The following is a 49,177-nucleotide window of genomic DNA, read 5'->3' as shown; positions in this document are numbered from 1 at the left end:
CTGAACGGGTTCAACTTCAACCAGTCCGTGCTTGACTCACAGGGTCGTGTGATTGCCACCTGGGCTGACGTGATCAACCGGGCCAACCTGGGTATGGAAGTGATGCACGAGCGTAATGCTCACAACTTCCCCCTTGACCTGGCTGCTGGCGATGCTGCTCCTGTAGCGCTCACCGCTCCTGCCATCAACGGCTAAATCTAAAACTGTAGAGATGTGAGTAGTTGCATCTCTACGGCGAAATCAAAAGCGCCCTCATAAGAGGGCGCTTTTTTGTTGGGTTTGAGAGTGCTTAGAGGGTTAAGAGCGACGGTACTCAGCCGCTCCCAAAGGTAGGAATTAATCAGGTGATGGGCTGGTTTTCAGACGGTAGCCTCAGGTACCAAAGCCAAGTTGTTAGAATCTTTAAGTGATGAATCGGCACTAGAGGAAACTCCCGTGGAAGTTAATTGCGCTGTAGACTGCGTCAACGGCTGTGTACTGGGCGATAGATGTCCTAACCTCAAATACACCGAAGAAGCAGCCAAATTTATCGACGATACTCCGTTAGACAAAATGCTGGAAATGGCTGATGATGCCGTCCGCAAAAGAATCATGGCTCGCGCTTCGCAGCCACCTAAGTGGGTGCTGCCGGAAGAGTAAGGGGAAAGTGGAGAGGCGCGGAGAATTTTAGCAGTGATGACTTGCTAGACTTCTCCATCTCTTTACCCTCTCTATCTTCTTCCTGAGTCTTATGGCATTAGTAGAGTCTTTTTTAGCCCCAGCAGCAGCTGATCCAGGTGCGATCGCATATGACTTGCCATCAGCGTAATTCTGAGGCGACTGGTGGGGCTGGTGGGAGGACGGACTGGGGAAACGAATAGGCCTAGCTGCCGCAGCTGTTGACCTACGCGTATAACGGCTGCAGCGTCTTGAACTTCTATGCAGAAAATAGGTGAGTCTGAAGGGAGCCGCTTCGTATGATGAGCGGGTAACCCGGTTTCCCACAGCTGATCTAGCTGGTGCTTCAGGTAGTGAACGTGGTTCCAGAGCTGCGATCGCATTTCCGGCTCGCTCTGGATAATCTCAATCGCCTTTAAAGCTGCTGCAGTGTCTGCTGGCGTTAGCCCAGTCGTGTAAATCCAGCTAGGGGCACGATTACGTAAAAAATCGATCAGGCTGGCTGTGCCTGCAACGTAGCCGCCTAAGCTGCCCAGAGCCTTGCTGAGGGTGCCTACCTGCACTAGAGGTCGCCCCCTACAGCCAAAATGCTCTACGCATCCTGCTCCTCCACTGCCTAATACGCCGGTAGCATGGGCTTCGTCTACCAGCACCATACTGTCAAACTGCTCTGCCAAATTCAAAATTTCGGGTAAGGGGCACAGATCTCCATCCATACTAAAAACGCTGTCGGTGAGGATCAGGCAGCGGCGATAGCGATGGCGCTGTTCCTGAAGCTGCTGCCTTAGGTCGCTCAAGGAGCAGTGCGCGTAGTCTACCAGAGCAGCACCGCTCATTCGGGCACCGTTTTTCAGGCTGGAGTGGTTGTATTGGTCAGACAACACCAAATCGCGCGGGCCGACTAGTGCGCTGATTGCACCGATGTTAGCCAGGTAGCCAGAGCTAAAAACGAGGGCGTCTTCAGTTTGCTTGAGGGTTGCGATCGCACTCTCCAACTTTTCGTGCAGAGGCCGATGACCACTCAACAGCCGGGAACCTGTGCTGCCCGTGCCATAGGTCTGAATAGCCTCAATCGCCGCTGCTGCTAGCCGGGGATCGCCCGCCAGCCCTAAGTAATCGTTGCTAGCAAAGTTAATTACTTCTTGGCCATCAAACGTGACTACTGGCCCTGCCATCCCTTCTATGGACTTGACCGAGCGGTACCAGTCAGCCCGATGCAGCGTGTCTAAAGACTTGTCTATCCAGGCATAAGGATCTAGAGGCATAGCCGACTCAGGCACAGTGCTGCCCTAGCTTACCGAATTTGGTCCCCGTCTATGGCCCCTCCGGAATCCAGGCGTAGGGGCTACCCGAAACGCTGACGCCCCCATTTTTTGAGAAGGTAACAACCAAAATATTGGAATCGTCTCGCCCTACGTCTAGATATCCCCTAGCCCACACCTCGAATTGATCCACTCCGGTAATCGTTAGCCGGTAAGCGCCTTCGTCTATCCAGAAGCCCTGGCGTCGATTGAAATTCCCGGGCCGATAGAGCAGGCGATTGTCGAGATAAACTGCTCCCCAGTCACTGCCCTGGGCCACAAACTCAACCCGGACTCGCTGCCGAGGAGCAGTTGGGTAGCGGTGAGGATAGGGCACAATCACTGGCGCATTGATAATGATTTGCCGCTTGGCTTGGTCCATAAAAGGAACCAGGGAAGGTGGCGGGGCAGCATTGGCAGAGAGGGTCATTGCTGCAGCTAGGGTGGGTGCAATGGCTGAACCCTTTAGGGCTACCCCTACTAAGAACCTGCAGGTGAAGCGGCTCCAAAACCGACTCGAATTGCCGATAGAATAATCAGTCTCCGACTTCGGCATACCGACCCCTCCAGAGATAGCGCTATAAATATCTAGTCGTATTCCCAATACAGCTAGTTTCCCTGATCTAGCCTGTGACGTTGTCCATCAGAAGCAATCGGTCACAAAAGAGGCGTCCTCCAGGACGCCTCTTTTGTTTAATCACAGGTTTTGCTGTTTAATCACAGGTTTTGCCAAACCAGTTTTACCGAGTTGCGGCCCTTAGCGCTGGGCAGGTCCCATGCCTACGGTGCCTGCGTAAATAGCCTGATCACCCAGCTCATCTTCAATTCGCAGCAGGCGGTTGTATTTAGCCAGGCGCTCACTGCGCGAAAGAGACCCTGTTTTGATCTGTCCAGCCCGAGTCGCGACTGCCAGATCCGCAATTGTGGTATCTTCGGTTTCTCCAGAGCGGTGGCTGATGATCGAGGTATAGCTCCTACGCGTAGCCAGATCAACTGTTGCCAGCGTTTCTGTGAGAGAACCAATCTGGTTCAGCTTGATCAAAATCGAATTGCCAATTCCCTGCTCAATGCCCTTTTGCAGCCGGGTAGGGTTGGTCACAAACAGGTCATCGCCTACCAGCTGCACCTGAGCACCCAGCCTTTCGGTCAGAGATTTCCAACTGGTCCAGTCATCTTCATGCAGGCCATCTTCGATGGAAAGAATTGGATACTGGCTCACCAAACTTGCTAGATAGTCAATGAGCTCTGCGGGAGAATGGGCTGTACCGTCATAGGTATACTGCCCGTCTTTATAGAATTCACTGGCCGCGACATCTAATGCCAGAGCTACCTGCTCACCAGGCTGGTAGCCCGCCTTTTCAATAGCCGCAATCAAAATGTCCAGAGCCTCCTGGTTCGACCCTAGGTTGGGCGCATAGCCACCCTCATCCCCCACACCTGTCAGCTGGCCCTTCTCTTTCAAGATTTTGCTGAGGCTGGCAAATACCTCAGCGCCCCAGCGCAGCGCTTCCCGGAACGTAGGAGCCCCGATCGGCACAATCATAAATTCCTGGATATCCACGTTGTTGTCGGCATGGGCACCGCCGTTGATCACGTTCATTAGCGGTACCGGCAACACATTCGATAGGGGACCGCCCAGATACCGATATAGCGGCAGCCCAAGAGATTGAGCGGCAGCTTTAGCATTAGCCAGAGATATCGCTAAAATCGCGTTGGCCCCTAGCTTGGACTTGTTAGGCGTGCCGTCGGTTTCGATCATGACCTGATCGATTAGGCTCTGTTCCAGCGCGTTGAGACCAATCAGCTCTGGAGCCAGAATTTGCTCTATATTCTCAACCGCTTTTAGCACCCCGTTACCACCGTAACGATTCGGGTCATCATCCCGCAGCTCATGGGCTTCAAAGCTTCCGGTAGAAGCACCGCTGGGCACCTGAGCAACGCCAACACCTCCGCCCGAGAGATACACCTCGGCTTCAACCGTGGGCCGTCCCCGCGAGTCCAAGATCTCGCGTGCCTGTATGTCCTCGATAGACGTGTCCAGAATGTCAATCATGACTGTTTGTTTCCTTCATTCCGATAGTAAGGATACGTCCATTGGGGACAGCCGCAGCAGCTTGTCGAGTTTTCTTTGGCAGTGTCAGGAAACGCTGAACTCTTTAGAAATGCGGAAATACAGGGATTTTGGCTAGAATCTAAGTAGCGTATCAGCATCTAGGCTGTCACGATTACGGAGAATTTAGCGATGAGCAATACCAGTAACTTTCGAGAAGCCATTCGCAAAGCCCAGGGACAGGCACTAATTGGCCCTAACGTCATCAAAAACGCCCTGCCGTACGTCGGTGGCGGGCTGGTTCTGACGGCAGCCGGAGCTTTTGGCGGCCTCAACGTTCTGGCAAACAACCCCAACATCTTCATGCCCACCTTCTGGGTAGCCCTGATTGCCGAGTTGGCGCTGTTCTTTGTCGCCCAGCGCGTAGCAGCCCAGGAAAACAATGGCACAGCCCTACCGCTGCTGGCTACCTATAGTCTACTAAGTGGCTACACCCTCAGCGGTCTGCTCTATGTTGCCCTAGGCACTGCCGGCGTAGGCATCAATGGGATTGGAGCAGCAGCGCTGGCCTGCGGCATTACCTTTGTTGCAGCTCGACAGATCGGCTCCAACCTGTCTGAAGAAGATGGGTTTGCTCTGACTAAAACAATCGGGATTGGCGTTTTTGCCATCGTGATTGCGATTGTTGGTCAATTTATCTTTAGCCTGTTTGGCGGCCCCATCCCTCAGTTCCTCGACATTGCCATTTCTGGCTTTGGCGTGCTGATCTTTATGGGCGCAGCCGTGGTGGACTTCTTCATCCTGCCCCGCACCTATAAGGACGAGCAGTACCTCTCAGCAGCGCTGTCGATGTACCTGACCTACATCAACCTATTCATCTTTATCCTGCGGTTGCTCATCGCCATCAACCGCGATTAGACACACGAGAGGAAAGCGTGAAAGCGCTTAGGAGCAGTTGATGTTGCCTCCTGGAGGCGATTAAACTGGGGCTAAAGCATTTCTGCTGTAGAGACGTCCTCTGGGGCGTCTCTCAGTGTTTGAGGCGCTCATACAAAATTTACAACCTGGTCATCCTATGCTCGATTCTGTCGAAATCAAGCGAGAGCTTGAAAGCCTATCTGACCGCCTGGGTAAAACCCAGGACTATCTTTGACATTCCTGCCCTAGAAGCCAAAATTCAGGATCTGGAACAGGTTGCAGCCCAGCCTGACTTTTGGGACAACCAGACTCAAGCTCAAGAGGCCCTACAAGAACTCAGTGACTACAAATCTCATCTGGCTCAGCTAGAGGGGTGGAGGTCTAGCCTAGAAGACACCAAGGCTATTCTGGAGCTGCTGGAGCTGGAATCAGACGAGTCTTTGCTACAAGAAGCTCAAGACAATGTCAGCCGGCTGGGCCAAGAGCTAGAGCAGTGGGAGCTACAGCAGCTGCTCTCAGGCCCCTACGATAAGAAAGGGGCCGTTCTCACTATTAACGCCGGAGCTGGGGGCACTGATGCCCAAGACTGGGCCGAAATGCTGCTGCGGATGTACACCCGGTGGGCCGAGAGTCAGGGCTACAAGGCGCATCTGGTAGAAGTTTCTGAGGGAGAAGAGGCAGGCATTAAGTCGGCCACATTGGAAATCGAGGGCCGCTACGCCTTTGGCTACCTCCGCTCGGAAAAAGGTACCCACCGACTGGTGCGCATTTCACCTTTCAACGCCAACGATAAGCGGCAGACGAGCTTTGCTGGCGTGGAGATCATGCCGATTTTAGATCAGTCAATTGATCTGGAGATTCCCGAGAAAGACCTGGAGGTCAAGACCTCTCGATCTGGCGGAGCAGGCGGCCAAAACGTGAACAAGGTAGAGACCGCTGTGCGGATTACTCACCTACCTACCGGAATTTCGGTGCGCTGTACTCAGGAGCGATCGCAACTCCAGAACAAAGAGAAAGCCATGGTCATCCTCAAGGCCAAGCTGCTAATCATTGCTCAGGAACAGCAGGCCAAAGCGATCGCAGAAATCCGAGGCGACATGGTCGAAGCCGCCTGGGGCAACCAGATTCGCAACTACGTGTTTCATCCCTATCAGATGGTCAAAGATCTGCGAACTGGAGTAGAGACCACGGCCATTGAAGACATTATGGCCGGAGATCTCGATGCCTTCATTCAGGCATACCTGCGGCAGGAGAACCAGGTGGTGCAGACACAGTCAGTCTAATCAGAACCGACTCGCCCTCGACTGCTGGGAACACCTTGTAAAGTGGAAAGAGAACCCGTTGGATTTGGCTATGAGCGACCCTATTCTCGAACCCCCCACCGCTGACGTAGAACTCCCCGCTGCCCAGCCTGCCGAGCCCCCTCCTAGCTACGTCAAGCTGGCTATGCGGAACATGGTGCGCAAGGGCAGTAAGTCTCTGGCTCACTTTGCCCTAACCGCCGTGGGCCTAATGGGTCTGATGGTCGGGCTGGCTTACCTGACCCGCTAAATATAATCTATGCTTTCTCAGCCCTTACAGACCCCTACTCAACGGCAAATTGAGGTGCTGGTTGCCGTGAACCACCCGCTGGTGGCAATGGCCCCAGAGGGGCCGTTTTTGACTACTGCACCTGAAGATCCGTTTTTAGCCCTCGCCACCGATGCAGAGTGGCAGCACTGGTTTGGGGTCTGGATAGAGGCGCTGCGGGTCAACCTCTCGCCCATTGGCCTTTACGAGGTAGGCCTGCAGTTCACAGACGATGCCGGTATACAGCAGCTCAATGCAGCCTACCGACAACAAGACAAACCCACCGATGTCCTCGCCTTTGCCGCCCTAGAAGATACCTTGCCCCAGGTGCAGGATTTGCTACAGACAGAACCGCTGTATCTAGGAGACATTATTATCTCCCTAGATACAGCTCAGCGGCAGGCTGCCGAACAAGGTCATCCCTTACGGCAGGAAGCGATCTGGCTCAGCGCCCATGGCTTTCTTCATCTGCTAGGGTGGGATCATCCAGACGATGAAAGTTTAGTGAAGATGCTGGAAAAGCAGGCCGATCTCTTAGCCCAAATTGGGTTGATAGATAAAAAATCGAGTTAGATTGGGCACTGGCAGCCTCGGCCCTCCTGCCAAGTTTAAAGCCAGGCTAAAAAGGGTAGATTGCGCTCCTCTATATCTGTTTTGTCATTACAGCAAAAGTAATACCCCCATCCATTGGGATTGCTCCCAAACTTCTTCACACTGGCGGTTTAACCGTCTGCTTCCTCCCAGGTGTTCTCCTATGTCAACATCCCGCGAAGATATTCAGCCTATCTCCCAGACTCAGCTCCAGGACTTGACGGCTCGCGTGGATCGAACGCTCTCCCTACAGGTTGCCAGCAACCTATTTGTCAGCTTCAAATATGCCTGGCAAGGCATCAGCTATGCCTTCCGCACCCAGCGCAACTTTCGGGTTCACGTCTCTATCGGCACTCTAGCTATCTCCCTGGCTATCTGGCTGCATCTGGGCGCTATAGAAATCTCAGTTATTAGCCTGACCTGTGGCGCAGTGTTGACCATGGAGCTGATCAACACTGCCTTAGAATCGGTTGTAGACCTGACAGTGCAGCAGACCTACCACGAACTCGCTAAAATCGCTAAAGACTGTGCCGCCGCCGCCGTGCTGATCTCAGCCCTGATTGCGCTTTTGATCGCGACCTGTCTTCTATTCCCGCCCCTGTGGGCCGCTTTACAGGCTTAAACTCTCCAACACCCCATGATCATTGTCATCGACAACTACGATAGCTTCACCTACAACCTGGTGCAGTACCTAGGCGAGCTCGGTCAGCAGCTACCGGTTGCCAAAGATATTCAGGTCTTTCGCAATGATCAAATTACAGTTCAGCAGGTAGCTGACCTCAAGCCCGACGGTATCGTGATCTCTCCTGGTCCTGGTCGCCCTGAAGACGCCGGTATTTCCTTAGAAGTGATTCGAGAACTGGGACCGACTACCCCCATTCTGGGAGTTTGCCTAGGCCACCAGAGCATGGGGCAGGTTTTCGGCGGCACTGTCACCTCAGCTACAGAGCTAATGCACGGCAAAACCTCCCTGATTCACCACACGGGCGCGGGGATCTTTGCCGGTTTAGAAAATCCTTTCCAGGCGACTCGTTACCACAGCCTAGTGATCGATCGGGCCAGCTGCCCGGAGGTTCTAGAAATTACGGCCTGGGTTGAGGATGGCACTATTATGGGCGTGCGCCACCGCCAGTACCCCCACATTCAGGGCGTTCAGTTTCACCCTGAGAGCGTGCTCACAGTAGCGGGCAAACAGCTTCTGCAAAACTTTTTGGTGCCGCTGCCGCAGCCTGTCCCAGCCAGTGTGCGCTAAAGTTTCCGGCACTCAGTCTGCGCCAAAGGGTCAAATCGGGCGCTAGAGTAAAGGATGCAATGAGGGGCCGCTGGGCAGAAGATCTGTCCCGGTCACAGGTGTGGTTGCATTAAAGGCAAGGAGACAGGTGGGTATGAAGCGCCGACAGCTATTGCAATACGCAGGAACAGGACTTTTCACAACGCTGGGCCTAGGAGCCCTCTCAGCCTGGCAGGGAGCTCAGGCTCAAACAACCGGTGTAACGGTGCGGTGGCTGGGGCACACTTGCTTCTTGTTTACTGGGGATGGACGCAAGATTTTGGTCAATCCTTTTCGCCGGATTGGCTGTACTGCCGGGTATCGTCCGCCCAACGTGCAGGCTGACCTGGTAATGATCAGCAGCCGCCTGTTTGATGAGGGCTACCTGCAGGATGTGCCTGGAGATCCTCGGGTATTGGCTGAGCCAGGCACCTACGGCTTCACCAACATGCAGGTGCAGGGCATTCCCGTGTCTCACGACCGGCAAGGGGGTCGGCGATTTGGCACCAACATCATCTGGAAGTGGAATCAGGGCGGCCTCAACCTGGTACATATGGGGGGTGCTGCCGCGCCAATAGATGTCGAAGAGCAGATTTTGCTGGGGCGACCTGACGTGCTGATGGTCCCGGTGGGCGGTGGCCCTAAGGCTTACAGTGCCGAAGAAGCCGTGCGGGCCGTTCAAACGCTCAGACCTAAGATGGTTATTCCCACGCAGTACCGAACCCAGGCAGCCGATGCCGAGAGCTGCGACATCACTGCCCTAGATGACTTTTTGCAGCTGATGCAGGGAACACCGATTGCTCGTGCCAATGGCGATACGGTAGCTCTACAGCCTGCCAGTTTGCCGACTGAAGGCATGAGGATTCAGGTGATGAATTATTCCTTTGGTTAACGCATTTAGTTGACACGTTTGGTGAGATGGTCCTATGTCTAGCCCCTACCAACAGCGCCGCGAGCAGTTAATGGCCCAAATCGGCAGCGCCACTGCCGTTTTTGCCAGCGCTCCCTTGGCGGTCATGCACAACGATGTGGAGCATCCCTTCCGCCAGGACAGCGATTTCTACTACCTCACTGGCTTTAATGAGCCTCAGGCCGTGGCCGTTTTAGCGCCTCACCATGAGGAGCACCGCTTTGTGCTGTTTGTGCGGCCCAAGGACAAGGAGAAGGAAATCTGGTCAGGCTACCGGGTCGGGGTAGATGAAGCCAAGGATCGCTATGGGGCCGACCAAGTCTATCCGATCGCGGAACTAGACGAGCACCTGCCCAAATACCTGGAAAAAGCTGATCAGCTCTACTACCACTTTGGCCACGATGAGGAGCTGAACCATCGCATTCTCAGGTATTGGCAGCGGCTACTGGTAACCTACACTAAGCGGGGTACTGGGCCGGTGGCTATTGCCGACTCTCACCTACTGCTGCAGCAAATGCGGCGGGTGAAGACGGCAGATGAACTGGAGCTGATGCGACATGCGATCGCAATTTCCGCTAAAGCCCACAACCATGCCCGCGACATCACCCAGCCTGGGCGCTACGAATACGAGATTCAGGCCGAAATGGAGCACCTGTTTCGGTTAGAAGGCGCGATGGGCCCAGCCTATCCTTCGATTGTTGCCTCTGGGCCAAACGCCTGCATTCTCCACTACATTGAAAACAACCGGCAGATGAAGGCCGGAGAGCTGCTGCTGATTGATGCGGGCTGCGCCTACGGTTACTACAACGCCGACATCACCCGTACCTTTCCGGTGGGAGAGCGCTTTACAGACGAACAGCGCATTCTGTATGAGCTGGTGCTAGAAGCGCAGCTCCAGGCCATCGAAAAGGTGCAGCCCGGCCGGCCGTTCAACGAGTTTCATGATGCTGCTACTCGCGTGATTACAGAAGGCTTAGTCGAGCTAGGTCTGCTGGCAGGCGAGGTAGATACCCTGATTGAGGAGAAGAAGCACAAGGCTTTCTTCATGCACGGGACGGGACATTTTCTAGGCTTAGATGTGCATGACTCAGGCACTCTGCGTAACCCTGACAAGACCTGGAAGCCTTTTGAGCCGGGGAATGTGGTAACGGTAGAGCCAGGGATCTATGTGGCTCCCGACTATGAGCCGGTAGAGGGCCAACCCCAGGTGGACGAACGCTGGCGCGGCATTGGCATTCGCATTGAAGACGATGTTTTGGTGACCGCAACGGGCCATGAAGTTTTGACGGCGGCTGTTCCTAAAGCGCTTAAAGAGATAGAACGGTAGCGTTTCTACCATACTGAGCTAATATCAAGGCCATTCGGTACATACAGCAGTTTTGCAGCTAGATTTGCAGCAAACTTTGCGACCGAATCTACTGTGGTGTGTGAGGAACCCTACGGGTGCGGCTGAATCGGCTAATTGCAAGCCTGATGGGCGTGGCTGGAGTCTGTGCTGTTGGCGTACCCGCTAAAGCAGCCCAGCTCCAATCCTGGCAGTTTGATGCCAGCCAAAATCGATTGACCTTTACCACCGACAGCAGCGTTCAGCCTCGGGCCAGATTGTTGTCAAATCCTCATCGGCTCGTGGTAGAGCTGCCGGGCATTACCTCTGAGCAAGTTCCCACTAATCAGATGATTGGCGGTGCGGTGCGGGAAGTGAGGTTAGAGCAGTCTGAGGGGCAGGCCACGCTCATGATTTTGGAGCTGAACCCCGAGTATGCTGTTAAGCCGCAGCAGATTCAGGTTTGGGGGGTAACGCCGCAGCAGTGGGTGGTGCAGTTGCCCGATGCAGCTCAGCCCAACGCATTCTCCGTCCATCTGCCGCCAGAGATTCGTCCGCCCTCACCGCTTAGGCCCCCTGGAGTGCCCGCAGTACCGGGGGCTGGGAGGATTCATTTACCTCAGCTTGGCCCCCAGTCCGACTCTCAGGCTAGCCTACAGATTGGCCCACCCAAAGCAGCCGAGCCAGTCCCTGCGGCACAGCCTAAGCAGACCGAGACAGCCTACGCACCGTCAGCCTCCACTCAGCTGCAGAGCGTTGTGACCACGCCCAACGGCTTTTTTATTCAAACCGGAGGATCTGCGCCTCAGGTGCAGGTGTATCGAGTGCGCGATCGCAACCAAACCCGCCAGCTAGTGGTCGATGTGCTCAATGCTCAGCTCGCCAGCACCCTAAACTCTCAACCACTGCCCAATAACCAGTATGGAGTCAGTGCCTGGAGCCTGACCCAGTTTGGCACTACCCCGCCTGCGGTTCGCATTATTCTTAGCCTCGATGCCAATGCACCCGATTGGCAGGTCACGCCGATTCGACAGGGCGGCATTGTGCTGCTGCCCGCAGGAACAGCCCCCGGTCAAGCTGTAGCGCCACCTCAGGCAACGCCCCAAACCCGGCCCATCACCTTGCCCCCGATTGGCTCAGGCGCACCCCAGGGGCAACCACCAACTAGCCGCCCAGCCTCATCCAACCCCCAGCCACTGACGCTGCCGCCGATTAACCCCCCAATCTCCAGCCAGCCCGCCAACCCTCGATCTGTACCCCGTGGTCGAACAGTCGTGGTGCTTGATCCGGGTCATGGCGGCGCTGATCCAGGGGCAGTTGGGATTGGCGGGCTACAGGAAAAGCTGGTAGTGATGGCTGTAACCCAGCAGGTAGCGGCAGCACTACAGGCCCAAGGTATTACCGTGCTGCTAACCCGTCAGGGGGATCAAGAGATTGACCTGCAGCCTCGGGTTGACATTGCCGAACAGGCCAACGCCAGCCTGTTTGTCAGCATCCACGCCAACGCTATTAGCATGGACCGACCCGAAGTTAACGGGCTGGAAACCTACTACTACTCCGACATGGGAGCCAGCTTTGCCGAAGTTCTACACCGCCGAGTGATCAGCCTGACAGGCATGGGCGATCGCGGCACCCGTCAGGCCCGCTTCTATGTGCTGCGTCGCTCCTCTATGCCCGCAGTACTGATCGAGACAGGGTTTGTCACCGGAGCGATTGACGCCCCTCAGCTAGCAAACCCGGGCTGGCAGGCGCGTATGGGCAGTGCGATCGCAGAAGGGATTCTTGAGTACATCCGACAGGCCAATTGAGAGGAGACGCAGGGAGCGGGGAACGCGGAGAGAAGGTTAAGGAGATGCGGAACCGTCTTATCTTCTGTTTCCTGATCCTCTGCTCCCCTCCTGCCTTAAAACTATCCCTGCACCACTGCTGGTTCAAGCTGCGCGATCAGAGCCAGCTCAACTCGATCTTCTGCCGGCTGAGTTAGGTTTGCGCGAACGTTGGGGCCAAAGAATCGCTCAATCTTGTCCTGCTTCGCCTGCCAGGTTGTGAAAGGAACGGTTTCGGAGTTGAACTCCAGAATGAGGGCATAGGCACCGTCGATGTCTTGTTCGCGGACACCGACTAGCTCAGGGCAATCGCCAGAAGGGTTGAGGCCTAGGCGCTCGAGCACTTCGTCTAGGTGAGATTCCTGGCCGTAGCGAAAGCGGGTGATGTCTTTGCGGACCTGATTTTGGGTCGGGGTGGCCTGCGCTTCCCGAAGTTTGAGGACTGTATCAGACAGGGGCTGCGAGTAGGGCACTGGCTTCAGTTCGGAAGCTCGTAGGGCTAGCCCTCCCAACAGCACCGGAATACCGTAGAAAAATCCAGCTAGGTTCAGAGTTGGGTTGTCTTGAAAATAGGCGACAAAGCCAACAACAGTAAGAATGCCGCCAACGACAAGCAAAATAGAACCCAGGGAGGTTTTGCCGAACATGATAATCCAGTAAGTACAGTCAGTCTTCTTTAATGATGCCTGGTTGTGGGCTGTAAGGGTAGGGAATTCTCAAGATTGCTCTGTGTTAACTGGCCGCAAAGTTGCTTATCCTGTGTAAGGAGAGTTGAGCAACCAGAAATGGATTTACAGGTCATTCGCGATCGCATCGAGCAAATCAAAGGCAAGCGCGAAACGCTGGTCCGACTGCTGGAGCAGCCAGACCTCGGCACACTGCGCATTGATGTCAACCAGGCGCTAGAAGAAATGGACGACTTGCTAGAAGAATTTGACCGTTCCTTTCCTGGGCAAAACGGTTAATCCTCAATTCAGTCAGCCCAGGCTCTAATTGGCTCCCCAACTAGCTCCAGGTTTACCCAACAAGTTCATTCAAGTTTAGATCTACCCATTCAGACTCATTTCAGTAAACACTAGGCGATGGCGACCACCTATTCCGTCGAAATTCATCATCAAGGCAACACCCATACCCTAACCGTTGGCGAAGATCAGACCGTTTTAGCGGCGGCCCAAAACGCTGGGCTAGACCTGCCCTTTTCCTGCAGCGCTGGAGTTTGCACCACCTGCGCTGCCCTAGTGCTCGAAGGCCAGGTCGATCAGTCCGAGGGCATGGGCGTCAGCCCCGACCTGCAGGCGGAGGGCTATGCCCTGCTATGCGTAACCTATCCCCGCTCTGATCTCAAGCTTGAGACAGAGAAGGAAGATATTGTGTATCAAAAGCAGTTTGGACAGTCTTAGCAAGCGGAGGAGCAGGGAACCAGGGGAGCAAGAACTTCGAGACAAAGGCAAGGCAGCTTCCCTATCTTCCCCACCCATTTCCCCGCGTCTCCCACCACCCATCCACTCCCTACCCACCCACTAACCCCCATGACGACCCATTTCATCACTGCCGAAATTGACCTCAACGAATCTACCGAAGACCTGCAGCAGGCCATTGAGACCGAGCTAGAAAAGCGCGGCGAACCGCTGCGGTGGGCGGTAACTGAGGTAGATGAGGAGCAGCAGAAAGCGACAGTCGAAGCGGTTGTTACGGTCACTAACAAAGACTAACTGGTGGCTTCTCGTCCATACACTGCGGTTCTGATTATTCCGACTGGCATTGGGGCTGCCATTGGCGGCTATGCAGGAGATGCTTTGCCGGTGGCGCGGGCAATGGCGCAGGTGGCTGACCGGCTAATCACTCATCCCAATGTGCTCAATGGGGCACAGCTTTATTGGCCGCTGCCAAACGCTTATTATGTTGAGGGCTATGGGTTAGACCAGTTTGCTGCTGGGCGCTGGGGACTGCGGCCGGTTCACCAAAACCGGATTGGGCTGGTACTAGATCGAGCGATTGAGGAGGACTTGCGCTGGCGGCATTTGCAGGCAGCGGATGCAGCGCGGGCAACGCTGGGCCTGGATCTGACTGACTATGCCGTGACCGATGCGCCTTTGGATGTGACTTTGAGGACGGCAGAATCAGGCGCTACCTGGGGCACGATCGCAAATCCTGATAGTCTGCTGCGGGCAGTTGAGCGGCTGATTGCGGGAGGGGCAGATGCGATCGCAGTCGTTGCCCGTTTCCCCGACGACTTTGGCAGCGAGGCTTTGCAGAACTACCGCCAGGGTCGGGGGGTTGACCCACTGGCCGGAGCCGAAGCCGTGATCAGCCATCTCGTGGTGCGCACCTTTCAGATTCCCTGTGCTCACGCCCCAGCGCTGACGCCATTGCCGCTAGACCCTAGCCTCTCGCCCAAGTCTGCCGCTGAGGAAATTGGCCATACCTTTTTGCCCTGTGTGCTGGCCGGGCTCAGCTGTGCACCTCAGTTTGTTACTCGCGCCCCGGCTCAAGCCTCCGATCTTTGGGCCGAGCAGGTCGATGCTGTGATCGTGCCTGCTACAGCTCTAGGCGGCAGCGCCGTCATCAGCCTTAGCCGCACCAAGACCTGGGTGATTGCTGTCGAGGAAAACACAACGACTCTGCAGGTCACACCTGAGCAGCTGGGCATTCGCGCGATTCGAGTCAGCTCTTACCTAGAGGCAATTGGTGTCATAGCGACGCACAAAGCTGGCGTGGGGCTGGCGGGAATGCGATCGCACATCTTCCCAATCCAGCCGCTGGTTAAGTAATGCTTGAGTCAGAGGCTGACACTATCTTCGCTAAGATAGCGGCATCCCTGTAGCATTAGCATTGCCTTGGTGACACCCTCCCCCAACGACCAGCCCCAAATGGATCCCCTCAGCCGAATGCAAATTCTGGCAGCTATGGGGGTCACAGCCATTGTGCTGCTGCTGATTGCCCGCCTCTGGCTGTTCTTTGATACGGCTTCCCTGCTGCCGGTTCGGTTTTCGCTACCGGACGTTCTGATCGGCATTGGCGTTGGTCTGGGCATTACCGTCATCAGCTCTATTGCTTACCAGCTCTGGCCGCTCTATCGCCGGAACGCCGACTTCTATCTAAAATTTGTGCTCGAACCACTGACCTGGCCTGATCTGCTATGGATGGGGCTGCTTCCCGGTCTGAGCGAGGAACTGCTGTTTCGCGGCGTCATGCTGCCCGCTATCGGCCTCAATAGCTTCGGCATTCTCATTTCCGGTTTGAGCTTTGGCGTTCTCCATCTAAGCGGGCCACAGCAGTGGGGCTATGTGGTCTGGGCCACGATCGTTGGCTTCATTTTAGCTATCAGTGCCGTCGTTACCGGCAACCTGCTAGTGCCCATTCTGGCCCACATTCTGACTAACCTGATTTCCAGCTTTTTTTGGAAATTCAAGCAGTTAAGAAGCAGGGTTTGACCCTTAATGAGGCCGAGATTGTTCGCCGTTTCGACCCGCTGCCAGTGGTAGTTCAGGGTCGGCTGCATTATGAACTGGTGAATTAGAAGGATATGTGGTTGAGGGTTTGGGGTGCGATCGCACCCCAAACCCTCAACCTAATTCCAGCAAGCCCACCTACTGCCCTAGCTCAGCCGCAGTCTTCTCCCGGTCGAGCTTCATCACAATCGTGCCTAGCGGTGGCAACGTCAGATCCAGGGAATAGGGGCGACTGTGGAACGACCAGTCAACCGACCATTTGCCGCCCAAATTGCCCATATTGCTGCCGCCAAATTCGCGGGCATCACTATTAAACAGCTCACTGTAGTAACCCGGTTCAGGCACCCCAATGCGGTAGTGGCTGTGGGGCTGGGGAGTAAAGTTGCAGACCACCACCAAAAAGTCCCCACTGTCTTTGTCGCGGCGCAGAAACGCCACAACGCTATGGCGATTATCGCTACAGTCAATCCACTCAAACCCTTCTTGGCTAAAGTCTTGGGTAAAGAGAGCCGGTTGGTCGCGGTAAAACTGATTGAGCTTCGCAATAAAGTGCTTGTAGCTCTGGTGCGGCTCGTACTGCAGCAGGTGCCATTCTAAATCACCCCAAACATTCCACTCGCTCCACTGGCCAAACTCCATGCTCATAAACATCGTTTTCTTGCCAGGATGCATGAACATAAAGGTGAACAGACAGCGCAAGTTAGCAAACTTCTGCCACTCGTCGCCAGGCATTTTGCCTAACATATTGCTCTTGCCATGCACCACTTCATCGTGGGACAGCGCCAGCATAAAGTTTTCAGTAAAGGCGTACCAAATACTGAAGGTAACGTTGTTCTGATGGAACTGGCGGAACCAGGGATCCATGCTGAAATAGTCCAGCATGTCGTGCATCCAGCCCATGTTCCACTTCAGATTGAAGCCTAAGCCCCCAACATAGGTCGGCCAAGACACCATCGGCCAAGACGTCGATTCTTCTGCAATAGAGAGCACCCCAGGGAAATAGCTAAAGAGGACATGATTGACCTGGCGCAAAAAGTCCGCCGCTTCAATATTTTCCCGACCACCATACTCATTGGTCACCCACTCGCCTTCTTTACGGCAGTAGTCGAGATAGAGCATAGAGGCGACTGCATCTACCCGAACCCCGTCAATATGGTACTTATCAAACCAGAAGATAGCATTGGCCACTAAGAAATTGCGGACCTCGTTGCGGCCATAGTTAAAGACCAGCGTGCCCCATTCTTGGTGCTCACCCTTGCGTGGGTCAGCGTGTTCGTAGAGGTGAGTTCCATCAAAAAAGGCCAGACCGTGGCCATCCTTGGGAAAGTGGCCGGGCACCCAGTCCACAATCACTCCAATTCCGTTCTGGTGGCACTGGTCCACAAAATACATCAGGTCTTCCGGTGTACCGTAGCGAGAGGTAGCGGCATAGTAGCCAGTCACTTGGTACCCCCAAGAGCCATCAAAGGGGTGCTCGGCAATAGGCAGCAGCTCAACGTGGCTAAAGCCCAGCTCTTTAACATAGGGAATCAGTTTGTCGGCCAGCTCTCGGTAGGTGAGAAAACGGGCACCGGGCTTGAGTTCGGCCACAGTTACCACGGCTGCTTCGGTGCCGTCGGAGCGTTGGGCCGGTTCTGCTGAGGAGCCGTGTAGCCAGGAGCCCAGATGAACCTCATAGATTGAAACTGGCTGAGTCAGGGGGTCATTGTGGCGGCGCTGCTCCATCCAGTCCTGGTCCTGCCAGGTATAGGTATCGAGATCGGTGACAATAGAGGCTGTTTTGGGCCGTACCTCCTGCTGAAAGCCGTAGGGGTCAGACTTCTCGTAGATGTGGCCGGCCGGGTTCTTAATCTCGTACTTATAAGAGGCTCCTGCTGTAAGGTCAGGAATGAAGAGTTCCCAAATGCCGTTGCCCGAGCGGCGCATCTGGTGCTTGCGACCATCCCAGTGGTTGAAGTCACCCAAAACTGAGACGTTGCGGGCATTGGGAGCCCAAACCGCAAAGTAAACTCCGCTTACCCCGTTCATCACTGTAGGGTGAGCACCCAGCTTCTCATAGATGCGGTGGTGATTGCCTTCGGCAAATAGATGAATATCAAAGTCAGTAATCCGCCGCGTCTTGAAAGCGTATGGGTCGTAGATGACGCGCTCGTGCTCACCTTCTTTGAACTTGAGCTGGTAGTTAGCCAGATCCTCAGCCTCAATGATGCACTCAAAAAAGTTAGGATGATGCGCTGCTTCCATTGAGACCTGCTTGCGCTCTTCTGGCAGCACTACCCAGGCAGCTTCGGCCTGCGGCAGGTAAGCCCTCACGGCCCAGACGGTTTTGCCATCGAGCTGGATCATGTGAGGACCCAGCACTTCAAAGGGGTCGTGGTGCTGATTCCAAACAATCCGATCAATCTGCTCAGGGGCAACGGTAACAGACATACATCACCTAAATTCCAAATATCACACTGACTTTTGAGCGGCTGAAGTACCTAACGAAGCCTCAGTACCGGCAGAAGAACATTGCATGACCAAACTTAGCGTAAAGCTAAGAGGGAAGACTCGCATCTATACGGGTCAGCCAAAACTGGTTGCCGCAACTTTGCATCAGCTACTTCAGAAGCTAATTTTTTAAACTATCTGCGAAATAGATTAACAAAACTTAGCGATTCCACGAGAAAAATCTGCTGAACCGGAAGCACTTCTATTCCTCCGTTCGAGGAATAATGCTTAGGGAATAATTGGTATGAATCTCCTCAGCCCCCGACGGAGCTGTAGTAGAAAAATTACCTCCCTCACTTGCGCGGGTAAGGTTTGCATATCGCTGGAATTTTGGAGCTGCTCCTGCAGCTGGGCATATTCAGCTGGCGACAAGAGTTGGCCGTCAAGTGGGGAGCGGGCCTCAGTAATAATCTCAGTCCGTAAGATCTCCTCAGGGATATCTTCAGGCGGCGGCAGGCTCGCACCCGGCTGGGCTAAGCTGAGCACCATACCTCCTCCTAAAAGAAGCGCTACCGGGACACAGGCGCGATGATGCATTGATTATGAAGGTTTCTTTCTAGCTCGCTTCTACCATAGCGTGCTAGGCTTCTGAAGAAAATCTCTCCTCTGAGGAAAGTCTGTGGTACGTATAGAGCCTTTCCAAATCAAGTCGGGCCGCATCAGGTCTGGGTTAACGGCAGCCCTGATGGCCGTTGGTATGGGAATCGGCAGTGCAGCAGGATTGCCTGCTCAGGCAGAAACCTTTTTGGAAGAGTCAGGCACGATTGTGCCTGCCGAGCACAGTTATACCTTTGAGGGCACTGCAGGTCAGGCGATTACGATTACGCTGGAGAGCGAGGAGTTTGACTCGGTGATTTCGCTGATCGATGCAGCGGGCGAGGAAATTGCGTTTAACGATGACTTTGGCGGCACTCTAAATTCCGCGCTATTTGTAACTCTGCCCGCAGATGGTGTCTACACGGTGACCGCCCGCTCTTTTTCTGGGGAAGGCGGCGATTATCAGCTAGTAGTTCGGCTCTCAAGCCCCTTCGACATCACCTACAACGAGGCCCAAGAGCTGAATCAGCAGGGCAACTTTGAGGATGCGATCGCACGTTTCACTGATGCGATCGCCCTCGACGACAGTCAAGCCTCAGCCTATTTAGGCCGCGCCGAGGCTACCCTAGGCAGGCTCTACACCGAACAGGGAGACAGCATTGCTGGCCCCGAGGACATTCCAGCAGACATTCGAGAAGTGATTATCTCTGATTTTGAACGAGCCGCCGACCTCATTGCTGCTAGCGGTAATGAGGAGCGAGCCAACTACTTGCGAGAGCAGACTGACTACCTGCGCAACGGCAGCAGCGAACCCGGAATGTAACGCTTCTATCCCGACAGGCGCTATCCTCCAGGCAAGACCTGACGTTGCTCGTTTAGACGTTCTGCTTAAATTTAATTTTCTTCAGCAACTTTTCCGGACGAAGGAGCATCTATAGAGAACAAGTGAATGGTAGATGCACCCTGATTGTTTCCCCTGGCGCGAGCTGGGGGATTTTTTTTGTTAAGACGGGGGGGGAAGGGTTGAGGCTGGTAGGGGTACAAGGGGCTACACCCTAGAGCACGTTTGAAGAGGCAAAGATACCCCCCTTTAGCCAAAGGGCTCTAGAGACTAGAGACAACTTTAGCCACAACAAGGCAAACAAAAAAGATGCAGCCCGAGGACTGCATCTTGCGAAAAGTGTGATTGGAACTAGAACCCAAGGGCTAGCTACTGGGAAAGCTTGCGGTAGGGCACTTTGGTCGCGATATTGATGTCTCCGGTAGACACCCGAGCCGGTGCTGCGGACGTCGGGCTGATGCTGCGAGCCATACCTAGGAACAGGGAAGGATTGCCTGCAGTTGCCTTTTTCTCCTGGGGCACAAAGCGCTTGACCTGAGACTGCCAAACGATCTGGGGGAAGCCCAGTTGGGTGCGGTGGTAAGCGTCGTAACGGGGGTTGCTGATGTGAATGGGCCGCTCACCTTCAACCCGACCCGGCAGGATGCGGCGACGCTGGTAGGGCACCGTGCTGTAGCCGAAGTTGCTCAGGTACTCTTCACTGTCGAGCAGCTGATCGACCAAGCCCTGGATGCCTTTGTTGGCAACAACAATGGACCAGGCAATTTTTTCCCGCTCGTTGTAGACTTCACGGCCCAAAATCTTCTGGACACAGTGCTCTACAAACTTGTAGTTGCTGTTTTTCTCGTAGAAGCTGTTGTAAAAGGTCTTGGACAGGGCCAGACCCCGGATGAAGTCACGAACAGTAATTTGACCGTTGCGGAGCTGAGACTCCAAGAAAGGCTCACGATCCCACTTGAAAGCATAGAAGAACATCTGCCGATAAGCAGCTTCAATCAGAGCATCCATGTCAGTGGCATCCAGGATATTATCTGTAGAGAAAATCCTGGACTGTTCGTCGCCGGGGACTTCATAATTGGCAACGCGCTGGTTTTGACTGGACGGTTTGTAATTCAACAACGGAAGCGCCACGTCTGAATCTCCAGAATCTTAGGAAAATTTACAAACTTTAATCCCAATAATAAGGGAAGGGCTGACGCGAATCGGATTAACCCAAGCAAATCCTCACAGAGCTTAACATTGTGCTGTATCTGTTACGTTGCAAGGGTTTTAACCGATAAAGCAGTTGCCAGAAGAAGCGAAATATGCCCCTCCTTGCCTCGCAGAGACTCACCCATCTGTTGCCAAAGCGATCCCAAGGTTTGTTTTCAACCTTGATAAAAAGGTCAGCGCTGCGATCTGTTGCAACCTGACCTCATCTATTGATAAATTTCTTAATAAACTCTCAGAAACTACAATGCAGAGCCTTCCTTGAAGCAGGGGCTCTGCATCATTCAAGGGTGATGACCCTCGTTGGGTTTCTTAGCCTTATTCGGCAGGGCTGTCTGTCGCGGGGCTGCTCGTTTCTGCGGAGGGGGCAACGACTGCCTCTGCCGCTTGGACAGCTTTTTCCCGCGCTTCTCGCTTCTTGCGGTCAGCAACCAGAATATCCTGTATTACCGCCTGGGCTTGGGCAAACTTCTCCAGGTTACTGCGGTAGAGATCTACATCCTTTTGGAGCTTGTCAACCGAAATCTTGAGCTGTTCGCCCAGAAAGCCGAAAAGTTCATTGCGCTTCTCGGTCTCTTTGAGTATTTCTGGATCGATGCTCTCAACCAGAGTATATAGACCAATGCCGAAGGAGCGGTTGTACTTAAAAGGCTTGCGGGTTGCGATCGCAGCCAGTGCCCCTCTCAGCCCTTCCTGTCCAACTGCACTCTCTAAGTTCTCAAAGAGCCCTCTAAACTGCTCTAAAGACTGGCCCGCCACTGCTCCTTTGACCCACTCAGCATCATGCCGATACTGCTCTGGAGAACTGCCAATAGCCTGACAAATTGCTCTAAAAATTGAATCCCGGTCGGTTTCAGGTTGATACCCCTGCATGAAGCGATCAAAGGTAGTAACAACCCCCAACGCATAGATAGAGTCGTACACAAAGTCCACATTGACGTGGAGCAGGTGCATCTCCACCAGCAGCTCATCCACCACCCGCCGGTAAATGGAGTTGATAGGCCGAGTATGGTGAGAGTAGAAATCTCGCTTCGTGTCAGAAACCGTACGGACGTTGTTCACAACCGGAAATTAGGCACAACAATGATCTCTATTGTCTCTTGTAATCGGCAACTTTGCCAAGAACGGGAGTCGGGACATAGCCCTCCTCGCCGTGTCTCCCGTGCTCCCCTACAGAAACTTACCTCCCCAACTTCTTCGCTACCTTCGCGCTGGCCCGCTTAAGAAAGAGCCGACTCAGGCGCAGAGGGGTGAGTCCGGGAATGTTTTGAGCATATTGGGGCTGCTGGTCGAAGAACTGATTGACTTCGGCCAAAATAACGGCAAGGCGTTCAAGAAACGCGGCTTGGCGGTAGGGCTTGAGGTCGGCCTCGGACAGCTTTAGGGGCGAAGAGGTTTTCAGGCTATTGAGGATTCGGGCGACGTCCCATTCTCGGGAGTAGCAGGCGATTTTGTGAGCATTGAAGCCAGGATCGAGGTAGTCGGCTAGGGCGTTGTTGACGCTGGAAAACACCTGGCAGCCGCAGGCCATTGCTTCCATCGGCGGTAGGCCAAATCCTTCGCTGACGCGCTGCTGAGCCCAATACTCGGCAGAATCGTAGAGATATACCTTGGTGCGGTTAAAGAGCGCCGCTAGATCGTCTACGAAGCGATCGAGGAGCACGACATTGCAGTGCGGCTGTAGTGCGGGCACCAGATCTTGCAGCAGGTATTGCGAAGACTTGCGGGCCTGCACCAACACATCAATATCCCGCTCTTGGTGGTGGTTGGTGAAGTTCTCAGAAATGGGGTTGGGCAGGTAGTAAATCAGCGAGTTAGGAGAGGCTTGACCCCAGTAGCCCATGCTGTTGCGGCTGACGGCAATAATGGGAATCGCGGCAGGCAGCTTAAACCCATATCCAGCACTGTGGGCGTGGTAGACGACAGCATAGCCCTGCAGGCGGCGGGCCAAACGGGGCACGTGGAACCCCCAGCTAATCACAAAGATACTTTTCTCTCGATCCGTCTGCTTGAGAACGTCGTCTAGAAAGGGTGTGTCGGGTTCTCGCTCCTGGTAGGTAACGACCTCTGCCCGGCAGATCTGCTGGGCCAATTCACAGGTTTTTAGCTCTGCGAACAGACCGCCGCAGGCAAACCGTCCTCCCGTTCCAGGCACCAGAAAATATAGAGTCCGCATGGGGTTTTCTCCCACAGAGGCTGTTGCCGCGCAAGTGCGCTAGCTAAGCATTGCCAACTAAGCATCTTAGACGGCTTTGGCAGCCCCAAACGCACCAGTTTCCTGAAGCGCATCTAAGAAAGCATAGACTGCCGGGGTATGAAGGGCCGCTTTGAGGAAGGTGGCCCCAATAGGCCGATGGAGCGCAAAGGGCAACGCACATATACGGACATCGTCGGGAACAGGTTCGGCGGCCAGGCGGGGCAAGATAGCAATGCCGAGGCCCTGCTTGACCATGCCTACCATCGAAGAATCGTGGCGAATACGGTAGGCCGCCCCCAAAGAGCTGTTGAGCTGCTGTAGCTGCAGGTGAATGCGGGAGCCGCAGCTGTTGTGAGATGAGGTGATCAGGGGGTAGCGCTGCAGATCTTCTGGAGTGAGTTGGGCGCTGCGGAGCCCTGAGGGCGGCAGCAGGGCAACATACTCATCATCGAAAATATGAATCGATTCAAAGTCTTCACCACAAAAGGTTTCTGCGACGCAGACATCGACCTGGCCCTGCTGCAGCGCCCGCTGTAGTTCGTGGATCTCATCCATTTCTAGAATGGAAATAGTGACATTGGGGTAGCGGCTGTGCAGCCTTGCGATCGCACTGGGCAGCACATGGGTCGCCACACTGCGAAACGAGGCGATTCGCACGGTGCCGCCCTGCAAACCCTTGGCATGCTCTGCCTCAGTGGCAATTTCTTCTAGCAGGTGCAACATCTGGCGAGCGTGGATAGTGACGCGCTCACCCACAGGGGTGAGCTTAGCTCCGTGGCGACCCCGCTGCAGCAGCACCACGCCTAGCTCTTCTTCTAAGGTTGCGATCGCATGGCTCACAGTGGATTGAGTCACCTCTAGATCCAAAGCCGCTTCACTGAAGTTACCGCTGTCAGCCACCGCCACTAGCGATCGCAGTTGGGAAAGCTTGAGCTTAGTAAGATTCATCGCCTTCCAGAAATGCCTGAGTTAGCTATTAAACTACCCCATTCCCTTTAAGGAGATATATCGATTTCTTGCATACCAACGATGCACTCTATGCTTTGGCACCCCTGAAACCGCTAGCTAGAGTGGAAATGTAGCAAAAAGCTACAAACACACACGCAATTTCTTCTGGAACCATCTCATGAACGGCTACACCCAATATTCCAATAAACAACGCGCGGCCCTTGAGGCCCTAGTCCCTGAGACGCGTCCGGCCAAAACCAAGGAGACTGGCTTAGCAGCTGCCCTTAAGGAAGCTGGACAAGCTGCCGTTAACTTCCTCACCAGTGGCAACGACCTCCGCATCTGGACTCGGCAGCGCAACGGCCACCTAATCTGGCACGTCTACGACCCCATGACCGAGCAGCGGCAGCAGTTCTCCTCCGAAGCAGATCTGCGCTCCTGGCTAGAAACCCGCTACTACGAGTAGAACGTAATGGCTGAAGTTTCGCCACCAGAAGAAGCTGATCCGATGAGAGAAAGGCGCAGTCTGTCGACTGCGCCTTTCTTTGTCTCTAAATCCCACAACCAGTTTTCCCTAGTCGCCCTTATACCCTTTACCCTCTACTCTTTACCCTTCACTGCGTCTCAGCCGACAACTCAGAATCCAACGTATTCCCCACCTTGTCAGCAATTCCCTCAATCCACAGCTCATCCTGCTTGGTATAGCTGCGGGGCGCATTAGCCCCCAAAATCAAGACTCCGCCCTGTCCCATTGGCTGACAGATCACGCCCTGAGTATTTTCTGGCAGGTAGGTAAACTCAAACCGGCCCGGATACAGCCTTAGCGCGACCAGATAAACCGCTCGCCCAGTAGTCAGAACCCGCTTCACAATAGCCCCCGGCTGCACCTCCGGCTCAGGTCCCAAAATCCCTCGGCGCATCAACACCCGGCCATTCCAATAGGCAACGAGAGAGCGGGTCACCGTATTAGTCAAAATTAGATGCGAGGCCCAGGCCAGCTCAGTTTTAACCAAATCTGGCAGCGCTGGATCTAGGTCAAAGCCCTCTTCACCTACCAGTTCCACCGCCTCTGGAGTTACAGGCTGCACCCGCTGCCAGAGTAGACCGGTTAGAATCAGCAGCGCGCTCAAAATCACGCCTAGCACGTCTGATCTAGCCTGAGATTCAGTCAAAGCCGGGGTTTGAATCCGATTTAGCAGCAGCAGCACGCTGCCCAACAAGCCGACAGCCAAAGGCAAGCGGCGCAAGACGCGATTGGAATCGGACTGGGTCATGACAAATAAAGAACTGGCAAATCTGTAAATCTAGTGTATCTTTGTCGAGGAAAACCTCTGTTTGGATCTGCTGCGGTTCTGAAGCCCCTTCCTGAAACCAGGAGGTGATCGTGCGATTGTATTTCTCTTCTTTGCTTGCCCCATTAGGATTTTTGACTGTGTTGCTAGGTCTAGGGAATCACTCCTTTGAACCCAGCAAACTGAGCCAAGTGCAGCTAGTTCCCAACTGGGATTCGGCCTGGGTAAAAGCCTTTGTGGCCCCCGATCCGGTCGTAGAAGGACTGGTGCAGCAGTATATCCAGCAACTTGCTGGAGAAGGCTGGTCCGTGCCTGGGCAGGGGGTTTGGATTCAAACTGGCAGCGCTGTCATCGCCCAGCATCAGGGCAATACTCCCCTCCCTGCCGCCTCGCTCACCAAAATTGCCACGACCCTAAGCGCGCTAGAAACTTGGGACCCCAATCATCAGTTTGAAACGCTGATCGGTATCACCGGCACCATTGAGAACGGTGTGCTTAATGGCGACCTGATAGTTAAAGGCGGCAACGACCCTCTGTTTGTCTGGGAAGAGGCCATTGTGCTGGGCAATGCCCTGCAGCAGCTGGGAATTCGGCAGGTTACCGGTGATCTGATCATTGCCGGTGACTTTGTGATGAATTTCAATACCAACCCCTTTGAGTCTGGGCAACTGCTAATTCAGGCGTGGGATGCCGAAGCCTGGCCGCCTACTGCCTGGGAGCAGTATAGAGCTCTCCCTAGCGGTACGGCTCAACCCAGCATTCAAGTCAATGGGACGGTGCAGGTGGTGCCGCCCGAGGGCGTCAATCAGGTATCTTCCTGGGTGCTGCGCCACCAGTCTCTGCCGCTGATTGCCGTTCTCAAAGCGATGAATATCTACAGCAACAACGTCATGTCGGAGATGGTGGCCGAGATGGCGGGCGGGGCCAGCACTGTGGTCGCTAAGGCGACCCAGGCCGCTAATCTAGCTCCAGGCGAAATTCGTCTGGTCAACGGCTCCGGGTTGGGTGCTGAAAACCAAATTTCTCCCCGCGCCGTGACCGCAATGCTGGTGGCGATTCACGAAAAGCTGCGGCCTCAAGGGTTTTCAGTGGCTGATGTTTTGCCCATTGCCGGAGAAGATGTGGGCACTCTAGTGGCCCGCCGCCTGCCGCTCAAATCAGGCTTAAAAACAGGTACTCTGGCTGAGGTGAGCGCCCTGGCTGGCTTCATCCCAACTGAAGAACGGGGGCCGGTGTGGTTCACCATCATCAATTGGGGCTGGGATCTAGATGGGTTAAGACGCCATCAAGACGAGCTGCTGAACGAAATCCAAACCCACTGGGGCGTAGCCGATGCTCCTTCGATGTTTCAGCCAAAGGTGAGACTGACTCAGAGCCCCTACCAGTTGGGAGATCCGAGTCGGAATGAACCTTTTAAGGGGCAGTAGGTAGAGGAGATGCGTCTCCCCCATCATCACTCCACTTGATCTGCAGCAAACGAGCGGCGATCGCATCTCCCCCACCTGCCTGCCCCATGCGGTGCTGCCCATTTTGCCGCAGCTGCTCTAGTCGCTGAGGGTCGGTAAAGAGTGCCTTTGCAGCTGAGCCCACGGCGTCTGGATCAGGCAGCAGCTGGATCGATTCACCCAGGAGGCGGGCCTGCACTTCAGCGAAGGTGCGGGTAAACTGCGGCCCTTCTCCAGCAAAGGTAAAGGCAGGTTTGCCCAGCCCGACTAATTGCTCGGTGGCGGTACCGGCGGTTGCGATCGCACCCATTGCCAGATCCAAACACTCCGCGTAGGCATCTTGAGAAATCCGCAAGATAGCGTTCGTCTTCTGGTAGGTCGGATAAGCAGATTCTTGACTCTGCCAGCCTGCTAGGAGCAGGGCTTGGGAGTAGGGGGTGAGGTCGAGGGTGGGTGCGATCGCAGCCAGGAAAATTAGGGGCTCGTCAGCATAAACGGCAGCTACGCTCTCGACTGCCTGCAATATTTGCTGCCAGTTGCGCTCTGCTTCGGGGGAGCGGGAGCCTGGGAGCAGCACTAGGATCCGCTCAGCCTGGGGCAGGCCAGCAATTAGCTGGGCGCGTTTTTCGGCGTTGGGGTGCAGGTTGTCCATCATGGGGTTGCCTGCATAGTGGGCTGGAATGCCAAACCGCTGGAGCCAGTCTGCCGTCAGCCCATCGCGCACAAATACGGCTCGGCAGCGGTGGCGGCTCATCAGCCAGCGCTCCCAGGGCAAATACACTGGCCCCGCCCAGCCCTCAAACCAGGGGCGATCAGGCAATGGTCCCGCCTCATCTCGCAGCCAGTATTCGGATTTGGCCGTCCCCAAAAAGGCGTAAGGTGCCCCACTGAGACAGGCCAGAGCCAGCGGCACGATGTCGCCCACGGCAAAGATTACGCCTCCCTTTTTGGCCCAGTCCTTCACCGTTTGGATCTGGGCCAAGGTGAGCTGCACTAGGCCGCTTTGTACGTCTTTGGCGAGTTGGCGACCATCCATATAGATAAAGCCCCCCGACGGCATCGCCTGAGTTGGCCCAAGGGTGGCAATGCCTGCCCGTTGAAACGCCTCGCCTGCGCCGACAATTGGCATAGCCGCGATGTCGGGTGCCCCCGATAGCCCTTGCAGGGTTTTGAGAATCCGCACGGCAATGCCATCTTCACCGTGGCCGTTGCTGATGCACAAGATTTTCATGGGGTGGCAGGGGTTGGGGACTTTCTGTCAGGGGTGTAAGACGTAGTTAATCGCCTCTCTACGATTTAACGCCAGTAGCGGCGATGCCTCGGATAAACTGGCGCTGGCCAATGAGGAATAGCAGAACGACCGGCACAGTAGCAATTACCACAGCTGCCATCAGCAGCGGCCAATTGCTGGTGAACTGCTCTTGAAACGAAGCCAGGGCCAGTTGAACGGTCTGCAGCTCTGGTCGGGTAGTGAAAATCAGCGGCTTAAACAGGTCATTCCACTCGCCGATGAAGGTGAACAAAAAGAGCGTCACCAGGGCTGGACGGGCCAGGGGCAGCATCACTTCCCAGAGGATCTGCCAGCGAGAGGCCCCATCTAGCGCCGCCGCTTCTTCTAGCTCTACTGGAATGGTCAAAAAATACTGCCGCATTAGAAAAATGCCGTAACCGTTAGCAGCAGTCGGCAAAATCAGCGCCCCATAAGTATTTATCAGGTGGCCCCACTTCAGCACCATAAAAATCGGAATGACCAGCAGCTGAAAGGGAATAATCAGGGTCGCTAGCACGATTAGCAGTACAGTCTGCCGTCCGCGAAACTTCAGCCGAGCCAGAGCATAGCCCGCTAAAGCAGAGGTGACAATCTGCAGCGCCGTCACCGATAGCGCCACCAGCGAAGAGTTAGCAAAGGCCAAAGGAAAGTTGCCCTGCAGCCACGCCTCTCGGTAGTTCTGTAGCGTTAGCCCAGACACCTCGGTGCCCATTGCCGTCCCTGCTGGCTGCAGCGATGTGAACAAGACCACTCCCAGAGGCCACAGCACTACCAGCGCGCCTACTAGCAGCAGCAGGCTATTGAAAATGCGCCAAAGCCGCTCTGGCGTAAGGGACATCGGTGAGGGGGTGTCGAGCGATGGCAGGGTAGAACTCATGGGTTCAGGCTGTAGAGCCAGGGAGAAGAAGAGGTAAGCCTAAATTATTGTAGGGTGCGCCACCGCAGCGCGTGACGCACCGGCATTTTGCCCTATTCAATCAGCAGATGCTTTGTCACCATTCGCACCCACTCATTAGAGCGGCCTGTGGGCAGCGGATCAGTCCAGTCGTTGGGTTCGGCAAAGTGGAGGATGTGCAGAGTTTTGATGATTCTGTCGCATCCCAGCAAGCTACCGTAGACCGCTATACGAACTTTCTCGCTGCGGGGCGAAAGGTCAAGCGAAACTGTGGGCGGCTGTGCGCCCGATTCGGGAGATTGAAACATGAGTGTCTGGGTTCCTTTTGTAGGTGAACTTGCAGGTAAACAAGGCCCCTACCGCCTGTCATTGCGAGGAAACTGAAGCAGTCTTCAGAGAGCAACGCCTCCCAAAATCACTTCGCCTCGCTCGCCCAACAAGCAAGCAGGTTGAGGAAACCAGAACTCAAAAACCCTGATCGTCCCACCGCATAGTGCAGATGTGGATAATCAGGGTTTATCATCACCCTAGATCTCCAGACTGCCGTTATCAGTTTTGGGGGTTTAGCTGTCCGTTGGTGGTGGTACACCTTCGGGCAGCGCCAGAGTTTTCGAGTCCTGTGTCTGTGCTGCCGTGGCGACAGCTTAATGACAGAGCATAGAATAGCTGTGCCCGTGCGTCAACCGTATTGAGAAAGAGGATTACCTGAGCTGACCAATCTGCTCTAGGTGCTGCCTCAGATGCAGCGTTTCTTTGCGGATAAAGTACAGCCCCAAAACGACTGACACCGCATAGAGCAACACCCCTATCCAGTGGGTCAGCCCCGCGATCAGGCCAGCTTGATCCATACAGCCCATCATGGTGAAGAGGTTGTACCAGTCGTGAGCATTGGGATCATCTACGGTCAATGGCAACATCCGGTAGGGCGCATCGGCCATGTAGACCCCCACATCCATAAAGTTTTGCCCCGTCCAAAACAGGGTCAGGGCGCTGGAGAAAAACTGCTGACTCCCAAAAAAGTAGACCGTAAAGGCTGCTGGAAACAAAATTTGCGTCAGGGAACCGCCCAAGATCATCAGAAACCGGCCAAAGGGCAGAAACAGCAGATGCCCTGTTTCGTGAATCGCCAGATCTGGATAGTGCAGCCAGATAAAAGGGCCGTCTAAACCAGGGTTGCGCGCCCCTAAAAATCCGTAGACAGCAACAAACAGAATAATGGCTGTTTTCATCGGCTCAAAGTCCGACGCCTTGATCACCAAAGGCTGCTGTGCTGCCACAGGCTGAGTGCTCACGATTGGGCGAGACCGGCGAGGCAGCGGTGAGGCAGCCAGCGCTTCTGGCCGCTCGGGCACAGCCGAGGGCTGGGGGGCAGCGGAGCCATTCATGGTCGCCGTTTGGCCTTGGCGGGCAGAGTCCCTCTGCGTGCCAAGCAGCGAAATTTCTTCAGACCAGCTGGGAGCGGCTGCGCCGGTCTCCTGGCCATAAATTAACACCGTCCCCAGGCTCGATACCTGGAGCCGCTGCATCCCCCGCTGAATGTAGGCTACAGCAGCTTTTTGATCAGGCAGAGAGCCGGCCTCTAGCCACAGAGTGAGCCGATAGCTATGGCGCACCGCTCGCGCTGTAATGCCTTTATTGTGCAGACCTCGGGTGATGAGAGTTGCGATCGCATCCGCATCCCCCTGCCGCGCCTTAGTCAGCCAAGTTGCCTGATCCATCCCCTTCTCCAAGCCTTTCTTCCCAAGATGCCCAATCTTCTTGTACAGATTAAATCAGCTTGTTTCAGGAGAGCTAAACCTTCAAACCTACAGCCAAGCTCGGCAGCTAGAATCAAAATTCTGAAAAAGCGCTTCAGCGGAGCGCAGGGTAAGTCCCCTTTATTGCCCCCGACGACCCTCCTCCAAAGAGAATAGATTGATAGTGGGGCCAGATTTGAGAAGTACGCACGTCAACCTCAACCAGCCTATTCAATGCCTTACGTTCTTCAGCTGTGACCAGTTGCGAGGCAACCAGTCCAATTAGCTTAATCGCAGTTTCTCGCTTGCCGCTATTGTAAGTGCGAACTGCTAGTCGTACTGTATCAGCCAATTTGGTGACTTTAGAGCTCATAGTCAAAGAGTGCAATCATTACCTAGAGCATTCCTTGAGCTGCTCTACAAATTCCTATAGAAAGTTAAAGCTTCTGTGTGCTTATTGCCGTCTAACAGCTTGGAGCCACTTTGGGTTCCGTTCACTCTTCACAGCAAACGTTAGGTTGAGCTTCAGCGAAACCCAACCTACCAAACTACTGAATTTTTAGGTTTTGAAGGGTGCATCATACGTTGCAATGCGACACTCTAAGCTAGGTACCTTTAAAAAATCTGTGGCTCAATCAGAAATCAGCCGAGAATTCAGGCCACAGGATTTAGAATCAAGCCGGACAGGCCATGTCAGAATGAAGTAGCCCAAACTCAAGGAGACGAATTGTGGCTAGGCAAGCCAAACTTGACCCATCGCCAGACCTGCTGCAAGACCTGATCCAGCACAACTTTCTCTTCAAAGGTCTGGACAAGAGTTGGCTCGCGGCCTACCTAATTGACGACCAGCTCGTGCGCGAAAAGTTGTTCTCTGGTCGCCCCATCTACACGGCATTTCGCCCTGGCCAGTCGCTCGACTATCTCTATGTGCAGCTTGGGGGCGGCCCAGTCATCATCCGCAGCACGCCCCTTGACCGCATCGTTGCCATGACCTATCCCGGGTCGTGCTTTGGTATGCGAAACCTGGACTTTGACTTTGGCGGGGTGTGCCGCACATTTCCCAGCCTAGTCGAAGCGTATAAAACCACCGATGTCGTCAAAATTCCCGTAGAAGCAGTCAAAGCGCTCCACGCAGAGAGTGAAGACTTTCGAGAGCGGTACAACCTGCTCTTTGAACTGCGAGAGAAGTTTCAGTATCATCTGCTCAACTGCAGCGCCTATCCGCCTCAGGCCGTTGCTAGCTTGCTGCGGGCCCTGATTTACCAGGAGCGAAATTTGGGCAGTCAGCCTCAGGCTAATGGCAGTTTCCTGTTCGATCTACCTATTGACCTTATTGCTCGCGCCTGCCAGCTTAACCACCGCACCGTAGAGCAGGTGCTTAAGGGCATGACCCAGGTTGGTCTTTTGAAGGCCATTAAAGGGTCTGACAACCAGGGAGATGTGGTCTGTGTGGTAGACCCAGAGGGCCTAAAGGAGGTCTATGGCGCGACCCGCGATAAGGTGTCCTGGTGGCCATTGAAGTGACCTGAAGTCGGTGTGTCGCGCTCTGTGATGACGCACCCTACCGGAGTTCTATTGGGGTTCTTCAATTGCCAGGGAGACGCGATCGCCGCCGATTTCTCGCATCTCACCAAGCAGCTGCATCACCTCTTCGTAGGGCAATTCCCGGTTGGGGAGAATGTAGACAATATTCTCTGAATTGCGGCTCAGGTAGGCGTCCATCTGCCCCTTGACTGTATCAATGTCTGAGGGTTGGCCGTTTAGCTCAACCTGCCCAGCTCCTATCATTTCCACAATAAAGGGATCTGTAGGCAGGGCTGGCGGTACGTCGGTTTGTTGAGGCGGCGGCAGCTTGACCTCAATAGTCTGCTCCCCCGACAGCGTCATGGTAATCATGACGAAAAAGGCCAGCACCCCCAGCATCACGTTGAGCATAGGAATAAGATCGGCCTGGGGCAATTTAGAACTTTGCTGGCGCTTAAACCGCATGGTGGTCTCAGTAGCGCTCTAGAGCAATTTCGCCAGAGGGGCCGCGATTGTCTGGCTGGTGCCGATCGGTAGACGTGATCGCTGGCTCATACCAGTACTGCCGGTAGATCAGGTCTAGCTCGTTGCCTGCTTCGGAAAAATAGTCCATTTGCTGAGCCTGCAGGGTGACCAGCAGCCGGAAAGCTAGCAGGGCCACAATCGCAACAACCATGCCTGCGGCGGTTGTGATTAGCGCTTCACCGATACCGGCAGCGGCTCTAGAGGTTTCTTCTCCGGTGCCACCGCCGCCAATATTGAGGTTGCTGAAAGTGCCAATCAGGCCGGTTACTGTCCCTAACAGGCCCAACAGCGGCGAGACGGCCACAATGGTTTCTAGCAGCTTATCGCCTTTGCGCATCCTGACAAATTCTTTGTCGCCAGCAGCTTCCATCGCCAGCCGAAAGGTTTCGGGGGAGGGGTTTTTGAGCCGCAGGGGGGCGAGCAGAAAGCGGCCAATGGGCAGATCTTTGGATTCGGCTGCGATCGCAGCGGCCTCGTTTAAATCCCGTCGAGCCGCATCTAGCACGTCGTTGACAATTCGCTCCTCTCGCCGCAGCAGGCTAGTCCAAAACAGAGCGCGTTCAAAGGCAGTCGCAAAGGTCAAAACAGAGCAGCCAAGGATAGGAACCATAACCGGTCCTCCTGCCGCTAGCAAACTAAATACAGTTGACATAAAACTGGGCCACGCTGAACTTAGGCAACAACTTGGGCAACAACCAGGGGCAATAAACGGTCGACTTTACGCAGGATTTCTCAACGTTAGCGTATCGGAAGTCTCCCTCTGGGTCATTAAGACAACAACAGGAACAGATTAAAAAGGGCTTAAAGACCCGCTTGGCAGCTTAAATTGGGGAACTTTGCAGGGTTCAAGCTCATCTTGTAGAGGTTAGTCAGCATCACCACGAACGTAGGGGCGCTCGACGACTCGCCCGGTAGGGCTAGACACTGTTGTTGTCTTAACAGACGTCTGCTCAGAAGAGGCAGGCTCCGTAGGAGCCGCTGCAGTAGGCTGGGCTGGAGCAGGGGCGGGCTGAGATAAGGCAACCGCAGCAGGCTGCGTGGGTTGACGCACCTCCTGCCAGTTAAGGTTCCCATCGGCATCAATTCTGACCAGCACTTTATCGATCTGGTCGCTTCCGGCGGTAATGCCCCCCACGATCTGGCACTCAAATCGTTCTCCTGCCTGATTGACCCGGTAGGCTTCGCTGCCGCAGTCAACCGGGGCTCTACTGCTAAGAGCTTTGGACAGTCCTTCCTGAATCTGGTTCTCGACCTTGACCAGGTTGAGCATTGTCCGGGAGTTGGGAATGTCCCACTCTACGGTGCCGTTGCTGTCGGTTTGCACCACGTTAATGGTGAAGGTTCCCTCAGGCTTAAGCTCGCCTACACAGCGAAAGTAGCCGTTGGTTTGGCGAGTGATGTCGGTGGGGCAGCGCACTTCCTGCAGGGTCAGCCGCCGCCCCTGGCGTTCGATATCGGCCTTGATGGCCGACTCGATCTCAGCCGTATTGAGCTGATTGCCACAGGCAGCCAGCAGGGAAACTGCCGGGAACAGCAGAAGGGCTCTAGAGAGGGGAGGCATGCGATCGCAACCCAAACTTAAAAACTCAGACTAACACTATAGATTTTGTCATGGCTCTCACAGGTAAACGTCTGATTAAGCCTGTGAGCAACCGAAACCATAGCTCTTAGACCTGGTCTGGATCAACCCCTAACGCCCTGATAGCCTGTACCAAGCCTCTTCTACTGTGCTCTCTGTAGGGCTGAGATCTTCGGATCAATGATTTTGCGGCCCATGCCAGGGAACTTAATAGCCAGACAAATCTTGTTGCCTGCGCCAAAAATATGGGTCACTTCACCCGTTCCATAGGCAGTGTGAACCACCTGATCACCCACGTTCCAATCAAACTCGTGGGCACCGCTGCCGGGGCCTGCCTCTTTCTCCTTCTTCTGGCGCACCTCGCGAATGGAGGTAGCCATGCGCTGAGGTAGGCCCGAATTAGTGTTGACGTACTCGCTAGGCAGTTCTGCCAAAAACAGCGAGGGAGTCGCCGCTTCTCGGTTGTTGCCGTAGAGCCGCCGAGAGCGAGCATGGGAGATAAAAAGCCGTTCCTTGGCGCGGGTGATGCCGACATAGCAAAGGCGGCGCTCTTCTTCGATGGCGGCAGGGTCTTCTAGGGAGCGGAAGTTGGGAAATAGCCCTTGCTCCAAGCCCACCAAAAAGACAACCGGGAATTCTAAACCCTTAGAGGAGTGCAGCGTCATCAGGGAAACTTTCTCTTGCCCCTCTTTCATATTGTCTAAATCAGAGGCCAAGGATGCATTGGCAAGGAAGGCGATGAGCGACGAGTCTTCGTTTTCCTCCTCAAACTGCAGGGCGGCGTTGTAGAGTTCCTGCACGTTGGCGATGCGATCTAAGGCCTCATCGGTTCCTTCAACTTTCAGGGCTGTAATGTAGCCAGAATCTTCCAGCACACCCTGGATAATCTCAGATCCCTTGGCATCGTCTAGCCGCTCCCGGTACTTCTGGATCAGGCTAGCAAACTCCAGCACTCCCTTAGAAGATCGCCCCGCCAGCGTTTTAGCAGAGGTTTCATCACTGAGAATTTCCCAGAGGGGCACGTTGCCCAGGGTTTGAGCTGCCTGATCAAACTTCTCCAGAGTGCTCCTACCGATCCCGCGCCGAGGCACATTAATCACTCGCTTGAGGCTGACGGTGTCGGCAGGGTTGGCGATGCCCCGCAGGTAGGCGAGCACGTCTTTAATCTCACGGCGATCGTAGAATCGCAGACCTCCCACTACCTGATAGGGAATGCTGTAGCGCATTAGCAATTCTTCAAAGGCACGGGACTGGGCATTGGTACGGTAGAGAATGGCAAAGTCACGCCAACTCAACTCCGGGTTTTGGAGCTCCAGGTTACGAATCTGGCTGACGACAAAATCTGCTTCTGCCGTCTCGTCGTCGGCCCGGTAGCAGAAGATCGCGTCGCCCTCGCCCCGAGTAGGCCGCAGCACTTTGTCGATGCGCTCAGTGTTGTTTTCAATTAAGTGGTTAGCCACTTCAAGAATATTGGAGGTGGAGCGGTAGTTTTCCTCCAGCTTCACCATAGAGCGGGTGTCGTCGTCGGGCAGGCTATCGCCAAAGTCATCCTGAAAATTCATCAGAATCGTGAAATCAGCCGCCCGGAAGGAATAAATCGACTGGTCGGCATCCCCCACCACAAACACGGAGCGGTGGCTCCAGTCATTGAATTGGTCAATGGGTTCGCCGTTAGTAGCTAGCAGCCGAATCAGATCGTACTGGGTGCGGTTGGTGTCCTGGTATTCGTCTACCAGGATGTGGCGAAAGCGCTTGTGCCAATAGGCCAACACCTGCTCATTTTGCTTGAAGAGCTGAACGGGAATCCAAATCAGGTCATCGAAGTCGAGGGCGTTATTGGCGGCTAGGGCTTTTTGGTAGCGACGGTAGACGTCGCCAATTACTCGGCCCCGGTAGTTGGGCTGGTCTTTTTCAAACTCGTCGGGGGTAAGGTTCTGGTTTTTGGCGTTGCTAATGGCGTAGCGGACTGAGCGGGGGTTGAACTTTTTGTCATCCAGGTTCAACTCCTGCACCACGATGGCTTTCACCAAGCTCTGGGCATCAGACTCATCAAAGATGGAAAAGGTACGGCTCCAGCGGTAGCCCCCCGGATCTTGGTATTTCTCAATATCAAAGCGCAAAATGCGTGAGCAGAGCGCATGGAAGGTGCCGATCCAAAGTTGCTTGGTGAGGCTCTTGTAGACATGGGATTTGAGCTTGATCTGCTGATACTCCGGCAGGGCAGATAGCGCTTTGCCATGCTTAGCCCGCGCTTCTTGATCCGCAAATAGAGTCTCAATCCGCTCTTTCATCTCCTTAGCCGCCTTGTTAGTGAAGGTGACGGCCAGGATGCTCTCTGGATCAATGCGGTGGGTTAGGACCAGATTAGCAATGCGGTAAGTCAGGGCGCGCGTCTTACCAGATCCGGCTCCGGCTACCACCAGCAGTGGGCCACAAAAGTGCTCAACAGCACGACGTTGAGAGGGATTGAGGTGATTGAGGAAGTCAGTCATTGGGCCAAAAAACCGTCGCCAGCAGAGGGGTCTCCCTAGTATGACACCGGCCAGGGAACATCCGTTGTAGCCCGCTGAAGCAAAAAGGGGAGTTTCCCTAGAGAAAGTTTAAATAGAGCACACCATTTATTTGGCGCAACACACCTCTCTTTTGATAGATAAGTTTAGCTCTTTTGGTCTGATCTTTTTATCTAGTTTGTTCAGTTAAATAGCCTTTAGAGCGAAAGTAATTGCGACTCAATTTTAGGTAATTCTTTTTTTTTGGAAGTTACGAACTTCTAGGCAAAATAGGTCGTACGAGCTCAATCAACCATCGGCCCAACGAGGCTGCTACGGAATAACAAAATATACCGAATGCCCAGTACTGTACGCAGCAAACTAGTGGGATGACAGGCATGGTGATTTACAACGAACTGAAGGCAATAGTGCCTTCACCTCTGAAAAATCTTCTAAAAGGTTTCATTCGTTTCATAAAGAAATCTTCTCCTGCAAAACCTAGCTTTTCGCCCAACATTTTTCCTAATAGCCCGTGGGCTTTTACTCAGGCTGATTTGCCCTGGTTTGACCAGCCTCAAAGCATGAGGCTGTTGGAGCAGCGCAGACGTGCAGAAGGTTTAAACGATCGCGACTATAGCCTGCTACGCCAATGGTGCTTAGACGGCTACTGTATTGTTCCTAGTGTTATTCCAGAGCAGCTGATTGATGACATGCTGCGCGAAGTAGACCGCCTCTGGACTGCTAGTGAGCCTATAGAAGGTCTTTCATTTTCTGACCTACGCTTAAGTGAGGATGAAGCCCCCAGGCCTTCTATCACCCATGCTGATTTGCTCAAAATTGAGGTAGCTCAGCGGCTGCAGGCAAGGAACCGATCGAACTGGCGCATTCACGGGTTCTTTCTGCATTCAGAGGTAGCCAAAGCAGTTTCAAACAATCCTGAAGTGTCCCGTCTATCGAGGCTAATTCTAGGCTGTGATGCCGAACCCCGCTTTTCAATCAATTTTACTTACGGCAGCAGACAAGCAGCTCATCAAGATACTGCTGTATTTCAGCTATTTCCACCTAACTATATTGTTGGAGCCTGGATTGCTTGTGAGGATATTGCAGCTGATAGTGGGCCGCTGATGTATTATCCAAAATCTCATCGAGGGCAGCTATTCGAGGCCTTCAACAATTATCCTCAAACCAGTCTTAGAACGGCAAGCAGCGAAGTGACCAACGCATATTATGGCTATATAGGAAATATTGCCTCTAGGTACCCAAAAAAGTTGTTTTTAGGCAGAAAAGGAGACGTTTTTCTCTGGCACGGCATGTTGCTTCATGGCGGCAGTGAAGTACAAAAGCCAAGCCGAACCCGCCAGTCTTACGTGGTACATTTTGTCCCACCAGACAAAGAAGTATCTAGCCAGATACTAGGACCCCTCAACTGGTAATGCCTGCCGCCGAGATTTAAAGAGAGCTTACGGATCAGCCTAGTTCTTCTACAAGAGCAACGCCTTAGCTTTAGGAAGCCCTCAATTCTGGTTTCTGTGTCCGTTGGTGACGGGGGGGGGGCTGAGCTTTCGCACGTGATCTTGTAAAAAGACAATGGAGCGATGGTTGCTTTCTACAAACTTAGGAACGATGCTTAGTCGGGCCACCGTTTTCTCAATGGAGGCGATGCGATCTTCAAGCGCAGTTGCGTGCTGCAGCGTTTCAGACACTTTATCTAGGATGGAATTATCTTGTGTTCCTACCGTTTCGAGGGTGGTTTCAACGGTGGCTTCGACGGTGGTTAGGCGAGTGCCCAACTCATTCATCTGCGCGTTTGCAGTGTTTGCCCACTGCTTTAGCTGCAGCTCGCTTTCTGTAGTGGCTGCTAGGGTGGTTGCGATCGCAGCCAAATCAGTTTGCGCTAGCGCTTGTTCTACTTCGCTCAGGCGGCTGTCTAGCTTGATGACGGCTTGACTTAAGCTCTGCACACATTGCTCCCAGTCCTGGTTGGTCCGTAGGGCGGCTTCGATACCCTCAAGCCGGTTTTCCAGCAGAGCGATTGACTGGGTGCGATCGCAAGATTGCTCAATCAGACAGCTAAATTTTGCCAATAGCTGATCTACAGTACTGGCCTGTCCATTGCTAGCAAAATTAGCACTGCCCTCACCAGAGGTAACCGGAGCAGGACTTGGGGGTTCCGGCTCTGGCTTTACCGCCGCTTGCGTTTCCAAGGTGCGGCTCACCAGATTAACCAGCCATTTCGCGACAGCCATGATCGTCTCCTCAACCACAACCTGAGTCATCGGCGGCGATTGGCTGGTAGACGGAGCTGGAGTCGGCTGACTATCTTGCATATCGGGTCTGCTAAAGAATCGTGATAGCCAACTCATACTCATAGAAATGCCCTGTGCAGCTAATAGTGTTCATCGGGTCGATCTGCGTGTGTCAGTGTGGCTTGGAAGATGCTTAAGAAGTCCTTTTCAGCACCCTTACTCGGTAAAGATCCCCCCTTAGGGCGGGGGGCTTTTCACCCCCCATTCTAAGGGGGCAGGGGGATCTAAGTAAGCTACGCCGCTTCTCAGACGACATCTTAGAGGCGTTAAGCGCCAAGTTCGTCGGGACTCAGCGGAACCAGCTTATAGAGGGTTTCGGGCTCTGAGAGAGCAGTCTGCTCAGAGGGCACCGAGATTCCCCCAGCCGCAGTTTTGACCACATGCACTGTGTCTTTAACAGCGTCATTTACATCATCAGCCGTGTCTTGCACAGTATGAACTGTCTTTTTTACAGTGCCGCTGATGCCCTCAGCCGTTCTCCGTACAGCTTCACTGATCTCTTTGCTTGTGTGGTTTACCCCTGCGGCAACACTCTGAACCGCATCGCCAACCCCTTTAACCGTCTTATCGATTTCAGCAGTTGTCTTTTTGACGGTATTTCCAACACTCCCAATCGAGCTGTTAATACGATCGACAGTCTGTCTGTTAGACAGGGCACCTGCAATGCCACCAAGAGCGGCTCCTATCAAAGCCCCAATCGCAACTTTGGTCAAAGCCCGATTGCCAGAGTCTCTACTGTCTTCAGAGGTTGAGTTAGCAGGTGGGAGAACTGGGTTTCCGTTCCCTTCAACTACAGACTCTTGATTAGTCGTAACCATTATCCCCTCCTTGACTGGCCGCTGGGCGACTAATCTCAACATCGGGAAAAGGGTCGGACTGGGTAGAGACGTTCAAAATTTCTTCTTTGACAAATCCGGGTGGTGTGGAATCAGAGAGATCGTCTTGGATCTCATTTCCGTCTGGCATGCCGCTCATCTCCAGGTCAACTTCTCCAATGACTTCAATGTCACCGGTGACCTCTGACATTGACGCTTCAGAATAGGGAGTGGTTAGCGTTTCTGCTTGAGCCTTGATAGTCTCATCGGCAGCCTCATCAATGGCTTGCCGGGTAGAAGCACTCGCGGTCTTAGCGGCATCAGCTGCTTCTTGAACAGCGTTGTCTACAGAGTCTGCGGCTGTTTTTGCAGTTTCAGCCACGTCGGTCGTTGTCTCCTGAGCCGACCGAGCCAGCTTGCCAATTGCCATGTTTGCCTGATTAGCACCGGCTTGAACAGCTTCAGCCGCAGCAACAGTGATGTTGCTCTCCATCCGCTTGGTGCCTTCAGCAATATCCTTAACCGTCTGGTTAATCTGCTCAGCGGTGGAATGGACGGCCTCAGACGTAGTTGCTTTTACCTGCTGGGTGCCCTCAGCGATGCCTTCTACGGCGTCTTGAGCTGACCCCAGCACAGCGTACGTCACGCCCTCGCTCACGCTCTTGGCAGCATCTCCTACGCCTTGAGCTGCCTGACCGAGGCCGCCCCCAATCGTTTTGAGAGCACGGTCTACCCCTTTCACACTGTGGTTAAAGCCTTGGGAGGTTTTGCGGTTGGCCAGAGCTCCTAAAAGTGTTCCTACGGTTGCGCCAACAAGTCCTCCCACCAGTAACCTTGTCAACGCTGGGTTAGATTGACCTTTAGGGGCACTTTCGGGCTGGCTCTGCTGCAATACGGGAGTGGCTTTTACAACGGGTTTGACCTCAACTTCATGCACTTTTGCCTGAGGTCTTTCAGGATAAGAATTGGTTGAAGGAGAAGAGACTGGCTTAGTCATTTCTGCCTGAGGTCTTTCAGGGTAAAGATTGGTTGAAGAAGGGGAGGTTGGCCCCGTGCTGGTGGGCCGAAAATTAGTCTTTTCTGGAGTGATGGGCTGTTGGTCGCTATTCATGAAATGCTTCCTTGCTATGGCAATAATGACAATACTTAGATGGAAAAAGCTTCTCAGCAAAACTGTTTCGGTTTGTGTTCTAGAGTACAAACTGAACTAATACCCAATACAGTTTGATGGCTGACTTCACTGCAGTGTTTACTGTGGCTTAGACGCTATAACCCTATCAATTTTGATTAGAGCCTCAATTAAACTATGGAGACATCTAAAACAATCAAGAGAAGTATATACAAGGGTATTAATGTTATGAGCGAAGGTACTGATGTGGCGAGCTAGCTGTCTTTTAGGAATGAGTCTGACATTTCTATGGCTGAGGCCGGCATCAGCTCAGCCCTGTGCTTATAGAGGTGCGATCGCACCTACACCTACGACCCGAACTTACCAGCACCAGGAACTCGGATTTACCTTTGAAATTCCAGCTAACTACCGAGCCATGGGGCTTGCAGATAGCCGGGTCGCCTTTTATGACTCAGCTACCTTTGAGTATGTCCAGTGTGCTGTGCGCAATCGACAGGTGTCCCGGGTTGCCCCTGCCGCGACGCTGTATGTCAACTACGCGCCCCTGCAGGAGAACAATCTGTTAGCGCTAACCCAGCGAGTACGGCCCTGGCTGGTGTTTTATCAGCCAGCCTATGAAGCTGTGACATTGGGGAACATTCCAGTTTTGCCCTACCGCTACGTTCACCAAATTTATGGCAACTCTGTGCTGGCGCTGTCGTTTCGCTCGCTTGATCAGCAGTGGCTGGTGACCCTTGAGGGCGCACCCGAAAACCCAATTACCCCCTTGGCCCTAGCAACGATACAGCCTTAGCCACTAGGGTTTGCAATCAGGCCCAATGGCTTTCTTTGCAGCCACTGACGAACCAATTTGTCTGGCTCGGGCAACCCCTACTCTCCTAAAGCCCTTGATCCAATCATTAAGACTGAAAATAGGCGTGTTATCCCATCTGTGGGCTGATATAACATTGGCAAGCAACCCCTGTTAATACGCAAGGCTATGGTATCGGGAGCACCGTTGACGACAAACACCCTGGTTAAGGTTGTTGTTCAAATTACGGATACGGATCTGGACCCCAAGGAGCGGGCGGAAGAGGTGCAGTTTCTCCATGAGGAGCTGCAGCACGCCAGCGAGATGCAGGGGGTTCGCGTTGGTTTTCTAGAGCGGGTAACAAACGAGGGCACGCTGCAGTTTGGCGTCCGCTTTAACATTAGCGGTGAGCAGTTGCGGGCGGTGCTGGAGGGGCTGTGCGATCGCATCGAAGCCCACCCAGTCGAAGTCCTAGTCACCCTGTATATCGATGCCATGACTCTCCAGGTCAAAACCCGCGACTCGGAGGAGTTAGCAGCCACAATCCAGGCTGCCGAACTGCTGGTGCCGCCCCGCCGCACCTTCCTCGCCAAGGCCGAAACCTATGCCCGCACTTATGGCGAATTTTCGCCTGCCGAGATCGCCAACCTGGAGTGGATCCGCCAACAGCTCGATATTCCCCCGCCCGAAGCCGAACGATTGTTGGCTAAAGCCCTAGGCCCTTACCGCACCCGTCAAGCCAAACAACAGCGCTATCGAGAGGTGTTAGTTGAAGAGCTAGGCCGCCAGTTTCCGCCCACCAACGAGAGCCGCGAGATCCTTAAAGAATATGCTGTCAACCTCAAGCTGCCTGCCGAAGATGAGCTAGCCATTTTTGAGGAAGTGCTGTACAAGATTCAGTCCGATGCTGACGTCAAGCGCAGCGAAAAAGAGACTGAAGCCGTAAACACCCTGATGCAGGAAAATACTCGACTACAGGCAGAACTGCAGGAGCAGGCGGCGGCTGATCGGCAGGCGACCGTTGAGCATTACCGAATCGAGTTCGCTAAAGCCATCGAAACCACCCTCTACCCCTTACAGTACGACCAGGGCCGACTGGAGCAAGCCCGCATAATCTGGAATATCCCTGCCGAAGAGGCCAGAGCCATTGAACAAGCAGAAATCGCCCGTCGCTACGGCAGCATTCAGACGGCTGTGGGAGCCGACTACAGCCGTCTGCGGGAGCTGCTTTGGCAGGGCAAATGGCAGGAGGCCGACCGAGAGACTGAGCGAGCCTTGCTCAAAGCCTTTAACCTGGTGGGTCAGACTGGCAGTGCCAATCAACCTCTACAAGATGTCCGTATTGTCGATCACACAACTCTAGAGCAGCTGCCCTGTCTGGATCTGCTAACGGTTGACCAGCTATGGCGGCGCTACAGCGACAACCGCTTTGGCTTCAAGGTGCAGGCTCAGATCTTTGAGGAGGTGCAGGCTCAGCCCCAGGAATTTTTGCGAGCAGTGGGCTGGTCTGAAGGCTTTAGCCTAGGCAACACGCCCTTGATTCAGTCCAGCCAGCCCTACAACCAGCTGCAGTTTAGCCGGGAGGCCCCCGAGGGCCATCTGCCGACCTGGCGCTGGTGCTGTTCTAGCTTGGAGGGGGGCTATGTTATTGACGAAATCATCGTTGACACCTTTCTGAGCCGCCTGATCAACGCCTGCCAAATTCTGCAGTCTGCTTCTTCCCCTAATCCGTAGCCACCATGATCCAAGCTGCTTCACCCTGGACAACAGACGATCTCAAAATGCTTCTGCAGCAGGAAGAATGGCAGGCCGCCGATCAAATCACCTTCTGGCTAATGCTGCAGGCGAGCAATCGATTGTCGGAGGGCTGGCTGGATATTGATGCGATCGCAACCCTTCCCTGCCCGCTGCTGCACGAACTCGACTACCTCTGGATCGAAGCCAGCCAAGGCCAGTTCGGCTTTTCCCAGCAGCGCGACATCTACATCCAGGAAGCCCAGTACGAAGCCTTTCAGTTTAGCCAGCAGGTAGGCTGGATTCTATTTCAGGTCAAGCCCGTCGCCTTTTTCAAGTTCTACGACTTTCTCAACTTCAGCCTCAGCGCCCCCCGAGGCCATTTACCAGCTCTCTGGTATTGGAAACTCAACTGGGCTACCTCCTGGCTTACTGGCGGCTTTGGCACCGGACGAGGCGCAGGGTTTGGCGACACTCGTATGTTAGACGCCATGATGCTGCGGCTTGATCGCTGCAGCCTAATTTAAGCCGAACTCAAAAAAAGCTCCCCTAGGCTGTTACCTAGGGGAGCTTTTTATTTATTCAACCCGCCTATTCAACTTTCAAGCGCAGCTACAGAGCCTGGGTATGATCGTCAATCAGAAGGTCGTCATCCAACAACCCTGGATCGCCTAGGCCCTTAGGAGAATCCTCGTCATCCTCGTCATCGACAGCATCGTCTTCGTCAAACCGACCGCCAACGACATCATCGTCAGCCAGCATGCCAAAGTTTCCTTCCATCTCGTAAGTCCGAGCGGTTCGATCATCTAGCACGACTTCCTGCAGAGACATGTCATCATCCAAAATGGCCGTATCGTAGCCAGCGTCGTACTCCGAGGCACTGCTAGTCTCTTCGTAGGCGTTAAAGCCTGTCCCCGCCGGAATCAAACGACCGATAATGACGTTCTCCTTAAGGCCCCGCAGCCAGTCAGACTTCCCTTCAATCGCTGCCTCAGTCAAGACGCGCGTCGTCTCCTGGAAGCTCGCAGCCGAGATAAAGCTGTCTGTATTTAGAGAAGCCTTAGTAATGCCCAGCAGCATGGGAGTATATTCAGCCGGAGCACCGCCTGTGATCGACATAGCCTCGTTCACCTGCTCAACCTGGTAGATTTCTACCAGCTCACCAGGCAGCATGGTGGTGTCACCACCATCGTCGATCCGGGCCTTGGAGGTCATCTGACGGACGATCACCTCAATGTGCTTGTCAGAAATATCAATCCCCTGAGACTGGTACACCGACTGCACCTCATTCACCAGGAAGGTTTGAACCTTCTGTAGGCTGGCCATTGCCGCATCGTGGGTGCCCATACCTTGGCTGAGGTAGAACTTAAAGAAGATCTCCAGAATCTGGTGCGGATTGGCAGGGCCATCAGTTAGCGCTTCAGCAGCCTGCACTTGCTGCCCGTCAGAAACCAGCACCGGACTACCTGAAGTGATTGGGTAATCTGTGACCACCCCATCCTCCTCAATAATCTTCACCTCAACCGTCTCGTCGTCCGCGTACACCACCTGCGCAGTACCAGGACGCTCCGATAGAACACAGGCTTCTTTGGGCTTACGAGCTTCCAACAGTTCTTCAATTCGGGGTAGACCCTGAATGATGTCTCCTGTCTTTGCCCGTTCAAACACCAGCAGCACCAGGTTATCCCCCCGCTGCACCAAGTCACCATCGTCAATGTGCAGTACTGCACCCGTCGATACCCGATAAGGACGAGCAATTCGCAGCTGCATTTGCCCATTTTCAATGGCTGTGACCTCACCCGATTCATCAATTCGGATGCCCGGAGCAATCTCACTGCCCGCCACAACCAGCCCCCCAACAGACACTGAAGGCGTCTTACCCTGCAGATCAACGGTGAACCGATCGGCCTCGCGCACTACTAGAACCCGGCGAATGGCTTCTGCCCCTTGCCGAATTCCTCGAATTTCACCTGTTTCCTTACACTGGATCTCGGTACGAGCAACCACCGATCCCGGCTCAATAGTTTGACCATCTTCCACCAGCAGCCGCGTTACCGTGCTGCCCTGAGTCTGGTCGGCCACTACATCCCGACGAATCACCAGCGTTTCCAGAATTACCATCTGCAGCCGCATGACGTCAGGATCACTGTCATCAGGAACCAGTTCGATGTCAGCTATTACATGGGGCGCATCTTCGTTAATCTCCAGCACCAGCTGGGTCCGCAGTAGTTCTATACCCTCTACAGACTTGACGCGATCGCCATCCTTGTAGGGCACTCGCTGAATCGCTCGCAGCTGAATGCTGCCGCCAGCATCGCTCACCGAGTCCTGGCTAGGCACCGGCGGCTGATCCGAAACCGGAAACTCATCCACTGGACGCAGCAGCAGGGCAGGGCCTTCAGGCGTTTCAACATACTCGACATAGTGCAGAGCCGATGCCACTAGGCCAGGCATGATTTCTTCACCCGCCTGTACCAAAGTGCCATCGCGATCCATAACATCCTCGGGGGAATCCACCATATGGATATCCCCAGGCTTGACCACAATCTCCCGCAAAATGTCGTTCTTCTGCGTGACTTCTACCACACCGCTGTTCTGACAGAAGATGTCTTTGACCACTTCGGTGCCAGCTTCTACATACTGGCCATCCTCTACCATCAGCAGAGAGATGTCCTTGTTGACTTCGTGAGCCTCCTCGGGAATCCAGAGAATAGTGCCACCCTGCACAACCTCATAGCCCTGCTTGGCCTTGCCCTTCTTAGCCACTTCCACGCCAGAGAACTTGATAATGCCACCCGTCTGAGTGCGGTAGCGATCATCTTCTAGTTCAGCTACAACCTGGTGGTTAGTCACTTTAGTCCCTGGCGTCGCAATCAGGGAGAACCGCTGGCCGTTAGTCGTCTCAAGCACGTAGTGCTCTCGCCCTTGGCCGCTCTCCACCGTAACTTGAGCCTGGTTCAGCAGCACTGAGGCCGTGATGATCTCAACCTCACGCACCCCTTTGTCCTCAGAGTTCTCGGGCAGGCGCACTACTCCGCCCCGCTCGCTCATCAGCTTGGTTTCAGCCAAAATGCCGTCAGCCTGAATCTGATCGCCGTTGCGCACCACAGGCTCAGCTCCAGGCGGTAGGTTATACACCTCGCCTGACAGCACCCAAAGCAGACCACCCCGCTGAGCTAGCCGGGTTGTGTTGCCTTGACGGTCCTTTTTCTCTTCCTGTACCAAACCAGCAAACTGCACCTCTCCAGCCAGGTCAGACGGCACGTCTTTAGTGGCCTTCTCTGTGATTTTGCGGACGCGGCCTGAGCTCGGCAGTTCCGCCAGCAGCTGCTCCTTTTGAACAGTTTCGCCGTCCTTAACAAAAAGGATCGTGCCTTGGGGCAGAGCTTCCTTCCGAGATTTGCCATCGTACTCGATGGTCAGCTCGCTATTAGCTTCCATAACCAGAGCATCTTCTCCGTGACGGGTCCGAAATGCCCGGCTCTTAAGCCGCTTGGGCAGTCGCACCACACCACCGCGCTTGGCTCGGATTTGAGGAGCCATTTCCCCAGTGAAGGTACCGCCGGTGTGGAAAGTCCGCATGGTTAGCTGCGTTCCTGGCTCCCCAATGGATTGAGCCGCGATAATACCAACGGCTTCACCTAGGTCCACCATTTCAGAGTGAGCCAGACTCCAGCCATAGCAGTGGCGGCAGACAGAGCGCGTAGCTTCACAGGTTAGAGCAGAACGCGTCATCACCTCCTCTACCCCAGCCTCATAAATCTCCTTAGCGAGGTCAGGAGAAATATCCTGATTGCGCACAGCCATTACTTCACCCGTCTTGGGGTGAATCACGTCTTCAGCGACAATCCGGCCCAGGAGTTTATCTTCCAGCGGAATCAGAACCCGTTCTCCATCCGTCATGCTGCGGAGGGGAATGCCCCGATCCGTACCGCAGTCGATCTCTCGGATAATCACATCCTGAGACACGTCTACCAGACGACGGGTTAGATAGCCAGAGTCTGCCGTTCGTAGTGCCGTATCTACCAGGCCCTTACGAGCTCCATAGGAAGAGATAACGTACTCAGTAACAGTCAGCCCTTCTCGGAAGTTGGTTTTGATCGGCAGGTCGATAATTTCCCCTTGGGGGTTAGCCATCAAGCCCCGCATACCCACCAGCTGACGAACCTGGGAGATATTTCCTCGGGCCCCCGAGAAGGCCATCATGTAGACAGAGTTAAGGGGGCTGTTCTCCTTAAAGTTTTTGACGACCTGGTCCTTCAGCTCTTCGCTGGTGCTATTCCAAGTGTCAATTACTTTCTGGAAACGCTCTACCTCAGTGATTTCGCCCCGAGTGTAGCGCTCCTCAGTAACGCGGATATTTTCTTCAGCAGCCTCAAGCAGTTCGCGCTTACTAGCAGGAACCTGCAAGTCTTCCACACTGATAGAAACACCCGCCCGAGTCGCATACCGGAAACCTAAATCCTTAAGCGCGTCGGCCATATGGGCTGTCCGCGCTGTCCCGTATTGGGTAAAGGACCAGGACATCAAATTCTTTAGCTGCTTCTTGTCAATGATCCGGTTACGGAACATTACTGTCTTCTGGTTAGACCCTTGATCAGCCATTACGTTTCTCTGCCCTCGTTTTGATGTATCTGCGTAAGCGAAGTGGGGGAACGCCTTCCCCTTCTGAGCGATTTCAGATGGACTCTCTAGCTGGCCAAGGCTTCTTGAATAGTCTTGTTGTAGATAATCCGTCCTGGTGTGGTCCTGATGTACTGAGAGATGACATTGCCTGTCGCATCTTCTCGTATGCGACGCTGGCGATAAATGCGGGTGATTGACCCGTCTTCACCTTTGTTTTCTTCTAGAACTTCGGTGTCGGGGACGTCCGTTTCAACCTCCCCTTCAAACCGCAGCCAAACGTCGGCATGAAGGCTGACCAGACCATGTTCAAAGGCCATGATCGCGTCTTCCATACTGGCGAAGTAGCGCCCTGACCCCTTTTGTTCAGTAGGGTTAGTAGCCGTTAGGTAATAACAGCCCAAGACCATGTCCTGACTTGGGGTGATGATGGGTCGCCCAGTTGCTGGAGACAGAATGTTGTTGGAGGCCAGCATCAGCAGTCGAGCCTCAGCCTGGGCTTCTAAGGACAGGGGTACGTGCACCGCCATCTGGTCACCATCGAAGTCGGCGTTAAAGGCAGGACACACCAGCGGGTGCAGCTGAATCGCGCGGCCTTCTACTAGAATCGGCTCAAACGCTTGAATTCCAAGACGGTGGAGGGTAGGTGCCCGGTTCAACATCACTGGATGGCTCTCAATCACCTCTTCCAGCACATCCCAAACGCTGGGATCATTGCGCTGAATAAGCTTCTTGGCAGCCTTGATATTGTTGACTAGCCCTTGGCGGATAAGCCGATGAATCACGAATGGCTGAAACAGCTCGATTGCCATTTCTCGAGGCAAGCCGCACTGGTGAATCTTCAGCTTAGGACCCACGACAATCACAGAACGGCCAGAGTAGTCTACTCGCTTACCCAGCAGGTTCTGCCGGAAGCGCCCCTGTTTACCCTCAAT

At 54.2% G+C, this 49,177-nt stretch carries 47 protein-coding genes and 1 pseudogene (1 of these 48 only partly in view); 24 read left to right on the top strand and 24 right to left on the bottom strand.

Features of this window, described 5'->3' with window-relative positions; translation table 11 throughout:
• Window positions 1–195 (top strand): annotated as a pseudogene (locus tag H6G13_RS20080) (photosystem II q(b) protein); the annotation flags it as partial.
• 240 nt (window positions 196–435) lie between these two features.
• Window positions 436–639 (top strand): hypothetical protein, encoded by a 204-nt coding sequence (locus H6G13_RS20075; protein ID WP_190486116.1) that lies wholly within the window; start codon window positions 436–438, stop codon window positions 637–639.
• Window positions 640–728: 89 nt separating this feature from the next.
• Here H6G13_RS20075 and bioF read toward each other — a convergent pair whose 3' ends face one another.
• The 3 genes from bioF to eno all read right to left on the bottom strand — a co-directional run bounded on the left by bioF (window position 729) and on the right by eno (window position 4,011).
• Window positions 729–1,922: an 8-amino-7-oxononanoate synthase gene (gene bioF, locus H6G13_RS20070; protein WP_190486139.1), complete on the bottom strand. Its 1,194-nt coding sequence runs from the start codon at window positions 1,920–1,922 to the stop codon at window positions 729–731.
• Between the two features lie 49 nt (window positions 1,923–1,971).
• Window positions 1,972–2,514, bottom strand: a complete 543-nt coding sequence (locus H6G13_RS20065) for a hypothetical protein (RefSeq protein ID WP_190486115.1) — start codon at window positions 2,512–2,514, stop codon at window positions 1,972–1,974.
• A 201-nt stretch (window positions 2,515–2,715) separates the two neighbouring features.
• The gene (gene eno, locus H6G13_RS20060) at window positions 2,716–4,011 is read right to left on the bottom strand and encodes a phosphopyruvate hydratase (RefSeq protein WP_190486114.1); all 1,296 of its coding nucleotides are present in this window, start codon (window positions 4,009–4,011) and stop codon (window positions 2,716–2,718) included.
• Between the two features lie 189 nt (window positions 4,012–4,200).
• Here eno and H6G13_RS20055 point away from each other — a divergent pair, with 189 nt between their 5' ends.
• From H6G13_RS20055 to H6G13_RS20015, 9 genes are all read left to right on the top strand, one after another.
• The gene (locus H6G13_RS20055; RefSeq protein ID WP_190486112.1) at window positions 4,201–4,926 is read left to right on the top strand and encodes a Bax inhibitor-1 family protein; all 726 of its coding nucleotides are present in this window, start codon (window positions 4,201–4,203) and stop codon (window positions 4,924–4,926) included.
• A gap of 157 nt (window positions 4,927–5,083) precedes the next feature.
• Window positions 5,084–6,209 (top strand): peptide chain release factor 2 gene (gene prfB, locus H6G13_RS20050; protein ID WP_190486110.1). Its coding sequence is split into 2 segments (ribosomal slippage): window positions 5,084–5,158 and window positions 5,160–6,209, totalling 1,125 coding nucleotides; the frame shifts between segments, so codons are not numbered across the junction.
• Window positions 6,210–6,279: 70 nt separating this feature from the next.
• Window positions 6,280–6,477, top strand: coding sequence for a DUF3285 domain-containing protein (locus tag H6G13_RS20045; protein ID WP_190486108.1), 198 nt, complete (start codon window positions 6,280–6,282; stop codon window positions 6,475–6,477).
• A 9-nt stretch (window positions 6,478–6,486) separates the two neighbouring features.
• Window positions 6,487–7,068 carry an rRNA maturation RNase YbeY gene (ybeY, locus tag H6G13_RS20040; RefSeq protein WP_242028435.1) on the top strand — a complete coding sequence of 194 codons (582 nt, stop codon included), beginning with the start codon at window positions 6,487–6,489 and terminating at the stop codon, window positions 7,066–7,068.
• A gap of 181 nt (window positions 7,069–7,249) precedes the next feature.
• The gene (locus H6G13_RS20035; RefSeq protein WP_190486106.1) at window positions 7,250–7,708 is read left to right on the top strand and encodes a diacylglycerol kinase family protein; all 459 of its coding nucleotides are present in this window, start codon (window positions 7,250–7,252) and stop codon (window positions 7,706–7,708) included.
• A 15-nt stretch (window positions 7,709–7,723) separates the two neighbouring features.
• Window positions 7,724–8,338, top strand: a complete 615-nt coding sequence (locus H6G13_RS20030; RefSeq protein ID WP_190486104.1) for an aminodeoxychorismate/anthranilate synthase component II — start codon at window positions 7,724–7,726, stop codon at window positions 8,336–8,338.
• A 133-nt stretch (window positions 8,339–8,471) separates the two neighbouring features.
• The gene (locus H6G13_RS20025; protein WP_190486103.1) at window positions 8,472–9,248 is read left to right on the top strand and encodes an MBL fold metallo-hydrolase; all 777 of its coding nucleotides are present in this window, start codon (window positions 8,472–8,474) and stop codon (window positions 9,246–9,248) included.
• A gap of 34 nt (window positions 9,249–9,282) precedes the next feature.
• A complete protein-coding gene (locus tag H6G13_RS20020; protein WP_190486101.1) occupies window positions 9,283–10,593 on the top strand; it encodes an aminopeptidase P N-terminal domain-containing protein in 1,311 nt (436 codons plus the stop codon).
• Between the two features lie 116 nt (window positions 10,594–10,709).
• Window positions 10,710–12,398 carry an N-acetylmuramoyl-L-alanine amidase gene (locus H6G13_RS20015; RefSeq protein ID WP_190486099.1) on the top strand — a complete coding sequence of 563 codons (1,689 nt, stop codon included), beginning with the start codon at window positions 10,710–10,712 and terminating at the stop codon, window positions 12,396–12,398.
• A gap of 101 nt (window positions 12,399–12,499) precedes the next feature.
• Here H6G13_RS20015 and H6G13_RS20010 read toward each other — a convergent pair whose 3' ends face one another.
• Window positions 12,500–13,063 carry a DUF2854 domain-containing protein gene (locus tag H6G13_RS20010; protein WP_190486096.1) on the bottom strand — a complete coding sequence of 188 codons (564 nt, stop codon included), beginning with the start codon at window positions 13,061–13,063 and terminating at the stop codon, window positions 12,500–12,502.
• Between the two features lie 138 nt (window positions 13,064–13,201).
• Here H6G13_RS20010 and H6G13_RS20005 point away from each other — a divergent pair, with 138 nt between their 5' ends.
• The 5 genes from H6G13_RS20005 (at window position 13,202) to H6G13_RS19985 (ending at window position 15,850) form a co-directional block, all read left to right on the top strand.
• Window positions 13,202–13,381, top strand: coding sequence for a hypothetical protein (locus H6G13_RS20005; protein WP_190486094.1), 180 nt, complete (start codon window positions 13,202–13,204; stop codon window positions 13,379–13,381).
• A gap of 117 nt (window positions 13,382–13,498) precedes the next feature.
• Window positions 13,499–13,816, top strand: coding sequence for a 2Fe-2S iron-sulfur cluster-binding protein (locus tag H6G13_RS20000; protein ID WP_190486092.1), 318 nt, complete (start codon window positions 13,499–13,501; stop codon window positions 13,814–13,816).
• A 129-nt stretch (window positions 13,817–13,945) separates the two neighbouring features.
• Window positions 13,946–14,128: a hypothetical protein gene (locus tag H6G13_RS19995; protein WP_190486090.1), complete on the top strand. Its 183-nt coding sequence runs from the start codon at window positions 13,946–13,948 to the stop codon at window positions 14,126–14,128.
• Window positions 14,129–14,131: 3 nt separating this feature from the next.
• The gene (locus H6G13_RS19990) at window positions 14,132–15,187 is read left to right on the top strand and encodes a DUF3326 domain-containing protein (protein ID WP_190486088.1); all 1,056 of its coding nucleotides are present in this window, start codon (window positions 14,132–14,134) and stop codon (window positions 15,185–15,187) included.
• A gap of 99 nt (window positions 15,188–15,286) precedes the next feature.
• Window positions 15,287–15,850, top strand: a complete 564-nt coding sequence (locus H6G13_RS19985) for a CPBP family intramembrane glutamic endopeptidase (RefSeq protein ID WP_190486136.1) — start codon at window positions 15,287–15,289, stop codon at window positions 15,848–15,850.
• A gap of 156 nt (window positions 15,851–16,006) precedes the next feature.
• Here the strand turns inward: H6G13_RS19985 and glgB are convergent, their stop codons facing one another.
• Both glgB and H6G13_RS19975 read right to left on the bottom strand, forming a co-directional pair.
• Entirely contained in the window at window positions 16,007–18,298 is a 2,292-nt protein-coding gene (glgB, locus tag H6G13_RS19980; protein WP_190486086.1) for a 1,4-alpha-glucan branching enzyme, read from the bottom strand.
• 288 nt (window positions 18,299–18,586) lie between these two features.
• Window positions 18,587–18,847 (bottom strand): hypothetical protein, encoded by a 261-nt coding sequence (locus tag H6G13_RS19975; protein WP_199306482.1) that lies wholly within the window; start codon window positions 18,845–18,847, stop codon window positions 18,587–18,589.
• 130 nt (window positions 18,848–18,977) lie between these two features.
• Between H6G13_RS19975 and H6G13_RS19970 the strand changes: the two genes are divergently transcribed.
• Entirely contained in the window at window positions 18,978–19,718 is a 741-nt protein-coding gene (locus tag H6G13_RS19970) for a pre-peptidase C-terminal domain-containing protein (protein ID WP_190486082.1), read from the top strand.
• 387 nt (window positions 19,719–20,105) lie between these two features.
• Here the strand turns inward: H6G13_RS19970 and H6G13_RS19965 are convergent, their stop codons facing one another.
• The 4 genes from H6G13_RS19965 to H6G13_RS19950 all read right to left on the bottom strand — a co-directional run bounded on the left by H6G13_RS19965 (window position 20,106) and on the right by H6G13_RS19950 (window position 24,090).
• Window positions 20,106–20,867: a phycobilisome rod-core linker polypeptide gene (locus H6G13_RS19965; protein WP_190486080.1), complete on the bottom strand. Its 762-nt coding sequence runs from the start codon at window positions 20,865–20,867 to the stop codon at window positions 20,106–20,108.
• Window positions 20,868–21,263: 396 nt separating this feature from the next.
• Window positions 21,264–22,007, bottom strand: a complete 744-nt coding sequence (gene psb29, locus H6G13_RS19960) for a photosystem II biogenesis protein Psp29 (RefSeq protein ID WP_190486078.1) — start codon at window positions 22,005–22,007, stop codon at window positions 21,264–21,266.
• Between the two features lie 118 nt (window positions 22,008–22,125).
• A complete protein-coding gene (locus tag H6G13_RS19955; RefSeq protein ID WP_190486076.1) occupies window positions 22,126–23,121 on the bottom strand; it encodes a glycosyltransferase in 996 nt (331 codons plus the stop codon).
• A gap of 66 nt (window positions 23,122–23,187) precedes the next feature.
• Window positions 23,188–24,090 carry a LysR family transcriptional regulator gene (locus H6G13_RS19950; protein WP_190486075.1) on the bottom strand — a complete coding sequence of 301 codons (903 nt, stop codon included), beginning with the start codon at window positions 24,088–24,090 and terminating at the stop codon, window positions 23,188–23,190.
• Between the two features lie 178 nt (window positions 24,091–24,268).
• Between H6G13_RS19950 and H6G13_RS19945 the strand changes: the two genes are divergently transcribed.
• Window positions 24,269–24,556, top strand: a complete 288-nt coding sequence (locus H6G13_RS19945; RefSeq protein ID WP_190486072.1) for a hypothetical protein — start codon at window positions 24,269–24,271, stop codon at window positions 24,554–24,556.
• Window positions 24,557–24,704: 148 nt separating this feature from the next.
• Here the strand turns inward: H6G13_RS19945 and H6G13_RS19940 are convergent, their stop codons facing one another.
• Window positions 24,705–25,364, bottom strand: a complete 660-nt coding sequence (locus H6G13_RS19940; RefSeq protein WP_190486070.1) for a cofactor assembly of complex C subunit B — start codon at window positions 25,362–25,364, stop codon at window positions 24,705–24,707.
• Window positions 25,365–25,522: 158 nt separating this feature from the next.
• On the opposite strand from H6G13_RS19940, the gene H6G13_RS19935 reads away from it, so the two are divergent.
• Window positions 25,523–26,809 (top strand): D-alanyl-D-alanine carboxypeptidase, encoded by a 1,287-nt coding sequence (locus H6G13_RS19935; RefSeq protein ID WP_347277509.1) that lies wholly within the window; start codon window positions 25,523–25,525, stop codon window positions 26,807–26,809.
• On the opposite strand, the gene H6G13_RS19930 is transcribed toward H6G13_RS19935, so the two are convergent.
• The 4 genes from H6G13_RS19930 to H6G13_RS19915 form a co-directional block, all read right to left on the bottom strand.
• Window positions 26,796–28,058 (bottom strand): lipid-A-disaccharide synthase-related protein, encoded by a 1,263-nt coding sequence (locus H6G13_RS19930; RefSeq protein ID WP_190486068.1) that lies wholly within the window; start codon window positions 28,056–28,058, stop codon window positions 26,796–26,798. The genes H6G13_RS19935 and H6G13_RS19930 overlap by 14 nt on opposite strands.
• Before the next feature lie 58 nt (window positions 28,059–28,116).
• Entirely contained in the window at window positions 28,117–28,935 is an 819-nt protein-coding gene (locus H6G13_RS19925; protein ID WP_190486132.1) for a carbohydrate ABC transporter permease, read from the bottom strand.
• A 131-nt stretch (window positions 28,936–29,066) separates the two neighbouring features.
• Window positions 29,067–29,300 (bottom strand): hypothetical protein, encoded by a 234-nt coding sequence (locus H6G13_RS19920; RefSeq protein WP_190486142.1) that lies wholly within the window; start codon window positions 29,298–29,300, stop codon window positions 29,067–29,069.
• Between the two features lie 393 nt (window positions 29,301–29,693).
• Window positions 29,694–30,710: a hypothetical protein gene (locus H6G13_RS19915; RefSeq protein ID WP_190486066.1), complete on the bottom strand. Its 1,017-nt coding sequence runs from the start codon at window positions 30,708–30,710 to the stop codon at window positions 29,694–29,696.
• A gap of 747 nt (window positions 30,711–31,457) precedes the next feature.
• Between H6G13_RS19915 and H6G13_RS19910 the strand changes: the two genes are divergently transcribed.
• The gene (locus tag H6G13_RS19910; RefSeq protein ID WP_190486064.1) at window positions 31,458–32,252 is read left to right on the top strand and encodes a Crp/Fnr family transcriptional regulator; all 795 of its coding nucleotides are present in this window, start codon (window positions 31,458–31,460) and stop codon (window positions 32,250–32,252) included.
• Window positions 32,253–32,300: 48 nt separating this feature from the next.
• Here H6G13_RS19910 and H6G13_RS19905 read toward each other — a convergent pair whose 3' ends face one another.
• The 4 genes from H6G13_RS19905 to pcrA form a co-directional block, all read right to left on the bottom strand.
• On the bottom strand, window positions 32,301–32,717 hold the full coding sequence (locus H6G13_RS19905) for a biopolymer transporter ExbD (RefSeq protein WP_190486062.1): 417 nt from the start codon (window positions 32,715–32,717) through the stop codon (window positions 32,301–32,303).
• 7 nt (window positions 32,718–32,724) lie between these two features.
• Window positions 32,725–33,429, bottom strand: coding sequence for a MotA/TolQ/ExbB proton channel family protein (locus H6G13_RS19900; protein WP_190486061.1), 705 nt, complete (start codon window positions 33,427–33,429; stop codon window positions 32,725–32,727).
• Between the two features lie 213 nt (window positions 33,430–33,642).
• A complete protein-coding gene (locus H6G13_RS19895) occupies window positions 33,643–34,338 on the bottom strand; it encodes a hypothetical protein (protein ID WP_190486059.1) in 696 nt (231 codons plus the stop codon).
• A gap of 161 nt (window positions 34,339–34,499) precedes the next feature.
• The gene (gene pcrA / locus H6G13_RS19890; protein ID WP_190486057.1) at window positions 34,500–36,848 is read right to left on the bottom strand and encodes a DNA helicase PcrA; all 2,349 of its coding nucleotides are present in this window, start codon (window positions 36,846–36,848) and stop codon (window positions 34,500–34,502) included.
• Window positions 36,849–37,243: 395 nt separating this feature from the next.
• Between pcrA and H6G13_RS19885 the strand changes: the two genes are divergently transcribed.
• Window positions 37,244–38,278 (top strand): phytanoyl-CoA dioxygenase family protein, encoded by a 1,035-nt coding sequence (locus H6G13_RS19885; RefSeq protein WP_190486055.1) that lies wholly within the window; start codon window positions 37,244–37,246, stop codon window positions 38,276–38,278.
• Between the two features lie 81 nt (window positions 38,279–38,359).
• On the opposite strand, the gene H6G13_RS19880 is transcribed toward H6G13_RS19885, so the two are convergent.
• From H6G13_RS19880 to H6G13_RS19870, 3 genes are all read right to left on the bottom strand, one after another.
• Window positions 38,360–39,172, bottom strand: coding sequence for a hypothetical protein (locus H6G13_RS19880; RefSeq protein ID WP_190486053.1), 813 nt, complete (start codon window positions 39,170–39,172; stop codon window positions 38,360–38,362).
• Between the two features lie 245 nt (window positions 39,173–39,417).
• Window positions 39,418–39,969, bottom strand: a complete 552-nt coding sequence (locus H6G13_RS19875) for a hypothetical protein (protein WP_190486052.1) — start codon at window positions 39,967–39,969, stop codon at window positions 39,418–39,420.
• Window positions 39,956–41,077: a hypothetical protein gene (locus H6G13_RS19870; protein ID WP_190486050.1), complete on the bottom strand. Its 1,122-nt coding sequence runs from the start codon at window positions 41,075–41,077 to the stop codon at window positions 39,956–39,958. Before H6G13_RS19870 ends, H6G13_RS19875 begins: the two co-directional genes overlap by 14 nt.
• Window positions 41,078–41,366: 289 nt before the next feature.
• Here H6G13_RS19870 and H6G13_RS19865 point away from each other — a divergent pair, with 289 nt between their 5' ends.
• From H6G13_RS19865 to H6G13_RS19855, 3 genes are all read left to right on the top strand, one after another.
• The gene (locus H6G13_RS19865; RefSeq protein ID WP_190486048.1) at window positions 41,367–41,888 is read left to right on the top strand and encodes a hypothetical protein; all 522 of its coding nucleotides are present in this window, start codon (window positions 41,367–41,369) and stop codon (window positions 41,886–41,888) included.
• 204 nt (window positions 41,889–42,092) lie between these two features.
• A complete protein-coding gene (locus tag H6G13_RS19860; RefSeq protein WP_190486046.1) occupies window positions 42,093–43,619 on the top strand; it encodes a GUN4 domain-containing protein in 1,527 nt (508 codons plus the stop codon).
• A 5-nt stretch (window positions 43,620–43,624) separates the two neighbouring features.
• A complete protein-coding gene (locus tag H6G13_RS19855) occupies window positions 43,625–44,146 on the top strand; it encodes a GUN4 domain-containing protein (protein WP_190486045.1) in 522 nt (173 codons plus the stop codon).
• Window positions 44,147–44,231: 85 nt separating this feature from the next.
• Here the strand turns inward: H6G13_RS19855 and H6G13_RS19850 are convergent, their stop codons facing one another.
• The gene (locus tag H6G13_RS19850) at window positions 44,232–48,224 is read right to left on the bottom strand and encodes a DNA-directed RNA polymerase subunit beta' (RefSeq protein WP_190486043.1); all 3,993 of its coding nucleotides are present in this window, start codon (window positions 48,222–48,224) and stop codon (window positions 44,232–44,234) included.
• Between the two features lie 86 nt (window positions 48,225–48,310).
• Window positions 48,311–49,177: the final stretch of a DNA-directed RNA polymerase subunit gamma gene (locus H6G13_RS29230; protein WP_190486041.1), read on the bottom strand. It continues 1,008 nt past the right edge of the window; 867 of the gene's 1,875 nt are visible here — the last part of the coding sequence; its start codon lies off the right edge, out of view; its stop codon occupies window positions 48,311–48,313.

This window comes from Pseudanabaena sp. FACHB-2040, assembly GCF_014696715.1.
Taxonomy (GTDB): domain Bacteria; phylum Cyanobacteriota; class Cyanobacteriia; order Phormidesmidales; family Phormidesmidaceae; genus JACVSF01.
Note: the sequence above shows the minus strand (reverse complement) of the source record. Positions and strands in the feature narration are given on the sequence as shown.

What these genes read in the sequence shown, in the direction of transcription:
- H6G13_RS19875 (WP_190486052.1), bottom strand. Translation starts at nt 39,969, where the DNA reads ATGGTTACGACTAATCAAGAGTCTGTAGTTGAAGGGAACGGAAACCCA.
- pcrA (WP_190486057.1), bottom strand. Translation starts at nt 36,848, where the DNA reads ATGACTGACTTCCTCAATCACCTCAATCCCTCTCAACGTCGTGCTGTT.
- H6G13_RS20030 (WP_190486104.1), top strand. Translation starts at nt 7,724, where the DNA reads ATGATCATTGTCATCGACAACTACGATAGCTTCACCTACAACCTGGTG.
- H6G13_RS19930 (WP_190486068.1), bottom strand. Translation starts at nt 28,058, where the DNA reads ATGAAAATCTTGTGCATCAGCAACGGCCACGGTGAAGATGGCATTGCC.
- H6G13_RS19950 (WP_190486075.1), bottom strand. Translation starts at nt 24,090, where the DNA reads ATGAATCTTACTAAGCTCAAGCTTTCCCAACTGCGATCGCTAGTGGCG.
- H6G13_RS20045 (WP_190486108.1), top strand. Translation starts at nt 6,280, where the DNA reads ATGAGCGACCCTATTCTCGAACCCCCCACCGCTGACGTAGAACTCCCC.
- H6G13_RS19850 (WP_190486043.1), bottom strand. Translation starts at nt 48,224, where the DNA reads ATGGCTGATCAAGGGTCTAACCAGAAGACAGTAATGTTCCGTAACCGG.
- H6G13_RS20020 (WP_190486101.1), top strand. Translation starts at nt 9,283, where the DNA reads ATGTCTAGCCCCTACCAACAGCGCCGCGAGCAGTTAATGGCCCAAATC.
- H6G13_RS20055 (WP_190486112.1), top strand. Translation starts at nt 4,201, where the DNA reads ATGAGCAATACCAGTAACTTTCGAGAAGCCATTCGCAAAGCCCAGGGA.
- H6G13_RS19925 (WP_190486132.1), bottom strand. Translation starts at nt 28,935, where the DNA reads ATGTCCCTTACGCCAGAGCGGCTTTGGCGCATTTTCAATAGCCTGCTG.
- H6G13_RS19940 (WP_190486070.1), bottom strand. Translation starts at nt 25,364, where the DNA reads ATGACCCAGTCCGATTCCAATCGCGTCTTGCGCCGCTTGCCTTTGGCT.
- H6G13_RS20065 (WP_190486115.1), bottom strand. Translation starts at nt 2,514, where the DNA reads ATGCCGAAGTCGGAGACTGATTATTCTATCGGCAATTCGAGTCGGTTT.
- H6G13_RS19975 (WP_199306482.1), bottom strand. Translation starts at nt 18,847, where the DNA reads ATGGTGCTCAGCTTAGCCCAGCCGGGTGCGAGCCTGCCGCCGCCTGAA.
- glgB (WP_190486086.1), bottom strand. Translation starts at nt 18,298, where the DNA reads ATGTCTGTTACCGTTGCCCCTGAGCAGATTGATCGGATTGTTTGGAAT.
- H6G13_RS19885 (WP_190486055.1), top strand. Translation starts at nt 37,244, where the DNA reads ATGGTGATTTACAACGAACTGAAGGCAATAGTGCCTTCACCTCTGAAA.
- H6G13_RS20035 (WP_190486106.1), top strand. Translation starts at nt 7,250, where the DNA reads ATGTCAACATCCCGCGAAGATATTCAGCCTATCTCCCAGACTCAGCTC.
- H6G13_RS20010 (WP_190486096.1), bottom strand. Translation starts at nt 13,063, where the DNA reads ATGTTCGGCAAAACCTCCCTGGGTTCTATTTTGCTTGTCGTTGGCGGC.
- H6G13_RS19985 (WP_190486136.1), top strand. Translation starts at nt 15,287, where the DNA reads ATGGATCCCCTCAGCCGAATGCAAATTCTGGCAGCTATGGGGGTCACA.
- H6G13_RS19915 (WP_190486066.1), bottom strand. Translation starts at nt 30,710, where the DNA reads ATGGATCAGGCAACTTGGCTGACTAAGGCGCGGCAGGGGGATGCGGAT.
- bioF (WP_190486139.1), bottom strand. Translation starts at nt 1,922, where the DNA reads ATGCCTCTAGATCCTTATGCCTGGATAGACAAGTCTTTAGACACGCTG.
- H6G13_RS19955 (WP_190486076.1), bottom strand. Translation starts at nt 23,121, where the DNA reads ATGCGGACTCTATATTTTCTGGTGCCTGGAACGGGAGGACGGTTTGCC.
- H6G13_RS19855 (WP_190486045.1), top strand. Translation starts at nt 43,625, where the DNA reads ATGATCCAAGCTGCTTCACCCTGGACAACAGACGATCTCAAAATGCTT.
- H6G13_RS20000 (WP_190486092.1), top strand. Translation starts at nt 13,499, where the DNA reads ATGGCGACCACCTATTCCGTCGAAATTCATCATCAAGGCAACACCCAT.
- H6G13_RS19905 (WP_190486062.1), bottom strand. Translation starts at nt 32,717, where the DNA reads ATGCGGTTTAAGCGCCAGCAAAGTTCTAAATTGCCCCAGGCCGATCTT.
- H6G13_RS20005 (WP_190486094.1), top strand. Translation starts at nt 13,202, where the DNA reads ATGGATTTACAGGTCATTCGCGATCGCATCGAGCAAATCAAAGGCAAG.
- H6G13_RS20025 (WP_190486103.1), top strand. Translation starts at nt 8,472, where the DNA reads ATGAAGCGCCGACAGCTATTGCAATACGCAGGAACAGGACTTTTCACA.
- eno (WP_190486114.1), bottom strand. Translation starts at nt 4,011, where the DNA reads ATGATTGACATTCTGGACACGTCTATCGAGGACATACAGGCACGCGAG.
- H6G13_RS19900 (WP_190486061.1), bottom strand. Translation starts at nt 33,429, where the DNA reads ATGTCAACTGTATTTAGTTTGCTAGCGGCAGGAGGACCGGTTATGGTT.
- H6G13_RS19945 (WP_190486072.1), top strand. Translation starts at nt 24,269, where the DNA reads ATGAACGGCTACACCCAATATTCCAATAAACAACGCGCGGCCCTTGAG.
- H6G13_RS19870 (WP_190486050.1), bottom strand. Translation starts at nt 41,077, where the DNA reads ATGAATAGCGACCAACAGCCCATCACTCCAGAAAAGACTAATTTTCGG.
- H6G13_RS19920 (WP_190486142.1), bottom strand. Translation starts at nt 29,300, where the DNA reads ATGTTTCAATCTCCCGAATCGGGCGCACAGCCGCCCACAGTTTCGCTT.
- H6G13_RS19880 (WP_190486053.1), bottom strand. Translation starts at nt 39,172, where the DNA reads ATGCAAGATAGTCAGCCGACTCCAGCTCCGTCTACCAGCCAATCGCCG.
- H6G13_RS19895 (WP_190486059.1), bottom strand. Translation starts at nt 34,338, where the DNA reads ATGCCTCCCCTCTCTAGAGCCCTTCTGCTGTTCCCGGCAGTTTCCCTG.
- H6G13_RS19865 (WP_190486048.1), top strand. Translation starts at nt 41,367, where the DNA reads ATGAGTCTGACATTTCTATGGCTGAGGCCGGCATCAGCTCAGCCCTGT.
- ybeY (WP_242028435.1), top strand. Translation starts at nt 6,487, where the DNA reads ATGCTTTCTCAGCCCTTACAGACCCCTACTCAACGGCAAATTGAGGTG.
- H6G13_RS19995 (WP_190486090.1), top strand. Translation starts at nt 13,946, where the DNA reads ATGACGACCCATTTCATCACTGCCGAAATTGACCTCAACGAATCTACC.